Source organism: Rhodanobacter spathiphylli B39, from assembly GCF_000264295.1.
GTDB classification, from domain to species: Bacteria; Pseudomonadota; Gammaproteobacteria; order Xanthomonadales; family Rhodanobacteraceae; genus Rhodanobacter; species Rhodanobacter spathiphylli.
The window spans coordinates 54,912-102,568 of sequence record NZ_AJXT01000008.1 but is presented as its reverse complement, the minus strand read 5'-3'; the positions used below and the strand labels follow the sequence as shown (position 1 = coordinate 102,568).

The following is a 47,657-nucleotide window of genomic DNA, read 5'->3' as shown; positions in this document are numbered from 1 at the left end:
CAGCGGTTTAGTTCAACGCTTAGTAGATTTCAAACTGAAGTCTAATCCAGCAGCCTATCCCGTGTCCCTGACGCAACAGTTTTCGGCTGTGGTGTTGCAAATCAACACCTTGGCCAGTCCCGAGCAGTCTAATCCAGCAGCCTAATCCCGCAGTGTTTGGGCGCCTTGCTTCGCGTCACTCGGCTTCCATCTTCTTCAGGAATCCGATCAGCCCATCGAAGTAAACCTGCTGGTCGTCGTACATCGCCATGTGGCTTCCCTTGGGGCATAGCAGGAACTCTCCGTGCGGGAGTTTCTTCGCCATGCTGGCCATGTATTTCGGGTCCATCGTGTCGTATTGCGCGCCGATCACCAGGGTGGGCACGGTGATGCGGTGCAGGTCCTTGCTGCGGTCCCAGTTCAGCAGGCGGCCGCTGGCGCCCAGTTCGCTGGGGCCCTGCATCAGGGTGTAGATCTGCTCGTTGATGTGGCCGAACGAACGGGTGACGGGTTCGGGCCATTGCGCCTGCGGCATGCGCAACACGTGCTGCTCGTAGTGCATCGGGCCGAGGATAGCCATGTAGCGCGGGTCGCTGGTGCGGTGTTCGGCTTCGAGCTTCTGCACTTCGGCGAGCTGTTTCTGATCCATCGCCGGCATCAGCACCTTGTGGGCGTAGTCGTTGTAGGCGGGTATCGAGTCGACCATGTTGGAGATCACCAGGCACTTCAGGTGCTGCTGGTATTTCAGTGCGTACTCCATGGCCAGGATGCCGCCCCAGGACTGGCCGAGCAGGCAGAAATTGTCCTTGTCCAGGTGCAGCGCCTGGCGGACCTGTTCGACTTCGTCGACGTAGCGGTCGATGGTCCACAGGGATGTGTCTTTCGGCTGGTCGCTGTAGGCCGAGCCGAGCTGGTCGTAGTAGTAATACTCGATGCCGGCGCCCGGGAAATAGCTGTCGAACGCCTCGAAGTATTCGTGGGTGGCGCCGGGGCCGCCGTGCAGCAGCAGGACCTTCAGTTTCGGGTTGTTGCCCACGCGCTTGGTCCAGACGTGAAACGTGCCCCTGGGCGTGGTGATCGGGATCATCTTCACGCCGCCGGCAAGCACGTCGTCGCGACCGCTGTTGTCGAAATAGGCGTTGCCCGGGGTGGCGGAGGCTGGGGAGATGCCGACGGCCAGGGCGGCGTTGGCGAGCAGGGTCAGGCCGACCAGCAAGGTGGCGATGCGTAGCTTCATCGGGGTTCCCCAGGGGCAAGGTCAGACTGGACTATGCGGGGCCTTCAGGTCGCCTGCAAGCACGGGCGTGGGCGTTTCAGCGCGGCACGCGATAGCCGCCGGGCACGCCGTTCGGGCTCAGGGTGATTTGCCACAGCTGGTCGCGGCGGCTGCGGAACACCGCGGAGGAGACCGCGAGGTAGTAGCGCCACATGCGGCGGAAGCGTTCGTCATAGCTGGCTGGCAGGCTCGGCCACGCCGCTTCGACGTTGGCGCGCCACGCGCTCAGGGTGCGGTCGTAGTCGGCGCCGAAGTTGTGCCAGTCCTCGATCACGAACAGGTCCTCCAGCGCGGTGGTGACCTGACTCGCGGCGGGGATCATCGAGTTGGGGAAGATGTATTTCTCGATCCACGGGTCGGTCTGCGCCGGTGCGCGGTTGCTGCCGATGCAGTGCAGCAGCGACAGTCCGTCGTCCTTGAGGCAGCGGCGCACGGTCTCGAAGTAGGCGCGGTAGTTCTTGCCGCCGACGTGCTCGAACATGCCGATGGAGAACACCGCGTCGAACTGCTCGTTGATGTCGTGGTAGTCCTGCAGGCGGATTTCGATCGGCAGGCCGGCGCACAGTTCGCGGGCGTAGTCGGCCTGCTGTTGCGAGACGGTGATGCCGACGCCTTCGATGCCGTAACGCTCGGCGGCGTATTTCAGCGCCTCGCCCCAGCCGCAGCCGATGTCCAGCACGCGCTGGCCGGTCTTCAGCTGCAGCTTGCGGCAGACCAGGTCGAGCTTGGCCGCCTGCGCGTCGTCGAGGTTGTCGGCCCTGGCCCAGTAGCCGCAGGAGTACACCAGCCGCTTGCCCAGCATGGCCTGGAACAGGTCGTTGCCGAGGTCGTAGTGGGCCTTGCCGATCTCGAACGCGCGCTCGCCGCGCTGCAGGTTGATGAAGCGCGCCTTGAGGTGGGCGAGCAGGGTATCCAGCGTCTTCAGTTCCTGGTCGAGCCCCGCGGTGAGCAGCCGCGTGCACAGGCCGGGCAGGTCGTCCGCGTCCCACCAGCCGTCCATGTAGGCTTCGCCCAGACCCAGCGAGCCATGCGCGAACACCCGCGGATACAGGCGGTCGTCGTGCACGCGCAGGTCGATCGGCGCGTTGCCGTCGATGTGGATGCCGGCCTGTTCGAGCAACTGGCTGGCGCGGTCTTTCAGATCGTCCTGACTCATGGCCTTGCCTCGCGGCGGATGTTTCGTTCTTGGTCAGTGCTTGCCGAGGATTTCGAAGTCTGCCGGCCAGCGCGCATACGTCGCGTCGACGCCCGCCTCGCGCACCAGTTGCAGCAGCGTCGCGGCCTGTTCGTCGCGCAGCAGGAACTCGATCTTCACCGGCAGGTCGTCGGCCAGTTCGAAGAACTGCTCCTCGTGCAGCACGCCATGCCGGCCGAAGCCGGCGATGGCGCGGAACACCGAGCCGCCGCCGATGCCGCGCTGCTTCGCCTGTTCCAGCAGCCATTCGGACAGCAGCATGCCGTCGTGTCTGGCGCGGGAGTGGCAGTAGAAGGTGAGGTGCACGCCTTGTTGCAGGTCTTGCGGTTTCATGCGGATGCCCGGTCAGTGGCGCAGCAGGCTGCGGGTGAGCGCGATGCCGAGCACGGTCATCGCCAGCGAGCCGATCACGTGCACCGCGACATGGCCGCTGAACCACAGGTACTGCTGGCGCAGCAGCAGGGTGGCGGATTCGGCGGAGAAGGTGGAAAAGGTGGTGAGGCCGCCGAGGAAGCCGGTGAACACGAACAGCCGCAGTGCGGGCGGCAGTGCCTGGAAGTGATCGAACAGGCCCATCATGCAGCCCATCAGCAGTCCGCCGGCGAGGTTTGCCGCCAGGGTGCCCAGCGGCAGGGTGGGAAACATCGGGTTGAGCAGGATGCCCAGTCCCCAGCGCAGCCAGCAGCCGATGGCGCCGCCGATGCCGATTGCCACGAATCCGGTAAAGCCCACGAGCGCGCCTCCTGACGGGAATGTGTCCGGTTCCGCGGTGGCAGGCACGCCTGCACCGCCGGAAACCGGGGGAGCAGGCATCATCAACTTCAACACGAGGAGCGCGAGAAGCGGTTTGTCCTGGGGGGAGCGAGCATTCCGGGACGGGAGGCATGCCATCTCCCATGGCGAACATCCTAGTCGATCCGGCCGCCCCGACGTCAAGGGTCGCCCTATAATGCGCGACCCGCCGCGACCAGCATGCCATCATGACTCCAGCCCAGCACACCGTGCGACGCAGCCTGCCGTGGCTGCTGGCCGGGCTGTCGATGATCGGGCCGTTCTCGATCGATGCGGTGTTCCCCGCGTTCCCGCTGATCGGTGCGCGTTTCCAGGTCGACGACACGGCGCTGCAGCAGCTGGTCAGTGCGTACCTGCTCACCTATGCGGTGATGAGCCTGTTCCACGGCGCGATCTCCGATGCGATCGGGCGCAAGCCGGTGATCGTCACCGGCATGCTGGTCTACGCGCTGGCGTCGGTGGGCGCGGCTTCGTCCACCTCGTTCGCGATGCTGCTGGCCTGTCGCAGCCTGCAGGGTATGTGCGCGGGCGCCGGCCTGGTGGTGGGCCGGGCGGTGATCCGCGACAGCCTGCAAGGGCCGGCGGCGCAGCGGCTGATGTCGCAGGTGATGATGATCTTCGGCGTGGCGCCGGTGATCGCACCGATGATCGGCGCCCTGCTGCTGCCACTGGACGGCTGGCACGGCATTTTCTGGCTGCTGGCCGGTTTCACCCTGCTGCTGGCGGTGGCCCTGTTGACCCTGCTGGACGAAACGCATCCGCCGGAACGGCGTTCGCGCTTCGCGCCGCGCCCGTTGCTGGCCGGCTACCTGGCGTTCGCGCGGGAGCGCTCGTTCTGGCCGCTGCTGGTTTCCAGCTCGGTCAATTTCGCCGGGCTGTTCCTCTACATTTCCTCCGCGCCGCGCATCGTGCGCGAGCTGCTGCATCTTTCGGCGCAGGGTTTTCCGTGGCTGTTCGTGCCGGTGGTGGTCGGCTTGATCAGCGGCGCCTGGCTGTCCGGGCGCATGGCCGAACGCGCCAGCGCCAAGCGCACCGTGAGCCTGGGCTACGCGTCGATGCTGCTGGCCTGCGTGGCGCATCTGCTGCTGGCGCTGCTGTTTCCGCAGCCGCGCCTGCCGTGGTCGATGCTGCCGCTGATCCTGCACGGCATCGGCGTGCAGCTGGCGTTCCCCACGCTGACCCTGCTGTTGCTGGATCGCTTTCCGCACCATCGTGGCGGCATCTCCTCGGTGCAGGCGTTTGCCAGCCTGCTGTTGTGCGGCTTCGTGGCCGGCGTGATGTCGCCGCTGCTGTCGGCCAGCATGCTGCAGCTGGCGCTGGGCGCGTCGCTGCTGACCGTACTGGGCGTGCTGGCCTGGGGCTGGTACCACGGCGTGACCCGCGAGGCCGTGTTGCCGGTCAGCGGCGCCGATGCGGCGGAGGTGATGGAGGCGGAGATCGCCGAGCCGCGCTGAGCGATGAGGCTCAGGCGGCGGGCGCGCTGGTGATCGACTCGCTAGCGGCGGGCGCATGCGCGATCGGCACCACGGCCTCCACCGACATCAGCACGGTGGCGCTGGTCAGCGCGCGGGCCAGCGACGGCGAGCGGTAGCTGCTGTCGGCGAGCCATCGCTGCCACACCGACTCGTCGACCTTCTCGTTGACGCCGGTGCCGAGCAGGCGATCGATCGGCGGCTTGAATTCCTTGTACAGGCCGCTCATGAATTCCCGGTACGAATTGCGCGGCACGCCGGTGTACGCGTCGGCGGCGGGCAGCAGCAGACTGTCGCACGCCAGGCCGGCGTCGATGGCCTTGCGCTGCAGCCAGGCCAGCGGCAGGTCGGGCAGTGGGTCAGGCTTGCGGCCGGCACCGTCGCAGTCGTTGCCGCCGCCGACGTCCGAATGCGAGCCGATGAACCAGCGCTGCTCGATGTCGATCTGCTCGTTCTTCTTGGAGGTAAGCGATTCGCCGGGCTTGACGGTGTACGGATTGCGCGTCCACACCGCGGGCGCGAAGTCGGCCCGATGCTCGTCCAGCGCCAGCGCCTGGTAGGCGTACTTCACGATGCGGCTCAGCTCGGTGTCGTGGAACCGGTAGCGCGCCCGGGCATACGGAAACCAGGAGGCGGTGTCGGGAATGCCCAGCGAGCCGACCGTGTCCCATACGCCGATGAAGTGGATATCCACCTCGATCGAATGCTCGGCACGATAGGCGACTGCGACGTCGTCGTCGGGTTTGCTGGCGGCGTCCCGATAGAGGGCGTAGGCAGCGGACACGTCGGACCTGGCCACCTTGTCGTCGTTGCCGCAGCGCAGCAGGCCGCATTTGCGGATCAGTCCGCCGAGGCTGCGGGCGGTGTAGGCGCCGCGACTGAACCCGAACAGGAAGATGCGGTCGCCCGGTTGCCACTGCTCGCACAGCCAGCGGTAGCCATCCAGCACGTTGCCGGACAGGCCGTAGCCGAACGCGCCGCCGAGCAGATGGCTGATGCCGCGCGTCACGCCCACGCCGGGAATGTAGTTGACCAGTTGCGAATGGCCGTGGTCGTCGAGCGGGGCGATCAGCTGGCGCAGACGCTCCACATTGGTGTTGGATTCGGGCTTGTTCCAGGTGCCGTCGAACAGCAATACCAGCTGACGCATCGCCACGTTGTCCTCCCGCGCGCTGCGCAAGGGGTTGCCTGGGCCGATTCTAGGGCAAACACCGCGGGCGACCAGTGCCGCGGACGCAGGCCGCTGGCGGGTTGTCGCACGCGTGGCCGCCGCCCGCGTTTCGCGCGATATGGACATCCATTTGACGCGCGCTGGACCTGGCCGGGTCCAGGCTGGCCGCAGTTCCCTGCCGGAGCATGTCATGCCCTACAAGACCGTCAGCGAGTTGCCCGAGTCGGTGCGCGAGCACGTGCCGAAGCACGCCCAGGAGATCTACAAGGAAGCGTTCAACAGCGCCTGGGACGAATACGCCGACAGCGACGAGCGTCGCGGCGAGGAATCGCGCGAGGAGGTGGCGCACAAGGTGGCGTGGGCGGCGGTGAAGAAGAAGTACGACAAGGGCAGCGACGGCGACTGGCACGCGAAATAGCTTGCCGCCCGTGGTGCATCAGGCGCGGGGTCAGGTGTGGGGCAGGCCACGCGCCCTGAGGAACTCGCGTGCCTCCGCGGCATCGCGCTCGAACCAGGCGCGGGTCGAGCCCAGCCGGAACGAGTAGCCCCAGGCGTCCATGTCGGTCATCAGGCGTTCGCGGCCGACACCGGGAAGTTGGTCGGCCAGCACGATCTGCAGGTAGCAGGTGGCGTCCTCTTCCTCGACCGAGTCGGTGGCGTCGGTATGCACCGTCGCACGTTTTTCCTCGGGCAGCACGATCAGGTGGCCGGCTTCGTGCAACAGCGAGTGCACCGGCGTGTCTTCGCGGGCGTAGACCGTGGTGCCGATGATGCCGGCCTCGCGCTCACCCCAGAAACTGCCGGGAATCGGCGCGTCGCGAGCCACCTGTTCGAGCGTCAATCCGAACTGCGCGAGCAACGCGGCGGGATCGGCAAAACCGATCTGGCCGACGCACAGCACGCTGTCGGCCGGGTCGCTGGCGGTGGGATGGGTGTCGGGGTGCATGGGGCGCGACGCGCGGACGATCCGGATGAAGATCGCCGGGCCGCGCGTGGCGGCCCGGCATGGATTTGGCGTGGGTGCTCAGCCGCTCCGGGCTTCGCTGCTCGCCGGTTGCTTGCCGTCAGGCAGGGTCACCGAGAGTTCGAGGATCTCGTGGCCGCTGTCGCGCTCGAAGTTGATGTTGATCGCGTCGAGGTCGACATGGACGTACTTCTTGATCACTTCGAGCAACTCGTTGCGCATCATCGGCAGGTAGTCCGGCGCGCCGCGGGTGGAGCGCTCCTGCGCCACGATGATGCGCAGGCGCTCGCGCGCCACGCTGGCGGTGGCCTCGGGCTTGCGCTTGAGGAAATCGAGAATGCCCATCGTGATCAACCTCCGAACACGCGCTGGAGAAAGCCCTTCTTGGGCACGTCGATGAAGCGCAACGGGCGCTCTTCGCCGAGGATGCGGGCCACGGTGTCGCTGTATGCCTGGCCGGCCAGCGAGTTGGCGTCGACGATGACCGGGATGCCGTTGTTGGAGGCGGTCAGCACGTTCTCCGACTCGGGGATCACGCCCACCACCTGGATGCCGAGGATTTCCTCGACGTCCTTCACGCTGAGCATTTCGCCGATGGCGACGCGGGCCGGGTTGTAGCGGGTCAGCAGCAGGTGCTGGGTGATCGGCGGCTCGCCCTTCTCGGCGCGCCGGGTCTTGCTGGCCAGCAGGCCCAGGATGCGATCGGAGTCGCGCACCGAGGAGACTTCCGGGTTGACCACCACCACCGCGTGGTCGGCGAAGTACATCGCCAGGTGGGCGCCTTTCTCGATGCCGGCGGGCGAGTCGCAGACCACGTAGTCGAAGCCGTCCTCGGACAGGCCGTCGAGCACCTTCTCGACGCCTTCCATGGTCAGCGCGTCCTTGTCGCGGGTCTGGCTGGCGGCCAGCACGTACAGGTTGTCGTAGCGCTTGTCCTTGATCAGCGACTGCTTCAGCGTGGCTTCGCCGTGCACGACGTTGACGAAGTCGTACACCACGCGCCGCTCGCAGCCCATGATCAGGTCGAGGTTGCGCAGGCCGACGTCGAAGTCGATCACGGCGACTTTCTTGCCGGCCATGGCCAGGCCGGTGGCGAGGGAGGCGCTGGTCGTCGTCTTGCCGACGCCGCCTTTGCCGGAGGTGACAACGATAATCTCAGCAGTCAAGGGCCCATCTCCGCAGGTTTGTTTTTGTTGTGGGTGATCACAGCCTGGCGATCATCAGTTTTTCGCCGTCGAGCCAGCATTGCACGGACTGGCCCTCGAGGTCGCCGGGAATCTGTTCGAACACGCGGTACTGGCCGGCGATCGCCACCAGTTCGGCGCGGAAGTCGGAGACGTAGATGCGTGCCTTCTCGTCGCCCTGCGCGCCGGCCATGGCGCGGCCGCGCAGGCCGCCGTAGATGTGGATGTTGCCGTCGGCGATCACTTCGGCGCCGTTGGCCACCGCGCCGGTGACGATCAGGTCGCGGTCGCGGGCGTAGATCTGCTGGCCGGAGCGGACCGAGCCGGCATGATGCTGGGCGCCCACGTTGCCGGAGGCCGGTGCAGCGAGAATCGGTTCGCGCGTCGGCGCGGGGGCAGGCTCGCTGCGTGGCGCGGGGGCGACGGCAGCGGGCGCGCCGGTGGCCGGTTCGTAGGCCGCGCGGAACTTGGCGATCAGCGGCAGCCCCATCCGTTTGGCCAGCGCCTCGGTCTCGCTGGTGCCATAAGCCAGCCCCACCGGCAACATGCCGGCGCTGCGCACCGCTTCGAGCAGTGCGTCGACGGTGCCGTCGTCGGGCAGGTCGAGCAGGTGGCTGAGGTCCAGCACCACGGCGGCCCGGGCGAACATCTGCGGCGCGGCGCGCACGCGGCGTTCCAGTTCGTCGCACAGGGCGGCGGCGTCGACCCGGCGCACCCGCACGCAGGCAAGGCCGACCTGGCCGAAGCGCAGGTCACAGGCGTCGGTGGCATCCATGCTTGCGTTCATGCGTGCCGCTCCCCGGCCAGGCGGCGCGGATGCGGCTGGGCGGTGTCCGGGCGTTCGCGTTCGGCCAGCCACGGTACGTCGGGCAGGCCGCCTTTCTCCAGCCAGGTGTCGCGTACATAAGCGTAGCTGGGCAGGTCGCGGGCCAGCAGGCTGACCTGCGGGCCGTGCTCGCCCATGCGCTGCTGGCCGACTTCCTGGAAACCGTAGGTGCCGTGGAACAGCACGACCACGTCGTCGCGCGGCTCCAGGAACACTTCGCAGGTGAGCAGCGGCACGCGCACCTCGGCGTAGCTGTGCACGTCGCAATAGAAGATGCGGCCCAGCCCGTGGCGACGGTAGGCGTTGGCGATCACGATGCGGTCGATGTACAGGAACTGCGGATAGTGCTCGGCGAACCAGCGATAGTTCGGGCTGTCGTAATCGCCGCCTTCGCGCAGCGCGATCAGGAAACCCGCCAGCTGACCGTCGATTTCGGCCACGCGGAAATATTCGGCGTGCTCGTGGAAATAGCGCAGCTGGGCAGGATCCAGTGCGAGGATGGAGCGACCGGCAGCGTTGTTGAGCGCCAGTACGGCATCCAGGTCGTGCTCGCGCACGTCGCGGATGGCAAGGGCCATTCGTTGCTCCGCAAGGGTGGATTCGGGGACGAGAGGCGACCGCAGCCTCGCGCAATGCCGCATTATGACATGCGCTGCAGGCCCTTACATCTCGCAAGGGCACATGTAAAAGCTTTGTAAAGCGGCGCGCGGCGACAAGTGGGGCCCGGCCGGGCATGACTTCTCGCGCATTGCGCGAAATCCCCGCGCAGCCAATGATGCGGGGATGCGCTGGCCATTCTTCAACCATATCCGCCTGCTTCGCTATGCGGGCTTCTTTACCTACCTGTCGGTGGGGACGCCGCTGATCACGAACTGGGCCACCGAGCGGCTGACCCAGCTGCAGCGCCCGAATTTCTCGCTGCTGCTGTGGACGCTGTGTTACCTGATCTTCGGTCTGATGTACTGGCTGCTGACCAGCAACCTCGGCTCGCGCCGTTACCCTGTGCTGAAACTGCTCGGGCTGACGCTGATGACGGCCGCCGCGGTGGCGGTGGGCTGGTACAGCCACAGCGGCCTGTCGGCGATGCTGATGGTGGTGGCCTCGCTGGTGCTGCCGTGGCTGCTGCCGTTCTCGCTGGCGGTGTTCTGGCTGGTGCTGCAGCACCTGAGCCTGGTGGCGATCTTCGCCACCTTCCCCGAATACGATCACAGTGTTGCCCTCGGGTTTCTCCAGGCCAGCATCTACCTGGGCATCTCGGTGCTGGTGTTCGTGACCTCGACGGTCGCCAGCCAGCAGGCCGAGCAGCGCGACGTGCAGCGGCGGCTGAATTCCGAACTGCGCGCCACCCGCGCCCTGCTGGCCGAATCCAGCCGCATCGCCGAACGCATGCGCATCGCGCGTGACCTGCATGACCTGATCGGCCACCACCTGACTGCGCTGAGCCTGAACCTCGAAGTGGCCAGCCATCTCACCAACGAAGCGGCCGGCGCCCACGTGCGCAAGGCGCAAAGCACGGCCAAGCTGCTGCTGGCCGACGTGCGCGAAGTGGTCAGCGAACTGCGCCAGGACGACGCGATCGACCTGACCCAGGCACTGCGGGGACTGGCCGAAGGCGTGCCCGGCCTCGCCGTGCACGTGGTGATGCCGCCACGTTTCAGCGTGGAGGACCCGCGCCGTGCCCAGGTGCTGCTGCGCTGCGCCCAGGAGATCATCACCAATGCCGCGCGCCACGCGGCAGCCCGCAACCTGTGGCTGAATTTCGCCTACGCCGGGGAAAGCCTGATCGGCCTGCATGCGCGCGACGACGGCCGCGGCGCCGAGAACTTCGAGCCGGGCAACGGCCTGTCCGGCATGCGCGAGCGGCTGGCCGAGTTCGGCGGCAGCCTCAGCCTGGACAGTGGGCCGAGCCAGGGGTTTGCGCTGACCGTGCGGTTGCCGCTGGGGGAACATGCCGCGCTGGCGCACGCACCGAACCGGCTTGAGCCACCAGCGCTCAATGTGTCGTAATCTCTGCCGGCTGCGCCGGGGTGCGAAAGTGCGTCGGTGTTGGCAGCGGTGCCCTGCGCCAGCTGCCAGCATCCCATCGTCAAGCCACAGTTTTCCCGAGGATCCGCGATGATTTCCGTTTGTCTCGTCGACGACCAGAATCTGGTTCGCCAGGGCGTCCGCTCGCTGCTGGACCTGGCCGAGGACATCCGTGTGGTGGCCGAGTGCGCCGACGGCGCCCAGGCCGTGCAGGATATTCCGCGGATCAAGCCCGACGTGGTGCTGCTGGACCTGCGCATGCCGAACATGAGCGGGTTGGAGGTGCTGCAGGCGCTGTCCGCCCGCAACGAGCTGCCGCCCACGATCATCCTGACCACCTTCGACGACGACCAGCTGGTGCTGCAGGGCCTCAAGGCCGGCGCCCGCGGTTATCTGCTGAAGGACGTCTCGCTGGAGCAACTGGTCGAGGCCGTGCGCACGGTGGCCGCCGGCGGCTCGCTGGTGGCGCCGATGGTGACCCAGCGGCTGATGGCCGGGGTGTCGCGGATGCAGAACAACTTCACCAGCCTCGAGCAGCCCGACCCGCTGACCGAGCGCGAGACCGAGATCCTGCGACTGCTGTCCGGCGGCTACAGCAACAAGGAGATCGCCAACTCGCTGAAGGTGGCCGAGGGCACGGTCAAGAACCACGTCTCCAACATCCTTTCCAAGCTGGGCGTGCGCGACCGCACGCGGGCCGTTCTGAAGGCGCTGGAAATGGGCATCGTCTGATGCCCGAGCGGGTGCAGGGCGCCCGGATGCGCCGTTTCAGCGGGCCCCGGCCGGCGGTTTTTCGGCCCTGCGCGGAGGCCGTCCGGGCGGATAGCGTTCCAGCCCGTGAGCAAGTAACATCCGTAGCTTCGGCGTTTGCCGACCCCCTGCCATGGCCCGCGGACCCCACCGAAGGGCGGGTTCGCGCGGAAGGCCGGGGCAACACTATCTAGGTATGGCGTAAAGACGCTTCGGAGAACTCTGGAATGATGCGTGTCTTTGAATTTCTTGTTGCCCTGGTCATCGTTGCGGTCATCGGTGTCCTGGCGGCTGTGGTCATGCCCGGCAGCGGTCATGTGGAACGCCAGCTGGTCATCGGCAAGGACATGCGTCAGGTCTATGACGTGCTCGACAACTACCGCCGGCTGCCGGATTACTCGGTGCTGCGCTCGCTCGATCCCAAGGTGCAGTTCGCGTTCTCCGGCAAGGCCTACGGCCCGGGCGCCGAGATCAGCTGGACCACGACGGATGCCAAGCTGGGCAACGGTGGTCTGACCATCGCCAGCGCCACGCCCGAGTTCGACCAGATCGACGGCAATACCAAGAGCGCCAGCATCATCTGGAACCTGGACAACGACTGGCGCGGCCTGGACAAGCATTTCACGCTGGATCTGGAGCGTCAGGGCAACCGCGGCCAGCTGACCCAGGTGACCTGGTCGTACGACGTGTCCTACGGCTGGAACCTGATCAACCGCTTCGCCAACCTGTACATCCACGGCGATCCGGACTCCTTCATCCAGTTCAGCCTGAACAACCTGCAGAACGTGCTGGCCGGAGTGCCGAACATCGACTACAGCCAGCTGATTCCCTACATCGAACAGACCCAGCCCACCCCGGTGCTGCTGGTGTCGAGCTCGATCCAGCGCAAGGACGGCCTGGAAGGTCTGGACGACGCGGTGGCCAAGGCGACCACGGAAATCCAGGCGGCCGCCAAGAAGCTCGGCGTGAACATCACCGGCTCGCGCATCCTGATCACCACCAACTACGGCGACCAGACCTACAGCTTCGACGTGGCGTTCCCGATCGACAGCAGCACGCTGACCGTGAATGGCCAGAGCGAACAGCTCACCGCCGCCACCCCGCCGTCGATCGACAATGCGGCTCCCGCCGAGGCGAGCAGCGCCGCCGGCGCAGCCGACAGCAGCGTGGCCGTCGGCAGCCGCGACCGCTTCGGTCGCCTGGTGGTGGACGGCAACGTTCGCGCCTCGCTGGCCTTCGGTGGTTCCGCGCTCAAGGGCGTGTGGAACGGCACCTTCGCCGGTGTGCCGCAGACCCGCGAGATGCTCAAGGCGTACGCGCAGACCCATGGCTACAAGTACGACGAAGTGGTCAACCGCCCCTACGACGTGATTGCCACGCCGGAAGTGAAGGATGCCGGCGGCAACATCACGTCCTACGCCAAGTACAACGTGTACCTGCCGATCACCGACGCCCCGGAGAAGACCCCGGAACAGGAAGCCGGCCTGCAGCCGCCGAGCCTGGACGATGCGCAGGCGCCGGCAGCGGCCAGCTCCGCTCCCGCCCCGGCCGGCACGGCTGCGGCTCCGGCAGAGGCCGCCAGCGCGGGCGAGTAAACCCTCCACGCGCGGTCTTGCCGAAAGACAGAAAGGCCCTTCCAAGCGGAAGGGCCTTTCTTTTTCGGGTCACCCCGGGCGGGCCACCCCGCGCTTCTTGCGGTACATTGCGGGACGCGCCGCGACAGCACCCGACCGTACTTTCGCCAGCTGGTCGCGCCGAACTCCACAGCCCCAACCGGACATGATCGAAACCGACCAGCTCACCCGATGCTATGGCCACCTCACCGCCGTGGATGCGCTGAGCATCCGTGTCGAGCCAGGCCAGGTGCTGGGCCTGCTTGGCCCCAACGGTGCCGGCAAGTCCACCGCGATGCGCATGATCGCCGGCTTCCTGGTGCCCACGTCGGGCACGGCACGGGTCTGCGGCCACGACGTCAGCCGCGAGCCGCTGAAGGCGAAGCGGGCACTGGGCTACCTGCCCGAAGGCGCGCCCAGCTACGGCGAAATGACCGTGCGTGAGTTCCTCCACTTCATCGTGCGCATGCGCGGGCTCAAGGCGGAGACGGGCTACCGGCGTTTCGACGCGGTGGTGCAGCAACTGCAGCTGGAGGAAGTGCTGGAGGTTTGCATCGACACCCTGTCGAAGGGCTTGCGCCGGCGCGTCGGACTGGCCCAGGCGATCCTGCACGATCCGCCGGTACTGATGCTGGATGAACCCACCGACGGCCTCGATCCGAACCAGAAGCACGCGGTGCGCCAGCTGATCGACGTGATGGCGCGCGACCGCACCATCCTGATCTCCACCCACCTGCTGGAAGAAGTCCACGCGCTGTGCAACCGGGTGGTGATCATCGCCCGTGGCAAGCTGCTGGCGGATGCCACGCCGGCCGAACTGGAGGCGCGCTCGCGCTATCACGGGGCGGTGTCGTTCAGCGCGCCGGGCAGCGGCATGTCGCAGGAGATGCTGGGGCGCCTGCCGCAGGTGGCGTCGATCGAGGTGGACCCGCTGGACGGGCGCATCACGGTGTTCCCGAAGCCCGGCGAACGCATCCTGGAGGCGGTGGAAACGCTGCTGCGCGAGCAGGGCCTGGAGGTCTCGGAAATCCAGCTCGAGCGCGGCCGGCTGGACGAGGTGTTCCGCCAGATCACCACCAGTGACGAGCGCACCGCCGAGGTTCGCGCATGAGCCCGGTCAACGCGGTGCTGCGGCGCGAGTTGCGCAGCTATTTCGTGACCCCGGTGGCCTACGTCTTCCTGGTGATCTTCCTGGTCCTGAGCGGCATCCTCACGTTCTACGCGGGCGACTATTACGAGCGCGGCCAGGCCGACCTGCAGCCGTTCTTCGCGATGCATCCCTGGTTGTACCTGATCCTGGTGCCGGCGATCACCATGCGCATGTGGGCGGAGGAGGCCAAGGGCGGCACGCTGGAACTGCTGCTGACCCTGCCGCTGACGCTGTGGCAGGCGATGCTGGGCAAGTTCCTGGCGGCCTGGCTGTTCATCGGCCTGGCGCTGGCGCTGACCTTCCCGATCTGGATCACCGTCAACTATCTGGGCTCGCCGGACAACGGCATCATCCTGGCGGGATACCTGGGCAGCTGGCTGATGGCGGGCAGCTTCGTGGCGATCGGCGCCTGCCTGTCCGCGCTGACCCGCAGCCAGGTGGTGGCCTTCATCCTCACCGCGCTGGTCTGCGTGTTGCTGATCCTGATCGGCCAGCCGCAGGTGCTCGACTTCTTCTCCGGCGCCTTGCCGCGCAAGCTGATCAACGCGGTGGCGCACCTGTCGATGCTGCGCCACTTCGAGGCGATCGCGCGGGGCGTGCTGGACGTGCGCGACCTGCTGTATTTCCTGCTGAGCACGCTGGGCTGGCTGCTCGCCGGCGTGCTGCTGCTCGACCTGAAACGGACGCGCTGAAGCCATGTCCATGTCGCGTATCCGCCGCCTGTTCTCCACCCCGTTGCGGCTGACCCGGCGGGGCCTGCTCTACCTGGCGCTGGTGCTGCTGGTGCTGGTGTTCGTGCCGCTGATCGTGGCCAGCAGTCGCTGGCTGCATGCGTCGCGGATCGACCTCACCACCGACCAGCTGTACACGCTGACGCCCGGCACGTTGCACATCGTCGATACGTTGCAGCGGCCACTGCGGCTGACCTTGTACTTTTCCGACCATGCCACCCGCGACCTGCCGCAGCTGCGCAGTTACGAGCAGCGCGTGCGCGAGATGCTGCAGGAGATGGTGGCGCGCTCGCACGGCCGCATCCGCCTGCAGACCATCGACCCGGTGCCGTATTCCGACGACGAGGCCAGCGCCGAGGGCAGCGGCCTCACCGCGGCCAATGGCGGCAGCAATGGCGAGCGGGTGTTCTTCGGCCTCGCCGGCAGTGCCATGTCCGGCAGTGTCGACGGCGACGGCAACGATGAGCGCGTGCCGGAGAAGACCCTGTCGATCGCGTTCTTCGATCCCTCACGCGAGACGTTCCTCGAATACGACATTGCCAAGCTGGTCTACGAACTGAACCAGACCAGCAAGCCGCAGGTCGGCGTGATCAGTTCGCTGCCGGTCGAGGGCAACCCGGTGCTCAGCGAACAGCCGTGGACGGTCCTGCAGCAGTTGGGTCAGCTGTTCGACCTGAAGACGATCGATCCGGCCACGCTGCAGAAAGTGGACGACAAGATCCGCGTGCTGTTGCTGATCCACCCCAAGCAGCTGAGCCCCGACGCGCAATATGCGATCGACCAGTATGTGCTGGGCGGCGGGCACCTGGTGGTGTTCGTCGATCCGGACGCCGAGCTGGACACCTCGCCCTACGGGCCGGAGAGCATCACCTTCCCGGATCGTGCTTCGGACCTGTCGCGCCTGTTCAAGGCGTGGGGCGTGAGCTATGACCCGCACAAGGTGGTGCTCGATCGCACCCGTGCGCTGCAGATCGAGCTGGCCGGCAACAGCCTCAACCATCCGGCGATGCTGGACCTGGGCGCGCAGGAGCTGAACCGCAACGATCCGGTGACCGCCAGCCTGCAGCGCATCAACGTCTCCACCGCGGGCTTCTTCGACCTGGCCGCGGATGCGCAGACCCGGCTGATTCCGTTGCTGCAGAGCAGTGCCGAGGCCGAGGTGGTGTCCACCCAGCGCGTGCTGGACGCCAGCAACGATCCCACCACGCTGCTGCAGAACTACCATCCTGACGGCACCCACTACCTGCTCGCTGCCCGCCTGCAAGGCACGTTCGACAGCGCGTTTCCGGAGCGCGCCGGCGTGTCGGGGCATCGCGTGCGCTCGGCCGCGCATGCCGAGGTGATCCTGGTTGCCGATACCGACCTGCTCAGCGATCGCCTGTGGGTCGAGCCGCAGACCATTCTCGGGCAGACCATGATGCGGATCTTCGCCAACAACGGCGATCTGGTGACCAACCTGGTGGACAACCTCAGCGGCTCGTCGGCGCTGCTGTCGATCCGCGGCCGCTCCACGTCGCAGCGTCCCTTCACCCGGGTGCAGGCGTTGCGCAACGTGGCCGACCAGAAATTCCTGCAGAAGGAGCAGGAGCTGGAGCAGGAACTGGCCGACACCCGGCGGCGACTGGACGAGCTGCAGCCCGCCAAGGGCGGCCATGCCAGCACCGCCACGGCCGAGCAGCGCCGCGAGATCGAGCAGTTCCGTCAGCGCCAGCTGGCGATCAACAAGGAGCTGCGCGACGTGCAGCACCAGCTCAACGCGGAGATCGATGCACTGGGGCTGCGGGTGAAGGTCACCAACATCGTGGCGATCCCCGCCCTGGTGGTGCTGTTCGGCCTGTTGTACGGCTGGCGCAGGGGCCGCTACGGTCGCCGCCGCCGGTGACGGCGGCAATCTGCCGCAAGCGCGCGAATCCGCAGAGGCTGACGCGATGGCGGCGCGGCGTTAAGCTGGGCGGTCGCCGGCCGCCGCCGGCGCAGACAGAAGTGCCGGTGCAGTGACTGCAAGCCTGTTGAAATGGATCGTGCCGTGGGAGTTTTCGTGGGTCTTGCTCGCGTGCTTCGTGGTGGCTGGCGTGCTGTATCTGCGCGGGTGCCGCCGTCGGCCGGTGCGGTTTGCCAGCAAGCTGGCGTTCTGGTCGGGCATGGCGATCATCTACCTGTCGCTGCACACGTATCTGGACTACTACGCCGAGCATGAGTTCTTCATGCACCGCATCCAGCAGTTGCTGCTGCACCACGTCGCGCCACTGCTGATCGTGGCGGCGTATCCGTCTGCCGTGTTGCGTTCCGGCCTTCCGCTGGCCTGGCGGGTGCGCGTGCTGCGTCCGTTGCAGCGCTCGTGGCCGTGGCGGATGGTGTTCGGCGTGCTGTGGAACCCGACCGTCGCCACGCTGCTGTTCATCGCCTTCATCCTGATCTGGCTGATTCCCGATTTGCAGACGCTGGCGATGCTGGACTGGCGCATCTACCGCTTCATGAACTGGAGCATGCTGGTCAGCGGTTTCGCCTACTGGTCGCTGGTGCTCGATCACCGCCCGCATCCGCCGGGACGGATGACCGCCGGGCTGCGCGTGCTGTCGCCGGCGATCACCATGACGCCGCAGATCGTCGCCGGCGCGATCGTCACGTTCTCGAAGACCGACCTCTATCCGATCTTCGAGATCTGCGGACGCGCATTCACCTTCAACGTGCTGACCGGCCAGCTGATCGGCGGCGTGATCATCTGGGTGCCGTCGGCGCTGGTGGAGTCGATCGGCGGGCTGATGGCGCTGCGCCTGTGGCTGCGCCTGTCACGCAACGGCCGGCTGCCGCGCAAGCCGCCGCACAGGACGGTCAGGAAGGTGGCCAGCGAAGCGACGGCCGCCGACCGAGGGCTGCGCGCTCAGTGATCGTGTGACATCGCGCCGTGATCCATGCCGGGCATGGCGTGGTCGGCATGAGCGTCGCCGGCGTCCAGCGCGTTGGCCGGTCGCGCGATGAAGTCGGTGGCCAGGGTGCTGCCGTCGGCGAACTGCAGGGTCAGCGTGACCGTGTCGCCCGGTTTCACCGGCTGTTTCGGCTGCATCAGCATGAAATGGTAGCCCGCCGGCGCCAGCGCGGCCTTGCCGTGCGCGGGCACGTCGAGCGAGTCGACCATGCTCATGCGACTGACGCCGCCGGCGGTCGAACTCTGGTGCAGCATCACGTCGGCGTAGATCGTGCTGCCGGCGCCGCGCAACGCGATCGGCGCGCCGCTGTCGTTTTCCAGCGTGACATAGGCCCCGGCGGGCAGGGCGCCGGGCAGCACGCGAATCCACGCGTGGCTGGCATGGATGTGGTCGGCATCGGCCGCGTGGGCGAAGCCGGCCAGCAGCAGGCCGGCGCACAGCAGCGACAGTCGGGAAAGTTTCATCGGTCGGCTCCGTTGTCGAGCAGCAGGTGCAGGTCGTGGACCAGGTCGTCGTGCGAGGCGGAGGGAGTGGCCAGCACGCGGGCATGGCCCTCGCGGTCGAACACGTAGATCGCCGAACTGTGGCTGACCTCGTAATTGCCGTCGGCATCGCCCGGTTCGCGGGTGAAGGCCGAGCGGTAGCGCTTGCTCAGCGCCTCGACGGCGCGGGCGTCGCCGACCAGTCCCACCGCGCGCGGATCGAATGCGTTGACGTAGGCGTGCATGATCGACGGCGTGTCGCGCGCCGGATCGACGCTGACGAACAGGATGCGTGCGCCGTCGGCCAACGGCCCCAGCCGCTGCATCACCACGTGCAACTGGGCCAGGGTCAGCGGGCAGACGTCGGGGCAGTGGGTGTAGCCGAAATACAGCAGCACCACCTTGCCGCGATAGTCGGCGCCGGTGACCGCCTTGCCGTTGTCGTCGGTGAGCCTGAAGTCGAGATCGGGCATGTGGCCAGTGATGTTGGTCAGCCGGAACGGCAGCGGTTCACCGCGCTGGCAGCCGCCCAGCAGCAGGCTGATGGCGAGCAGCAGCAGCAGCAGCGCGGGGCGCGGCCAATGGCGGGGCTTCATGCGAGAATCCTGGGTCTTCATCTGTTCAAGCATACGACACCGGCCGCGTTGCCGGGTTCGCCGGCCAGGGATACGAGCACCATGCGACAACCTGTCAGTACCCGTGTTGCCATGCTGGTCGGCACCGCCGGAGCCAGCGCGGTGCTGCTGGGCGCGTTCGGCGCACATGCATTGCGCGGCGTGCTCGACGGGCGTGGCATGGAGTTGTGGCATACGGCGGTGAACTACCACGCATGGCATGCGCTGGCGCTGGTCATGACGGCTGCGCTGGGGCGTGGCCGCAGCGGTCGGACAGCGTTGTTCGCGTTCGGCACCGGCATCGTGCTGTTCAGCGGCAGCCTGTACGCGTTGGCGCTGGGCGCGCCACGCTGGGTGGGCATCATCACGCCGCTGGGCGGACTCGCCTTCGTGCTTGGCTGGCTCGCGCTTGGCTGGACGCTGCGCTGGCGCAACGAATAGTTCTTGCGGGTGTCATGCGACGGTCACGCCTGGCTGCGATCGTTCCTGCATGAACATGCAGATCGCCCTCTGGCACCGCTCCCGTGCGACATGGTCGCCCAGCCACGTTCTGCGCCGCCTGCGCGGGCCCGGCCTGATCCTGCTTGCGGTGCTGTCGCTGGGTTTGTCGTGGTCCTGGCTGTCGGCCCCGGCCGGAGCGGATCAGGCCGATCCGGTTCGCCAGCTGGTGCATTTTCGCGATGCGGCCCACGACTGGCTGCTGGTGGTGGACCCGGAGACCCGCGAACTGGTGGTCTACGACGCCAGCAATGGGCGTCCGCTGGAGCGCCTGGGTGCAGACGACGGACTGCCTGAGGTTGATTCGATCGCGCAGTCGGGTTCGTTGCTGCTGGTGGCGGATCGGCAGCATGCGGAGGTGCGTCTGTTGAAGTTGCCCCAGTTGCAGCAGGTGGCTTTCGATCCGCGTTGAGCGATTCAGGTGGCGCCGGCCAGTGGCGCGATCACGTGCAGCACCAGGTCGGCGCAGAAGTGCGCCAGCATCGCGTGCTCCAGGCCGTACTTCCAGAACAGCATGCCGGTCACCGTCCCGACCACGGCATTGAGCAGGACGATCTTGCCGATCAGCAGCGATGCCGGCGCCGCCGTGATCGCGAAGACTGCCGGCAGATGGCCGGCGCCGAACAGCAGCGCGGCCACCACGATGGCCAGCACGAACATCCACGGCAGCGCCACGTTGCGATGGCTTCGGGCCAGCAGCCAGACGAACAGGCTGACCAGCAGCAGCCGGCAGCCGACTTCCTCCACGATGCCGCCATAGAACGACGCCAGCGCGCCACGCCAGGCCCAGCCCGCGGCGCTGGTGGCATGCTCGGCTGGAAGCGCGGGCCCGAGCAACGACAGCCCGAGAACCAGCGCGGCAGCCGCTGCGCCAAGCGACATGGCCAGGCCCCAGCGCGCGGGTCGGCCCGGGTCGAGCGGACGCCGGTAGACCCAACTGCGCAGCCACGGCGCATCCAGTCCGTGCGTCGCGCCCAGGTACAGGCCTAGCCAGCCGAGCAGCCAGCAGATCACGCCAGCCTGGATCGTCTGTGCCGCGATCACCACCGGCAAGGGCACGTGCAGGGCGGCCAGCTTCTGCGGCATCAGCACCATCAGATAGGGCCAAAGCGCCAGCGTGGACAACAAACCGGCCACGCCGAGCAGCATGGCGAGCTTCAGATGGGGGCCCTTGACGGGAAGGGCGGCGGGCGCGATGGCTGGCATGGAGTGGGGCTCTTGCAGTGGAGGGTCAGTCGCTGTCCTGGTCGACTGCGGCCGCGCCGGGGTTGGCTTTCAGACGGCCAGCCTTGCGCAGCGCCTCGCGCAGCACGTATTCGATCTGTGCGTTGAGGCTGCGCAATTCGTCATCGGACCAGCGTTGCATCGCGTCCAGCACGACGGCGTTGATGCGCAGCGGATAGGCTTTTTTCTCGGCGGCCATGCCGGCTCAGCGCCGCCCGTGTCCACGCCTCGCGGCGTGGCACGCAATGAACACGATCAGCAGGATGGTGATGAGGCTGCTCATGACCATCCCCTCAGTACAGCGTGCCGGTGTTCAGCACCGGCTGGGTGCCGCGCTCGCCGCACAACACCACCAGCAGGTTGCTGACCATCGCCGCCTTGCGCTCTTCGTCCAGGTTCACCACACCGCGCTGGCTCAGCTGTTCCAGCGCCATCTCGACCATGCTCACCGCGCCCTCGACGATTTTCGTGCGGGCGGCGATGATCGCGCCGGCCTGCTGCCGCTGCAGCATCGCCTGGGCGATTTCCTGGGCGTAGGCAAGGTGGCTGATGCGCGCCTCCACCACCTGCACGCCGGCCTTGCCCAGGCGGGTCTGGATCTCGTCGCGCAGGTGCGTGTTGATCTCGTCGCCGTGGCTGCGCAGCGAGGGCTTGCTGTCCTCGTGGGCGTCGTAGGGGTAGCTCTGCGCCATCTGCCGCAGCGCGGATTCGCTCTGGATGTGCACGTAGTTTTCGTAGTCGTCGACGCAGAACACCGCCTCGGCCGTGTCCAGCACCTGCCATACCACCACGGCGCCGATCTCGATCGGGTTGCCGTCGTTGTCGTTGACCTTCAGCTTGCCGCTCTCGAAGTTGCGCACGCGCAGCGAGATGCGCTGGCGGCTGTAGAACGGATTGGTCCAGCGCAGGCCCTCCTGGCGCACGGTGCCGGCGTACTTGCCGAACAGTTGCAGCACCTGGCCTTCATTCGGGGCAACCTGGAAGAAGCCCTTGAGCATGAAGCTGTCGATCGCCAGCACGATCACGCCGGTGAACACCTGGAACAGCGGGGGGGCGTCCGGATGACCGTGGATGGCGGATACCACCAGCGTCACGCCGATGCCGGCCAGTACCAGGCACAACCCCACGAAGGGGATGCCGGCGACGGAAAAGCCATTGTGTTCGTTCATTGAGGAGTCTCCCTGAGGTGGGGTGATTAGATATCAGAGTGATATCAAATGCAAGCGGCCTCCTCGTGATCCCGGCAGGGCGGCGGTCGGCCCTCCGAGCAGGCCGCATACAATGCCGGTTTGCCCACACCGGAGAACCCGATGAAGCCTTTCGGCACGCCCCATTCCGACCACGCGTTGCGCGTTCTGCTGCTGGGCTCCGGCGAGCTGGGCAAGGAAGTGGCGATCGAACTGCAGCGCTACGCGGTCGAGGTGATCGCGGTTGATCGCTACGCCAATGCGCCGGCCATGCAGGTGGCCCATCGCAGCCACGTGATCGACATGCTGGACGGCAAGGCGCTGCGTGCGCTGATCGAGCTGGAAAAGCCCGATCTGGTGGTGCCGGAGATCGAGGCGATCCACACGCCGACCCTGATCGAGCTGGAAAAGGAAGGGCAGCGGGTGATCCCGACCGCACGCGCCGCGTGGCTCACGATGGACCGCGAAGGCATCCGCAGGCTGGCCGCCGAGGAGCTGCAGCTGCCGACTTCGCCGTATCGCTTCTGCGACGACGAGGTGCAGTACCGCGCCGCGGCCGCCGCGATCGGCTATCCGTTCGTGGTCAAGCCGGTGATGAGTTCCTCCGGCAAGGGCCAGAGCGTGGTGCGCGGCGACGACGAAGTGCAGCATGCGTGGGATTACGCCCAGTCCGGCGGACGCGCGGGCAAGGGCCGGGTGATCGTCGAGGGCTTCGTCGATTTCGATTACGAGATCACCATGCTCACCGTGCGGCACACCGATGGCGTGAGCTTCTGCGCGCCGATCGGCCACCGCCAGGAAGACGGCGATTACCGCGAGTCGTGGCAACCGCAGCCGATGAGCGATGCCGCGCTGGCCGAGGCGCAGCGCCAGGCCGCCGCGGTCACCGGCGCGCTGGGCGGCTGGGGCGTGTTCGGCGTGGAGTTCTTCGTCAAGGGCGATGCGGTGATCTTCTCCGAGGTCAGCCCGCGCCCCCACGACACCGGCCTGGTCACCCTGATCTCGCAGGAGTTTTCCGAGTTCGCGCTGCATGCGCGGGCGATCCTGGGACTGCCGATCCCGGTGATCCACCAGTACGGGCCGTCGGCCTCGTGCGCAGTGCTGGTCGAGGGCGAAGGTGCGGGACCGCGCTACCACGGCGTGGCCGAGGCGCTGGCCGAGCCGGACACGCAACTGCGCATCTTCGGCAAGCCCGAGGTGAAGGGGCGCCGGCGCATGGCGGTGGCGCTGGCGCGGGCCGGCACGCTGAACGAGGCTGTGGGCAAGGCCGTGCGCGCCGCGGGCAGGCTGCGCATCGAGTTGTGAGCGGAAGAATGCCGCGACCCGATGCGATAGGCTCTGCGCCATCGACGATGGTTGTCCAGTCGTAACCGCTCGCCCTCACGGCGAGCCCTTGATCGGGGAGAGGCAAGGATGGAATCAGGCGGATTTGCGCACTGGCTGGTGGTGGTGGTCGAGCTGTCGGCGGCGTTCGCGCTGCTGTTGCTGGCGCTGGCGGTGGTGGTGCTGTTGGCGACCTGGGTGGTCGACCGCAACCAGACCGGCAACGCGGTGTTGCGCAACTTCCCGGTGATCGGCCACTTCCGCTACTGGTTCCTGCACCTGGGCGAGTTCTTCCGCCAGTACCTGTATTCCAGCGACCGCGAGGAAATGCCGTTCAACCGCGCCCAGCGCACCTGGGTGTATCGCGCGGCGAAGAACGTCGACAACACCAACGCCTTCGGGTCGAGCCGCGACTTGCGGGCGGAAGGCGTGCCGTTCTTCGTCAATGCGCCGTTTCCCGACCTGGGCACCGATCATGTCAAGCCGGTGCCGGTCACGATCGGCCCGTATGCACGCGAGCCATACAGCCATGCCGCGTTCTTCAACATTTCCGCGATGAGCTTCGGCGCGCTGTCGGCCCCGGCGGTGCGGGCACTGTCGCACGGCGCGGCCAAGGCCGGCATCTGGATGGACACCGGCGAGGGCGGGCTGGCGCCGTATCACCTGGAAGGCGGCTGCGACATCATCTTCGAGATCGGCACGGCCAAGTACGGCGTGCGCACGCCGGACGGCAAGCTCGACGACGAGAAGCTGCTGGCGATCTGCGCCCACCCGCAGGTGAAGATGGTCAGCATCAAGCTGGGCCAGGGTGCCAAGCCGGGCATGGGCGGCCTGCTGCCCGGCGCCAAGGTCACCGCCGAGATCGCGGCGATCCGCGGCATTCCCGTGGGCGAGGATTCGCAAAGCCCGAACCGGCACCTGGACATCGGCAACGTCGCGCAGCTGATGGACAGCATCGCCCACATCCGCGAGCTCACCGGCAAGCCGGTGGGCTTCAAGGCGGTGCTGGGCGGCGCCGAATGGATCGGCGAGCTGTGCGATGAAGTGCATCGCCGCGGCATCGGGAGCGCACCCGACTTCATCATCGTCGACGGCTCCGAGGGCGGCACCGGTGCCGCGCCGCAGACCCTGATGGAAGGCGTGGGCCTGCCGCTGCACGAGGCGCTGCCGGCGCTGATCGACATGCTGATCGTCAAGGGCCTGCGCGAACGCATCAAGGTGGTCTGCTCGGGCAAGTGCATCACCGCCTACGACGTGGCGTGGGCGTTGTCGATCGGCGCGGACTTCGTCAACTCGGCGCGCGGCTTCATGCTGGCGCTGGGCTGCATCCAGTCGTTGCAGTGCAATCGCAACACCTGCCCCACCGGCATCACCACGCAGAACCCGAAACTGCAACGCGGGCTGGTGGTCACCGACAAGAGCGAGCGGGTATTCCACTACGCGAAGAACGTGATGCACGAAGTGGGCATCATCGCCCACAGCTGTGGCGTCAGCGAGCCGCGCCAGCTCAATCGCGGGCATTGCCGCGTGGTCGGCGACGACGGTCTGTCGATTCCGCTGGAGAAGCTGTTTCCGTATCCGCAGCGGGAATCTTCTTAGACGCGCGCCCTACGGCATGTCGATCCAGCCCTGGGCCGTACGGATCTGCAGCGGCATGAAGCGCCGCTTGTAATCCATCTTCGGGTGGCCGTCGATCCAGAAACCCAGGTACAGCCACGGGATGCCGCGGCGGCGGGCCAGTTCCACCTGTTGCAGGATCGCGAAGGTGCCGAGGCTGCGCCCGGCTTCCTCCGGTTCGTAGAAGGTGTAGACGGCGGAAATGCCGTTGAGGCAGATGTCGGTGACCGCCACGGCCAGCAACCTTGGTCCCGTGCGCAACTCCATGAACACGGTGGGGCTCCACGGCGCGGTGAGGAAGCGGCGGAAGTCGCTGGCCTCGGCGTCGTCCATGCCGCCGCCGGCATGCCGGCTGTGCAGGTAGCGCTCGTAGAGCGCGTGGCGTTCGCGGTTGTAACCGGGGATGCACTCGGTGACGACCACGTCGGTATTGCGCTGCAGGCAGCGGCGCTGGCTGCGATCCGGCCGGAAATTCGCCACGTCGATGCGGCACGGCGTGCAGGCGTGGCAACTGGCGCAATGGGGAAAATACAGGTGGCCACCGGCGCGACGAAAGCCGCGTTCCAGCGCGGGTTCGTACAACTGGTCCAGGTTGGGGGCGGCCGGATCAAGCACCAGGTTCTGTGCCGTGCGGTCGGCGTAATAGCCGCACGCATGGGGCAGGGTCTGGAACAGCCGGACTTGGTCGGATCGGCGCATGGACCGATTCTATGTCGCCGCTGGCGGCGCCGCACGTGGTCGATTCAGAACACGTGCAGATCGCGCAGCATCGCCACCGCCGCCACGCCGAGCACCACCAGCAGTACGATGCGGCGCACCCGGGCGACGGTGAGCCTGCGCCGGTCGAGCGGCGTGGGGTTGCGTGCGGCGGCCAGTTCCTCGCCATGACGGACCACCGGCTCGATGCCGATCTCGCGCAGCAGCGCGCGGGCGCGGGTGTAGTCGTCGGCGCTGGTGATCCACACCTGGGGCCAGCGGCTGCGATCGTCCTGGCGCTGCGAGTAGCTGAAACGCTGCCAACTGGAGCGGTTGTAGTTGGAGCGATTGGACACCGTGGCCTCGATGCCGTGCTCGGCCATCAGGGCGACCACGGTATCGATGTTCTGCTCGCGGGGAGAGGTATAGATCTGGCGCATGGACGGCAGTCTACGCGATCAGTCGTTGCGCACGCGGATCAGGCCTTCCTGCGCGGTGGAGGCGACCAGGTGCCCGTTGCGGCTGAAGATCTGTCCGCGGGCCAGCCCGCGGCCGCCCTGGGCGGTGGGACTGTCGAAGGTGTACAGCAGCCATTCGTCGACGCGGAACGGGCGATGGAACCACAGCGCGTGGTCGAGGCTGGCCATCTGCACGTTGTGGGTCATGTACGAGATGCCGTGCGGCAGCGTGGCGGTGCCGATCAGGTGGAAATCCGACGCGTAAGCCAGCAGCGCGCGGTGCAGGATCGCCGAGTCGTCGATCGGCGAGGTCAGCCGGAACCAGATGTGCTGGATCGGCGGGCGCTTCACCGGATGCAGTTCGTCGCGGGGCCACACCTGGCGGAACTCGAACGGACCGTCGATGCCCAGCCAGCGCTGCAGCTTCACCGGCAGGCGGGCCAGTTCGTCCGGCGGCAGCGGATGCATCGGTTCGATGTCTTCGGGCGCTGGCACCTCGGGCATCGAGGTCTGGTGTTCCACGCCGGTTTCCGGCACTTGGAACGAGATCGAGCCGTTCAGGATCGGCTGGCCGTGCTGGATCGCCACCACCCGCCGCGAGGAGAACGTGCCGCCATCGCGGGTGCGTTCGACGCTGTAGACGATCGGCGCGCGAATGTCGCCGGCGCGCAGGAAGTACGCGTGCAGCGAATGCGCCTCGCGGGCCGGATCGACCGTCTGCTGCGCGGCGGACAAGGCCTGTCCCAGCACCTGGCCGCCGAACACGAAGCGGGTGCCGATGTCGCGGCTCTGGCCCCGGAACAGGTTGTCTTCCAGTCGCTCGAGCTGCAGCAGCTCGACCAGTTCGGTGACGTGGTTGGGTGACATGGAATCGGACTCGCGGGGAGGTAAGCCCGCGATTATAGCGGGCGCGGGCCGTGCTTACGGCACCGCCGGCCGGCTCAGGCCGCAAGCTTCGAGCACCTCGGCCCACGGAAACAGCGGGCCGGGATCAAGCTTGCGGTGGATCTGGATGGCGGGATCGTCGCTGGCTGGCATCAGGTCCGTGTCCAGCTGTTCATGGCCGGCGATCCGGCGCAGGTTCGGAAAGTCCCGGCGCAGCTCGGCCAGCAGGGTGTGCAAGGCGATGATCTGGGCATCGGTGTAAGGCTCGGTCATCCGCTGCTGGCGCGAATCCCACCAGTGCGGATAGCGGCCCAGGTTCACCAGCTCGATGCCGATCGAGTTCGGGTTGTGCCCGCGCACGTGGTTGGCCACGCGGGTGCCGGGCACGTAGCGGTACACCGCGCCATCGCGGTCGATGTAATAGTGGCCGCTGTTGCCGGCGCCGCTGGGGTGCAGTACGCGCTCGCCGTATTCGCGGGCGGTGGCCAGGTCCGGCAGCTCGGTGCAGTGGATCACCACCAGCTCCACCGCCGCGGCGGGGCGCTCGGGTAACAGCTCGACGTAGGGCAGGGGCTGGTCGTGGATGGTCAGGCTCATGCGGGGCAGTTTCGCACGTGCCGCGGCCGCGGCGGAAACGCCGCCTGTTACCATGCGTGCCTTGCTTCGAGCACTTTCACGGAGACCGCCATGCGCGGCCAGATCATTCTTTCGCACGGTTCGGATTCGAGCCCCGAGGCGACCAAGGTCAGCGCGCTGGCCGCACTGGCCGAGTCGCTGGGCTGGCGCACGCAGCGGCCGGACTACCGCACCGACGACAGCCGCGGCCATGCCGGCTCGGTGGCGCCGCGGATCGCCCGCCTGCGCGCCACCATCGAGGCGCTCGACGCTCCACCGCTGCTGGTCGGTTCCAGCATGGGTGCCTTCGTTTCCGGACTGGTCTCGCTGGACGTGCCGGTGGCCGGCTTGCTGCTGCTGGCCACGCCCAGCGAGATCCCCGGCTATGCGCGCCGCTTCGACCTGCGCGCGGACGTGCCTGCCATGCTGATCCACGGCTGGCGCGACGAGGTTTGCCCGCTGGCCGGCGTGCACGCGTTCGCCGCGCGGCGGCGCCTGCCGCTGCTGGTGCTGGACGACGATCACCGACTGGGCGCAAGCATGGACACGATCAGCGCCCAGTTCCGGCTGTTGCTCGACCAGCAGGCCGCCGCATGAACACCTCGGCAACGCGCGCATTCTTCGCCACCTGCCCCAAGGGCATGGAATACCTGCTGCGCGACGAACTGGTCGCCATTGGCGCCAGCGACGTGCGCGAGGCGCTGGCCGGCGCGCACTTTTCCGGCACGCTGGGGACCGCCTACAAGGCCTGCCTGTGGTCGCGCCTGGCCAGCCGCATCCTGCTGCCGCTGGCCGAGTTCGACGCGGCCGACGACGACGCGCTGTACCGCGGCGTGCAGGGCATCGACTGGAGCGAACACCTGGCCGCACATGCCACCTTCGCGGTGGATGCCGGCACCGCGATGAGCAAACTCAACCACAGCCAGTTCATCGGCCTGCGCACCAAGGACGCCGTGGTCGACCAGTTCCGCCAGCGCGACGGTTCGCGTCCGGACATCGATACCGACGAGCCGGACATCCGCATCAACCTGCGCCTGCGCCGCGATCGCGCCACCGTGTCGCTGGACCTCGCCGGCTCGCCGTTGCACCGCCGCGGCTGGCGCGAGGAGCAGGGCGAGGCGCCTCTGAAGGAAAACCTTGCCGCCGCGATGCTGTTGCGCGGGCGCTGGCCCGAGGTCTACGCGGCCGGCGGTGCCCTGCTTGATCCGATGTGCGGTTCGGGCACCTTGCTGATCGAAGGCGCGCTGATGGCCGCCGACGTGGCGCCGGGCCTGCGCCGCGAATACTTCGGCTTCCTCGGCTGGCAGCAACACGACATCGCGCTGTGGCGCGGCCTGCTGGACGAGGCGAAGCAGCGCGCCGAGAACGGCCTGCGCGCGTTGCGCAGCGTGTTCTTCGGCAGCGACGCCGACCCGCGCATGGTGCAGACGGCCAAACGCAACGCCCAGGAAGCGGGCGTGGCGGGCTTCTTCACGCTGGACAAGCAGGACATGACGCGCGCCGCGCCGCCGCCCGGCGTCGAGTACGGCCTGGTGATCACCAATCCGCCGTACGGCGAGCGCCTCGGTGACCGCGCCGAGATGCCGAAACTGTACCGCGCGCTGGGCGACACCTTGCGCCAGCGTTTCAGCGGCTGGCGCGCCGCCGTGCTGGCCGGCGACGTCGAACTGGGCCGCGCGATGCAACTGCATGCCGAAAAGCGTTACGCGCTGTACAACGGCGCGCTGGAAACCGTGCTGCTGACCTTCGACCTCAAACCGCGCGACGAGCAGCCGCGTGAAGCGAAGCCGTTGTCTCCCGGCGCACAGATGCTGAAGAACCGGCTGGAAAAGAACGTCCGGCACCTGCGCAAGCGACTGGCCCGCGAGGGCATCCACTGCTGGCGCGCCTACGACCAGGACCTGCCCGAGTACGCCGCCGCCATCGACGTCTACGGCGATACGAACGGCGACGACCACCTGCACATCCAGGAGTACCGCGCGCCGGCCGATGTGCCCGCCGACGTGGCCCGCCTGCGCATGCGCGAGATCGCCCGGGTTGCCGGCGAGGTGCTCGGCGTGCCGCGCGAGCGCATCGCGCTGAAGACCCGCGAGCGCGGCAAGGGCGGTTCGAAATACGGCCAGATGGACCAGCGTGGCGCGTTCATCGAGGTGGAAGAGGACGGTCTGAAGCTGCTGGTCAACCTCACCGACTATCTCGATACGGGGTTGTTCCTCGACCACCGCCTGGTGCGCGGCAAGGTGCGCGAACTGGCCCACGGGAAATGCTTCCTCAACCTGTTCGCCTATACCGCCACCGCCAGCGTCCACGCGGCGGCGGGTGGCGCGCTGGAAACCACCAGCGTCGACCTGTCGGCGACCTATCTGGAGTGGGCTTCGCGCAACCTGGCGCTGAACGGGTTCACCGGTGTCGACCACCGGCTGATGCAGTTCGACGCGCTGGAATTCCTGCAGCGCGATCGCGGCCACTACGGACTGATCTTCGTCGACCCGCCAACCTTCTCCAACTCCAAGCGCGCCGAGGATTTCGACGTGCAGCGCGATCACGTGAAGCTGCTGGAAGCCTGCAACGAGCGGTTGACCCGCGACGGCGTGATCGTGTTCTCCAACAATTTCCGCCGCTTCAAGCTGGACCGCGAGGCGCTGGAAACGCACTTCGAGATCGAGGACTGGAGCGCGCCCAGCATCCCGTTCGACTTCGCCCGCCGCGCCGACATCCACGGCTGCTGGCTGTTGCGGCGGCGCAAGGCCGATCCGGGCATCAATCCCTGGGACAGCGCCCGCATCAAAAAGTGAACCCTTCAGTGCACATTAAGGCTGATCCGACGAGCATCTGCCCGTACAACGGAGAACACTCATGACTCGACGTTTCAGTGGTGCAGGCAAGCTGGCGGCCATCGGCCTGGCGGTTGCAGCGGCGGTGGCGATGCCGCTGAGCGCGTCGGCGCACGGGCACGGCCATGGCTACCATGGCGGTGGTTACCACGGTGGCTACCATGGCGGTTATTACGGTCACGGTGGTGGTCACTGGAGCGGTGGTCGCTGGATCGCGGGCGCGATCGTCACCGGCGCCGTGATCGGCCTGGTCGACAACGCCCTGCGCCCCGCGCCGGTGTATTACGACGCGCCGGTCTATCGCGAGCCGCGCACCGTGATCTACCGTGAGGAGCCGGTGGTCACCCGTCGCGTGGTGGAGACGCGCACCGTGGTCTACGACGACCCGTACCAGACGCGCTACATCCGCGACGATGGCTACGGCGACGATTGATCGCACTCATCGCTGAAGCACTTGAACAGGGGCCCGGTCATCCGGGCCCCTGTCGTTTTGCGGGATGCTTCAGTCAGTGGACAGGCAGGGTCATGGGCTGTTCCGCGCCGCTGCCGTGACGCTTCGCGCTGGCGCTGAGCTCGTCGAAGCGTTGCTTGTCGATCCGGCTGACCGACTCGATCGCGCACGGCGGCTGCTGGCTCGAGCGCACGGTCTCGCCCGTCTCGCCGCAGATGCGCCCCCGGTTGTTGACCGCATTGGAGTGGTTGGGGCGGAACATCAGGCCTGGCGGCGCGATGCCCAGTCGCGGGCAGTCGTGACGCAATGCCACCAGGTAGCGCTTCGGACCCGTCCGCACGATCGCCGTGCGCGCATCCACGATGTGCCATTCGTTGATCTGGGTCGTGTCGATGCACTCGCCGGCGGGCAGGGGCGGGTGGGCCGCCTTGTCGGCCGCCTGCGCGGTACCCGCGCCGGTGGCAAGGGCAAGCATCATCAGGGGAAGGATCATTTTCATCGGACGTGCCTCGCTTTCTCGGGATGGTGCGAACCGTGATCCAGCCACGGCAGCTGCATGCCGCGCTGCAGCGGCATGGGGAGAGCAGACGGAGTATCCGCGATACTCTTGTCACAAGAAGTGAACGGTCGATCCGCCATGCTGGGGAATATGCATGTGACCCGAGACTCCATCACCGACTCCCTCTGCTCCGCCGGTACCGGGACGTCGTTCCGGAAGGCCTGCTGATGGCCTCGCGATCGCTGGCGGCGGAAGACATCGGCAGCCGCTTCGGGCGGGTGCGCGGCCACAGCCTGGAACTCTGCGCCCACCTCAGCGCCGAAGACCTGCAACTGCAGTCGATGCCCGATGCCAGTCCAGGCAAATGGCACCTGGCCCACACGACCTGGTTTTTCGAACAGTTCGTGCTGGGCCGCGACCCGGCTTATCGGCCCCGTGATCCGGCGTGGCATTACCTGTTCAATTCCTACTACCAGTCGGTCGGGCCGATGCATGCGCGACCGCAACGCGGGTTGCTGTCGCGCCCCTCGCTGGACGAGGTGCGCGACTACCGCAGGCGCATCGACGACATGGTGGCCGACCTGCTGGCCCGCCAGGACGACGCCGAACTGTCCTCGCTGGTCGAGCTGGGCCTGCATCACGAGCAGCAGCACCAGGAACTCCTGCTGACCGACATCAAGCACGCGTTCTGGTGCAATCCGCTGCAGCCGGCGTATCGCGCACCGATCCTCGCCGAGGCTGGCGCGAAGGTCGTGCCGCTGCGCTACATCGATGGCGGCGAGGGCATCGTCGAGATCGGCCATCGTGGCGAGGGTTTCGCCTTCGACAACGAAACCCCGCGCCACCGGACCCTGCTGCAGCCGCATGCGCTGGCCAACCGGCTGGTGACCAATGCCGAGTACCTGGCGTTCGTGCGCGAAGGCGGTTATCGCGAGCCCGGCCTGTGGCTGTCCGAAGGCTGGGCCACGGTGCAGCGCGAGGGCTGGCAGCATCCGATCTACTGGCAGGACGACCTGGCCAGCGAATTCACCCTGGCCGGCGTGCGCGCGATCGATCCGCAGGAGCCGGTCTGCCACCTGAGCTATTTCGAGGCCGAGGCGTTCGCGCGCTGGGCCGGTGCACGACTGCCCACGGAAGCGGAATGGGAGTCGGCCGCGCAGGGCTTGCCGGTGCACGGCAACCTGCAGGACCAGGGGCGCTGCCAGCCGCAGCCAGCCGTGGCTGGCGAGGGTCTGCTGCAGATGTTTGGCGACGTGTGGGAGTGGACCGCCTCGCCCTACATCAGTTACCCGGGCTTTCGCCCGCTGCCCGGTTCACTGGGCGAATACAACGGCAAGTTCATGTGCGGGCAGTGGGTGCTGCGGGGCGGTTCGTGCGCCACGCCGCGCGACCATCTGCGCGCCACCTACCGCAATTTTTTTCCACCACACGCCCGCTGGCAGTTTGCCGGGCTGCGCCTGGGACAGGATCGATGAGCAGCGTACAACCCTGCAGTACCGGCGACGACGATCGCCGCCCGCCACTGAACGACCTGCTGGCGATCGCCCGGCACGGGCTCGGCCTGAAACTCAAGCGCCTGCCTTCGTGGCTGTTCTATGACGAGCGTGGCTCGGCGCTGTTCGAGCGGATCTGCGAGCAGCCCGAGTATTACCTGACCCGCTGCGAAGTCGCCCTGATGGACGAGCATGCCGCCAGCATCGCCGACAGCCTGGGCAGCGAGGTGCGGCTGGTCGAATACGGCAGCGGCAGCGGCTTGAAGACCCGCATGCTGTTGCGCGAGATGCACGACCCGGTGTCGTACGTGCCCGTGGAGATCTCGCCGGCGCCGTTGAACGAGAGCGTGCGCAGGCTCGCCCTGGAGTTCCCGCAGCTGCCGCTGCAGCCGTTGTGCGCGGATTTCAGCAAGCCCTTGCGCCTGCCGATCCCGCCGCGCGCACCGCGCCGGACGGTGCTGTATTTCCCCGGTTCCACCATCGGCAATTTCGAGGCGCGCGACGCGGTGGACCTGTTGCGCAAGATGCGCAACGAGATGGGCGACGCGGGCGGCATCCTGATCGGGGTGGACCTGAAGAAGGACGTTGCGCAGATGGAAGCGGCCTACAACGATCGCGCCGGCGTCACCGCCGAGTTCACGCTGAACATGCTGGCGCGGCTGAACCGGGAGATCGGCAGCGATTTCGATCTTTCCGCCTTTCATCACCACGCGCGCTACAACCCGATGGCCGGCCGCATCGAGACGCATATCGTCAGCAGCCGCGAGCAGCAGGTGAAGATCGGCAGCAGCAAGGTGGGTTTCCGCGCCGACGAAGTGATCCAGGTCGAATACAGCTGCAAGTACTCGCTGGAAGACTTCGCCGCCCTGGCCGAAAAGGCCGGGCTGGCGGTGATGCGCACCTGGCTGGACCCGCAACGGATGTTCAGCGTGCAATACCTGGTGCGCGCCAGCGCCGTGGCGCGCTGAGAGATTGTGATTCTTTCAACCTCGAAGCCCGGCCACGGCGAGGGCATGGATGCCCGAGTTGAGGCAACGCAGGAGCGATTGCCCGATGGCCGGACATGAAGGAGTCACGCTAGAGACTGCTTCATGTGAGCGCGTCCGGGCATGTACCGGACGCGCGATAGAAGAAAACCACAGGAGGTGGTTTTCTTCACAGGCGCTGAGCGGCGACGGGCCGGCGCGACGCCGGCCCTCCAGGGGTCACTTCGCGCCGTACAGCTGCTTCACGTCGGCGGTCAGCGCGGCCTGGCTGTCGGGCCGGGCGTAGAACATGTGGCCGCCGGGGTATTCCTTGACCTGCACGCGCGACGCATCACCCATCGCCGGCATCTGGTCGACGGCCAGCACCGAGACCATGAACGGGCAGGACAGGTCGTCCCAGCCGTGGGCGATCAGCACGCGCAGGCCGGGGTCGTTGGCCACGGCCTGGCGCAGTTCCTTCACCGAACCTTCCTGCGCATCGTCGTCCTCGTGCCACAGGCGGTTCACTTCGTAGCTGAGCGCGTTGTAGCGACCGTCGACCTTCCAGCCCACGGTCTGCGTGACGAAGTGAACCATCGCCGTGGTGGTGGGCGCGATGATCCCGTTGAGGATCGGATCGCCGGTCTGCTGACGTGGCGCGTACGGGAACGGGTCCCACGCGGTGACGTTGGAGTCGTAGCGGCTGCCCAGCTTGCCTTCGGCGCGATACACCTCGCGCAGATAGGCCTGGGTTTCCAGGCGGCCACCGGAGCGCCTGACGAACAGCGGGTCCAGCCCGGTCAGGTCGGTGACCTTGCGGATCATCGCTTCGGTGGCGGCCGGGTCGGAACGTCCCTTCATCAGAGTGGTGGCGTACTCGCCACGCGTATAGGCGATCACCGGCGCCATCGTCTCGGCGCTGAGCTTGCCTTCGCGCTCCAGGTGCGCCGCCGCGATCGACGGCAGGGTAGTCATCCACGGCAGCGGCGAGACGGTGTCGTCGCTCCATGCACCCGGGTCGAGATACGGCGAGATCAGCGTCACGCCGCTCATCGCCACGCCCAGCTGGGTCTGCATGTATTCGGTGATGCGCGGGCCGCGGAAACCGCCGTAGCTTTCGCCCACGTAATACTTGCGCGCGTCCATGCGGCCGTTCTTCACCAGCCAGTCGTACATGATCCGCGACAGGTACTTTATGTCGACATCGGTGCTGTAGAACTGCTTCGTCGCCTCCTTGTCGTCGACCAGCGCGCGGCTGTAGCCGGTGCCGATCGGGTCGATGAAGACCAGGTCGGTGAAGCCCAGCCAGGTGCCGGGGTTGTCGTGCAGGGTGGGGCGCTCGGACGGCGAGTCGCCCTCGACGCCGAAGTCCACCTTCTTCGGGCCGATCGCGCCCAGGTTGAGGTAGACCGACGAAGCACCCGGGCCGCCGTTCAGCGCAAACGTCACCGGCCGGTCGTTGCCGGCCATGGTGTAGGCGGTGAACACCACCTCGCCGGTCGTCCTGCCCTTCTCGTCGCGCACCGGCAGCGAGCCGACGGTCACCGTGTACTTGAGCGTGCGGCCGTCGACCGTGGCGGTTTGCGTCACGTGCGCGTCGGCGGGGAACGGCGGCAGCTGGAAGCCATCCTTGCCCGCCGCCTGGGCGCTCGCCGCCGGCTTGTCGCTGTCGGCCGCGGCGGCCGGGGTGGCGAATCCGGGCAACAGCAGGGCGACCATCAGGGCGAACGGCAGGGACTTGCGCACGGGCCTCTCCTCGGGCGTAAAGACCGAAGCCTAAACGCGCGGCGGGTGCGCCGAGTGTGCTGAAAGGCATGGGTGGCCGCAGGCATGGCTCAGCGCGGCATGGCCTGCGGCTGCTCCAGCGCAGCCGGTCGGGCCACGCGTTCCATCCACGCGTCGAAGGCCAGCAGGAAGGACTGCAGCGACTGCAGCGTGGCGGTGTCGGTGAGCCAGCCCCGGGCATCGAAGCGCTCGGCGACGCGGGCCACGAACAGGCTTGGCGCCGGCATCACCAGTGCGCCGCAGGTGTGCAGCACCTGGCGCAGCGAGGCCTGTGCCAGCCGGGTGCCCCACGGTCCGCTGCTGGCGCCAAGCACGGCGACCGGCTTGCCGGCCAGCACTTCGCCGAGGGGACTCTCGCGCGACAGCCAGTCCAGTGCGTTCTTCAGCACGCCAGGGAGCGCCTGGTTGTACTCGGGCGTGGCGATGAGCAGGCCGTCCGCGGCGGCCACCGCCGCACGCAACGCCTGCACGCCGGCCGGACCGGCCGGATCGCGCGACTCCAGGTCTTCGTCGAACAGGGGCACGGCCGCCAGTGCGTCGTGGACGTCCAGCTGCAGGCCCGTTGGTGCCTGCAGTGCGGCCGCGTGCAACAGGCGACGGTTCCAGGAGTGGCGGCGCAGGCTGCCGGCAAGGCAAAGCACGCGACGGGCGGACGTGGGCTGAAAAGTGGTCATCGCAAGTCTCCGGTCAGCTCAGGGTTGGATCAGCAGCAGCGCGGCGCAGGCGACCAGCAAGGCGCCGCCGACGATGTCCACGCCGCGTCGCGCGACCGGCCGGGCCAGCCAGCGCGCCAGCGAGGCGCCGAGCGCGGCCCACAGCCACAGGCACAGCGTGGGGATCAGCACGAACATCGCCACCAGCAGCAGGTAATCGTGCGTTCGCGTGGCCTGCATCGCGGCCAGCACGGTAAGCACCAGCAGCCAGCTTTTCGGGTTGAGGAACTGGAAGCCGACCAGTCCCAGCGCGCCGGCCGGCAAGGGCGAGGAAGTGGTCGTGTCGCCTGGTGGTGACATCCCGGCGATGCACAGCGCAGCACCGAGCCAGGCCAGGTACAGCGTGCCGGCCAGGGCGATCCAGCGTCGCAGCGACGGGAGTGCCGCAAAGACCGCCGCAGCGCCCAGCGCCGTCACCGCCAGCAACAACAGGCCGCCGAGCACGATGCCGGCGATCATCGGCAGCGTGCGGCGCATGCCGGCCGTGCCGGCCGCGCGCAGGATCACCAGGTTGTTCGGGCCGGGCGTGATCGCGGCCGCGCACAGCAGGCTGGTAGCAGCGAGCAGTTGCTCCATGGGCCGTTCTCCGCAATGGTCGAGTGTATCCATCGTCCGCCACGAAGCTGGTCGATGACGCGGCATCTATGGTCTAGAATTGCGACCATGAACGAGCTTCCGCTGAATGCCCTGCGCGCGTTCGCCATGGTCTACGCCCATGGCGGCGTGCGCGCCGCCGCGCGCGAGCTGGGCATGGCGCATTCCTCGGTGAGCCGGCACCTGGCCGAACTGGATCGCTGGTTGGGCGTGCCGCTGCTGCGTGCGTCGGCCGGTCGCGGCGCGCTGGTGTTCACCCCGCAGGGCGAGGCGCTGGGGCGTGCCAGCCTGGCCGGCCTGCGCGGCATCGAGCAGGCGGTGGCCGCGTTGCGCGAGACCCGGCCGGCGCATGCGGTGACGCTGTCGACCTCGCCGTCGTTCGCGATCCGCTGGCTGCTGCCGCGCCTGCCCGCGCTGGAAAAGGCGCATCCGAAGATCGAGCTGTCGGTGCAGGTGGAACAACGCCTCGACGCCATGGACGATGGCCGCATCGACCTAGCGATCCGCATGGGTACGGGGCCGTGGCCGGAACTGCATGCCGAGGGATTGATGGACGACGCGCTGTATCCGGTGATGAGTCCGGCGCTGTGGCAGACCTCCGGACGCCCATCGAAGCCGGGGCAACTGGCCGGGCTGCGGCTGCTGCACGACCGCGACCCGCAGGCGTCATGGGAAGCGTGGCGCAGCGTGCACGGTCCGGCCAGGCTCGCGTTGCAGGGCGGCGCCCGCTACACCTCGTCGGACCTGGTGCTGCGCGCGGCAATGCAGGGGCAGGGCGTGGCGCTGGCGCGCCATCGGCTGGCCGCGGACGACGTCACGAACGGCAGCCTGTTGCGTCCGTGCGGCGAACTCGGCGTGCCGTTGGGAACTTCGTACTGGATCGTGCGACCGCCGGGGAAACCACGCGCGGCGGTGACCGCGGTGATCGACTGGCTGCGCTGGCAGGCCGCGGGCACTGCGGCGCGCTGATCAGCCGCGCGCCAGCGCACCCTCGACGAACTGCTGCAGCTGCGCCGCGTTCAGTGCGCCGGATTGCCGCGCGATCTCGCGACCTTGCCTGAACATGATCAGGGTGGGAATGCTGCGGATGTTGAAGCGCGCCGCGATCTGCGGTTGCGCCTCGGTATCCAGCTTGGCCAGCCGCAGGCGCGGTTCGAACTTGCCGGCGGCCTGCACGAATACCGGCGCGAAGCCGACGCACGGCCCGCACCACGGCGCCCAGAAATCCACCAGCACCGGCAGGTCGCCGCGGCCGGCGATCGCGTCGAAGTTCGCCGTGGTCAGTTCCGCCGGATGTCCCTCGAACAGCGCCTGCTTGCAGCGACCGCAGTTCGGGCGCTCGGCCACGCGGTCGGCCGGCACGCGGTTGAGGGCGCTGCAGTGCGGGCAGGGAATGGCAAGCGGTGTACTCATGGCAAACTCCGATCTCCGGCGCGCGCCGCGCCCATGGGCATCAGATGGCGGCTGGCCAGCGTGAATCCAAGTCGAGTCCACAAGCCCGGAACCTCGCCGCTGCGCATCGGACTGCTTGCGCTGGGCATGCTGTGGACTTTGCCCAACAGCGCGGCGGGACTGTTGCTCGGCTGCATCGCACTGCCGTTCGGCGCGCGGATGCGCTGGCAGCGACGGGAGCGGGCGGTGGTGGTGCGGTGCTGGCCGTGGGGCGCGGGCGGCGCGCTGACGCTGGGCAATGTGATCGTGCACACCGGGCAGCGACTGGATGTGGCGTGCGTCACCTATGCCCATCGCGCCGGCCGATGCGTGGAGCCGGCGATCTCGCTGGCCGACCACGAGCGTGCCCATGTCTATCAATACATGCTGCTGGGGCCGCTGTTCCTTCCGGTGTATCTGTGGTGTGGCGGCATCAGCGCGCGCAATCCGCTGGAGCATGCGGCGGATCGTTACGCCCTCCACGGCCACGGCTGGTGGCCGTGGAGGGCGTAGGCGATTCAGCGTTGCGGCACGCGGCGCGCGTAACGACGCAGGTGATAGACACGGTGCACGTGGGACGCACCGAGCCAACCGCCCAGCGCAGCGGCGAGCAGCGACAGCACGATGCTCAGAAGCAGTACCCACATCGCCATCGCGGCGTAGTGCGTGGCCCTGTCCGCGGCGGCCTTCAGCCGTGCCTGGGCAGCGCTCACTTCGGGTGACAGGCTTTGCACCGCGGCATCGATATCGGCCTGCGGCAGGTCAGTATTGGCGGCCAGCAACGCCCTTGCCGTGTCGGGATGATTCGCCAGCAGCGCAGCGGTCGCCGCGCCGGCGACCCGCGGATCGAGTTTCGGTGCAGGCGGAGCCGCAGGCATCGGCGTCGCGCCGGTCTGCATGTCCGTCGTGGCGGCGGGGGACGCGGGGCTGTCCGCCGTGCGGATCTTCTGCGACAGCCGGGCCTGCAGCAGCACGCTGGCGTCGCTGCCCATGCGCTGCGCATCGTGCAGGGAGCCGACGGAGCGGCTCATGCCGTGCCGATGCATGCCGGCGGTCGCCGCCAGGCTGGCACCGCCACCGATCGCGCCGCCCATGCCCAGCGCCAGCAGCAAGCCGGAGGCGGCAATCGACAGCCCCCAGACGGTGATGCCATGCATCACGCCGGTGGTCTCGTCATCCCTGCCATCAAACCAGCTGGCAAACATGCCGCCGATCAGCAACGACACCACCCAGGTCAGGATCAGCCATGCCGCCGTGCCCATGCCGATGCCTTTCGCGATGGCCTCGACGTCGTCGGGATCAAATGCGGTGAAACCCATCGCCAGTCCTCCGACATACAGCAGGAAGGCGATGCCAACCGCCACCAGCCAGCCGGCGACGATGGCGCCCCACCGCAGCGACGGCTGCGCAGCTTCCACCACCGTGCTTTCAATTTCCACCTGTGCCATGAAGTTCTCCTGGTAACCGGAACGTGACCGTCGATGCCGGGCGGCGGGCTCAGGTGCAGCCGCGCAGCAGGAACAACACGATCAGTACCGGAATCGGCACGCCGAGCAGCCACAACAGGACCCAGCCGATGCCGCCTTTCTGCTTCTGCCGATCCAGCTGTCGGCGATAGATTTCCATCACGGTTTTCATCGCAACCCTCCGTCATTCATGTCGATGCCGCCGCCGACGCGCGATGCCGGCGTGCTTCGCGCAGGAACGTTGCTACGGCCGCCGTGGTAACGACGTGACGGCGTGTCGGGATTCACCTGACCTGGTTCAGCGGCGTCGACGCATCGTTACGTGGCGCATGCAGGAACGAAAACGGGCGGGAGGCTTTCGTCCTCCCGCCCGCCTGGTTGACCGTCCGGGTGCATGGCCCGGTGAACGTGGTGCCCGTATTTTCTTGAACCGGGGGTTTCGAGCGGCTGTTGCCGGGGGGTGTCCGACTCAGGCTGCCGTGCGCGGCACGAAACGCAACGCCACCGAGTTCATGCAGTAGCGCAAGCCGGTGGGGGCGGGGCCATCGTCGAAGACATGGCCGAGGTGGCTGTCGCAGCCCTTGCAGCTGATCGCGGTGCGGGTCATGCCGAACAGGTGGTCGCTGCGCTCGACCACGTTGCGCGCGGCGATCGGCTGCCAGAAGCTGGGCCAGCCGGTGCCCGAATCGAATTCGGTGGCGGCGTCGTACAACGCGGTGCCGCACGCCCTGCAGCGGAACAGGCCGGCCACCGCGGGGCGCTCGTGCTCGCCGCTGAACGCGCGTTCGGTGCCGTCGCGCCGCATGATGTCGTAGGACGCCGGCGGCAGGCGCTGCTGCCATTGGGCGTCGGTCAGCACCAGTCGCGGCATTTCGCGGGGGCCCAGATCGCGGCCGTGATCGTCGAAGATTTCCACCAGCACGTTGCCGGGCTGGCCGACCGGCGTGCTGGCCGCGGCACGCACGCGCGAGGCGAGCAGGCCACCGCCGGCCAGCAGCACGGCGCCACCGCCGAGCGCGGCACGCAGGAAGCGGCGGCGATCCATCGCGAGGGTTTGTTCAAGTCGTGACATGGCAACCTCCGGAACGGTGGGTGGGGAATCAGCCGAAGGTGAAGGCGAAGGCCTGCACGCCCGGGTCGAGGAAGGTGATTTCGAACAGCCGCTCGCCACTGCCGCTGGCCTGGCGCACCAGCTGATAAAGACGCTGGCTGTCGACCGTGCCGTTGCCGTCGGCATCGGTATCCATGCCGTGGTCGGCGCCGGGCGCCTTGCCGTCGATGGTGACGCGGAAGCGGATCGGCTTGCCGTCCGCCGCCGGGCCCAGCACCAGGTGCAGGTCGCGACCGCGGAAGCGGTAGACGATGGCGCCGCCGGCCTGCTCCAACCGGGCATTCTCGTCGCGCACCGTCCAACGGCCGTCGAGCGACCACTGGTTGGCCGCCAGCGCGCCTGGCGCGTGATAGTCATGCGCGTCGTCGTGCACGACCCGGCCGCCGACGAAATTGCGGGCGCGGGCGTAGCCGACATAGGTTTCCGGCGAGCGGGTGGGATCGTCCGACGCGGCCGCCTCGACGCCACGATGGTCGTCGCTGACGTAGCCGCCGGGCAGGTTCTTCTGGCCCGCTTCGGTGAGCAGCTGGCGGATCACGTCCTCGCTTTGCCGGTACTCGCCTTCGCCGAAGTGGTGATGGCGGATCTGCCCCTGCGTGTCGATGAAGTAATGCGCGGGCCAGTACTCGTTGTTGAAGCCTTTCCAGATCGCGTAATCGTTGTCCAGCGCGACCGGGTAGTCGACGCCCAGGTCCTGCACCGCCTTGGCCACGTTGGCAGGGTCCTTCTCGAAGGCGAACTCCGGCGCATGCACGCCGATCACCACCAGGCCGTGGTTCTTGTACTTGTCGGCCCAGCCGCGCACGTAGGGCAGCGAGCGGATGCAGTTGATGCAGGAGTAGGTCCAGAAGTCGACCAGCACCACCTTGCCGCGCAACGATTCGGTGCTCAGCGGCGCGCTGTTGAGCCACTGCGTGGCGCCGGCCAGCGACGGCATCGTGCCTTCCACCGGCAGTGGTTCACCGGCCTTCAGCACCGGCTGGGGAGCGGGTGCCGGGCGTACGGCATTGATCAGCTTCTGTTCGATGCCGCCGGTGCTGGCCAGCGACACGCGGGTGAGCAGGCCGGTGTCCAGGCCCAGCGCGATGGCGGCCACGCCGCACAGCACCAGCACGCCCAGCGCCCGGCGCACCCATTCGCCGGCGCCCAGCGAGCGCTTCATCAGGGCGAACACCTTGCCGCCGATCAGCAGCGCCAGGCCCAGCGAGGTCGCCGCGCCGGCCGCGTAGGTGAGCAGCAGCAGGGTGGTCTGCACGCTGGCGCCATTCAGCGCCGCGCCGGTCAGCAGCAGGCCCAGGATCGGCCCCGCGCACGGCGCCCACAGCAAACCGGTGGCCACGCCGAGGCCGGCGGAGCCCCAGATCGAATCGCCGTCGGTGGCGGAACGTTGCGACAGGCGGTTGCCCAGCGCCACGAACGGGCGGGTGATCCATTCGGCGAGATGGGTGGACAGCAAGGTCAGGCCCAGGAAGGCCAGCACCACCAGCGCGATGATCCGGCCGTACTGGTTCGCGTGCACCGCCCAGCCGCCGCCCAGCGCCGCCAGCGTCGCCACGCCGGCGAAGGTGATCGCCATGCCCAGCAGCATCGGGAAGCCGTTGCGCATGAATGGCTTGTCCGATCGGGCGAACACGAACGGCAGCACCGGCAGGATGCACGGGCTGAGGATGGTCAGGACGCCGCCGAGATAGGCGAGGATCAACACGAGCATGGGATGTCATCCGTGGGTGGTTGTCTGGTCTTTCGCCGGGGGACCGTCGCCGGTTACCCGAGGTTTACGAGGTAACCCGGGCGGCGGATGCGGCGAAAGAGGGTGAGGGTCCCACGATGGAACACGCATGTCGCAAGCCTTGACTGCCAACGGCCTGTTGGGCCTAGATAGCGGACTTTGTTTGCGGACGGGTCCCCGCCGGATCGTGCCAGTCGACTTTACCGAAGCCCGCGACAGCGATTCGCCCGACCAGCGTCGGGCGGCCTGGATGGCGGCTGCCCAGGCCGGCGACCGGCGTGCCTACGAGAAGCTGCTGGCCGACTCGGTGGCATTGATCCGCGCCGCCGCGCGGCGCCAGGGCGTGGCGCCGGACCATCTGGATGACGTGGTGCAGGAAACCCTGATCACCGTGCATCGGGTGCGCCATACCTACGACCCGGCGCGCTCGTACGACGCCTGGCTGACCGCGATCGCCAGTCGCCGCGCGATCGACGCCCTGCGCAGCCGCGGTCGGCGCGACAGTCGCGAGGTGCACGACGAGTACGCCTTCGACAGCCATGCCGACGAAGGCGATGCCAGCTCCGCCACCGAGAGCGACGAGCGCGCGCAGCGCCTGCGCGACGCGATCGCCGAGTTGCCGCCGGGCCAGCGCGAGGCCATCGAGCAACTGGGCCTGCGCGAACGCTCGCTCAGCGAGGCGGCCGAGCTGACCGGGCGCAACACCGGCGCGCTGAAAGTGAACCTGCATCGCGCGCTGAAGGCGTTGCGCGAACGTTTCCACGGAGAACCCTGAGGCCATGTCCGAGCTGCGACCGCATGAGGCACTGATCGACCGGCTCGGCACCGAGCTGGTGCCGGTGCGGCGCCTGCTGCCGCCATGGCTGCGCACGGCGGGGTGGCTGCTGACGGTGGTGGCGATCGCGGCGTTGCTGGTGATGCATTACGGCATCCAGCCGATGCGCCTGCGCTGGGCGGCAACCCCCGACCTGGCGTGGGCCGGCCTTGGCGCGGTGGCGACGGCGATCAGTGGCGCGTGGGCGGCGTTCACGCTGGGCGTGCCGGGGCGCAGCCGCGCCTGGGCATGGCTGCCGCTGCCCGCGGCGGTGTTGTGGATCGGCGCCAGCGGACTGGGTTGCCTGCGCACGTGGATCGCGCCGGGTACCGAGGTGGCCGGCCTGCATCAGTCGGCCGACTGCCTGCTGTTCATCATCAGCTTCTCGGTGCCACTGTCGGCGTTGCTGGTGATCCTGTTGCGCCGCGCCTGTCCGCTGCGACCGGTGCGCACCGCGGTGCTGATCGGCCTGGCCAGCGCGGCCGCCTCGGCCAGCCTGCTGGAGATCTGCCACGCCTACGATTCGGCCGCCACCGACCTGCTGACCCACGCGGCGGCGGTGGCCTTCGTGGTGGCCGTCAATGCGGCGATGGGCGGACGCCTGTTGTCGAAGGCGTAGGGATTCCGTTCAATCCCGGAAGTTGTCGAACTGCAGCGGCAGTTCCACGTCCGCCTTGCGCAGCACGGCCATCGCTTCCTGCAGGTCGTCGCGCTTCTTGCCGCTGACGCGCAGCTTGTCGCCGTTGATCTGCGCCTCGACCTTGAGCTTGGCCGCCTTCAGCGCGGCCACCAGCTTCTTTGCCACCGGTTGCTCGATGCCCTGCTTGACGGTGATCTTCTGCCGCGCACCGCCCAGGTTCACTTCCGGCTCGCCCATGTCCAGCGCGCGGATGTCGATCTTCCGGGCGGCCAGGCGACCGCGCAGGATGTCCAGCATCTGCTGCAGCTGGAAGTCGCTGGGCGCGCTCTGGGTGATCACCGAATCGTCCAGCACGTACTTCGCGTCCACGCCCTTGAAGTCGAAGCGGGTGCCCAGCTCGCGGTTGGCCTGGTCGATCGCATTGGTCAGTTCGTGCTTGTCGACTTCGGAGATCACGTCAAAGGAAGGCATGGCGGTGGCTCGCTGGGGAACAGGCCCGGAAGTGTAAGCGATGCGACTGGGCGATAATGCGCGACCAGCAGCGGGCGGGAACCCTTATTCGTGAAAGTGGACGTGTTGATCATCGGCGCCGGCGCCGCCGGCCTGATGTGCGCGATCGCCGCGGGGCAGCGCGGGCGGCGCGTGCTGGTGGTCGACCATGCCAACAAGGTCGGCAAGAAGATCCTGATGTCCGGCGGCGGGCGCTGCAATTTCACCAACATGGGCACCACGCCGGCCAACTACCTGTCCGCCAATCCGCACTTCGCCAAGTCGGCGCTGGCGCGTTACACGCCGTGGGATTTCATCGCGCTGGTCGAGAAGCACCGCATCGCGTACCACGAGAAGGAGCTGGGCCAGCTGTTCTGCGACGATTCGTCGAAACAGATCGTGCGCATGCTGCTGGACGAATGCGCTGCCGCCGGCGTCACGGTGGAGGCAAGCTGCGGCGTGCAGCGCGTGCGCAGGACACCGGAAGGTTTCAGCGTGCACACCGCGCGCGGCGAGGTGCATGCCGAATCGCTGGTGGTGGCCTCCGGCGGCCTGTCGATTCCCAGCATGGGCGCCAGCGGCTTCGGCTACGAACTGGCGCGACAGTTCGGCCATCAGGTCTTGCCCGTGCGCGCCGGCCTGGTGCCGCTGACCTTGAGCGGCAAGCATCAGGAGCATTACCAGGACCTGGCCGGCGTGGCCTTGCCGGTGGTGGAAAGCCGCGTGGGCAGGCAGAGTTTCCGTGCCGGCCTGCTGTTCACCCATCGCGGGATCAGCGGGCCGGCGATCCTGCAGATTTCTTCCTACTGGCAACCCGGCGACGACCTGCGCATCGACCTGCTGCCGGACAGCGACGTCGGCGCGCACCTGGTCGAACAGCGCGCGGCGCGACCGCTGGCCGAGTTGAAGACGGTGCTGGGCGAGATGCTGCCGAAACGGCTGGCGCAACGGCTGTGCGAGCAGTGGTTTGAGAATCGGCCGATGCGCCAGTACCGCGACGCCGAGCTGGTGCAGATCGGCGCGCAGCTCAATGCGTGGCCGATCACCGCCAGCGGCACCGAGGGCTATCGCACCGCCGAGGTCACCCTGGGCGGCGTCGACACCGACGGCATCTCCTCCAGCACCATGCAGTCGAAGTTGGTGCCGGGGCTGTACTTCATCGGCGAGGTGGTCGACGTCACCGGCTGGCTGGGTGGCTACAACTTCCAGTGGGCGTGGGCTTCGGGCCAGGCGGCCGGCGCCGTGGCCTAGGGTCCTGATCCGCTCGGCACAAGTCACTTGACGCCCCCGGTCCGCGGCCGCAGCATCGCCGGACAGGATCTCCCGGCGCGGTTCGCTGGATGCCCGGGAACGCAGGCTCTTCATCCAAAGGAAGCAGGCCATGGCCACGGTGGAAAACGGCAAGCTGATCGACCCGGAAGTCGAAGTGAAGCTCTACACGTCGATCGAGCACGGCGCACTGACGTCGGTCGCCTCGATCGTGCTGCACCGTACCGATTCCTCGTCGGCCACCGGCACCCTGAGCGCCTACGAAGGCGGCAAGACCACCGGCGCGCATTTCCTGATCGACAAGCTGGGCAAGATCTACCAGACCGCCCGCGTCGACCAGGTCTGCTGGCACGTGGGCATCCTGGTGGCGCGCTGCCAGGCGGAAAGCAATTGCGATCCGCAGGAGCTCAAGACGATCACCGCGCTGCTCCACGAGAAAGGCCTGTCGTTCAGCACGCGGGCGAAGAACCTCTCGCGCCATGAAGTGGCCAAGACCTACCCGCAGCGGTATCCGGCCAACAGCGACTCGCTGGGCATCGAGGTGGTGGGTAAGTATGTGGCAGCTGACAAGGCATTCGAGCTGCCGACGCCGGAGCAGCTGAAATCGGTGAAGTACCTGGTGGACATCCTGGTCGCCCAGTTCAAGCTCAACCTGCTCAGCGACGTCTACGCCCACGGCGCGATCGCCCGCAAGGAAGTCTCCGAGGGCGCCCAACTGCTGCAGTCGCTGCTGACCGGAGCCAAGCCATGAGCGTGTTGCGGACGGTCGTGGTGGCGTCGCTGCTGGGCATCGCCCTGATCGCCTGCGCGCCGGTGCACCATGACGATGCGGTCGAGGTGGTTTCGCTGGCGCGGCAGATCGACACGTCGCGGCCCGACCATGACATGTGCAGCTCGCTGTCCCTCACCCGCGCCGACGTGGCGACCTATTTTCGGCTGGCCGACGAAGTCGATGGCGAAACCTTCCACGACGAGGCGATGATCCTGCCGTGCAGCTACAGCGGTTCGATCAAAATGTTGGGGCAGTTGCGGCAGTGGCAGATCTTCGCCGGCGGCGCGGCCTACCTGTTCGACAGCCACGGACTGAACAAGCGCTACCTGTGCCGGCAACGCTGCCTGGACGCGCTGCCCGGCCTGCAGTAGCCGCCGCGCGAGACGATCCGCGGCGTTTCGCGATACCTGAACGCGACGCGTGCTTGACTGCGCGCTGGTTCATGTCGAGGAAGGTTTCATGAAAGTCGGATTCATCGGTCTCGGTGCCATGGGCAGCGCGATGGCCAGCAACCTGATTGCCGCGGGGCACAGCGTCACGGTGTGGAATCGCTCCGGGGCGGCTTGCGCGCCGCTGGCCTCACTGGGCGCCAAGGTGGCCAGCACGCCCGATCGCGCCGCCCAGGGCGACGTTCTCTGCAGCATGCTGGCCAACGACCAGGCCGTGCGCGAGGTATTCCTGGAACACGCCCTGCTCGATGCCATGGATCGGGGCATGGTGCATGTGAACCACGCCACCATCTCGGTGGCGCTGGCGCAGGAACTGGCGCAGGCCCACGAAGAACGCGGGCTGGCCTACGTGGCTGCGCCGGTGTTCGGCCGGCCGGACATGGCAGCGGCGGCAAAGCTCAACATTCTCGCGGCGGGTGCTCCCGCGGCGATCGAGAAGGTGCAGCCGCTGCTGCAGGCGATGGGCAGCAGGGTGTGGCCGATGGGCGGTGCGCCGGAG

55 protein-coding genes and 1 riboswitch (1 of these 56 only partly in view) are annotated in these 47,657 nt (G+C 67.7%); of the genes, 26 read left to right on the top strand and 29 right to left on the bottom strand.

Annotation, left to right across the window (positions count from 1 at the left end):
• Positions 1-175: 175 nt before the first annotated feature.
• From UU7_RS06155 to crcB, 4 genes are all read right to left on the bottom strand, one after another.
• The gene (locus UU7_RS06155; RefSeq protein WP_007806411.1) at positions 176-1,216 is read right to left on the bottom strand and encodes a proline iminopeptidase-family hydrolase; all 1,041 of its coding nucleotides are present in this window, start codon (positions 1,214-1,216) and stop codon (positions 176-178) included.
• A 76-nt stretch (positions 1,217-1,292) separates the two neighbouring features.
• Positions 1,293-2,411, bottom strand: coding sequence for a cyclopropane fatty acyl phospholipid synthase (cfa, locus tag UU7_RS06150; RefSeq protein WP_007806409.1), 1,119 nt, complete (start codon positions 2,409-2,411; stop codon positions 1,293-1,295).
• Positions 2,412-2,444: 33 nt separating this feature from the next.
• Positions 2,445-2,783, bottom strand: a complete 339-nt coding sequence (locus tag UU7_RS06145; protein ID WP_007806407.1) for a DUF190 domain-containing protein — start codon at positions 2,781-2,783, stop codon at positions 2,445-2,447.
• Between the two features lie 12 nt (positions 2,784-2,795).
• On the bottom strand, positions 2,796-3,182 hold the full coding sequence (gene crcB, locus UU7_RS06140; protein ID WP_007806405.1) for a fluoride efflux transporter CrcB: 387 nt from the start codon (positions 3,180-3,182) through the stop codon (positions 2,796-2,798).
• Between the two features lie 67 nt (positions 3,183-3,249).
• Positions 3,250-3,354, bottom strand: a riboswitch (Fluoride riboswitch).
• Positions 3,355-3,430: 76 nt separating this feature from the next.
• Between crcB and UU7_RS06135 the strand changes: the two genes are divergently transcribed.
• Positions 3,431-4,696 (top strand): multidrug effflux MFS transporter, encoded by a 1,266-nt coding sequence (locus UU7_RS06135; protein ID WP_007806404.1) that lies wholly within the window; start codon positions 3,431-3,433, stop codon positions 4,694-4,696.
• Between the two features lie 10 nt (positions 4,697-4,706).
• On the opposite strand, the gene UU7_RS06130 is transcribed toward UU7_RS06135, so the two are convergent.
• Positions 4,707-5,864: a DUF2235 domain-containing protein gene (locus UU7_RS06130; RefSeq protein WP_238530901.1), complete on the bottom strand. Its 1,158-nt coding sequence runs from the start codon at positions 5,862-5,864 to the stop codon at positions 4,707-4,709.
• A gap of 211 nt (positions 5,865-6,075) precedes the next feature.
• Here UU7_RS06130 and chaB point away from each other — a divergent pair, with 211 nt between their 5' ends.
• Positions 6,076-6,303, top strand: a complete 228-nt coding sequence (gene chaB / locus UU7_RS06125) for a putative cation transport regulator ChaB (protein WP_007806399.1) — start codon at positions 6,076-6,078, stop codon at positions 6,301-6,303.
• A gap of 30 nt (positions 6,304-6,333) precedes the next feature.
• Here chaB and UU7_RS06120 read toward each other — a convergent pair whose 3' ends face one another.
• The 5 genes from UU7_RS06120 to UU7_RS06100 form a co-directional block, all read right to left on the bottom strand.
• Entirely contained in the window at positions 6,334-6,831 is a 498-nt protein-coding gene (locus UU7_RS06120; protein WP_007806397.1) for a hypothetical protein, read from the bottom strand.
• Positions 6,832-6,909: 78 nt separating this feature from the next.
• Positions 6,910-7,194 (bottom strand): cell division topological specificity factor MinE, encoded by a 285-nt coding sequence (gene minE / locus UU7_RS06115; RefSeq protein WP_007806395.1) that lies wholly within the window; start codon positions 7,192-7,194, stop codon positions 6,910-6,912.
• A 5-nt stretch (positions 7,195-7,199) separates the two neighbouring features.
• The gene (minD, locus tag UU7_RS06110; protein WP_007806393.1) at positions 7,200-8,015 is read right to left on the bottom strand and encodes a septum site-determining protein MinD; all 816 of its coding nucleotides are present in this window, start codon (positions 8,013-8,015) and stop codon (positions 7,200-7,202) included.
• Between the two features lie 37 nt (positions 8,016-8,052).
• The gene (gene minC / locus UU7_RS06105; protein WP_007806391.1) at positions 8,053-8,820 is read right to left on the bottom strand and encodes a septum site-determining protein MinC; all 768 of its coding nucleotides are present in this window, start codon (positions 8,818-8,820) and stop codon (positions 8,053-8,055) included.
• Positions 8,817-9,437, bottom strand: coding sequence for a GNAT family N-acetyltransferase (locus UU7_RS06100; protein ID WP_007806389.1), 621 nt, complete (start codon positions 9,435-9,437; stop codon positions 8,817-8,819). Before UU7_RS06100 ends, minC begins: the two co-directional genes overlap by 4 nt.
• 205 nt (positions 9,438-9,642) lie before the next feature.
• Between UU7_RS06100 and UU7_RS06095 the strand changes: the two genes are divergently transcribed.
• The 7 genes from UU7_RS06095 to UU7_RS06065 all read left to right on the top strand — a co-directional run bounded on the left by UU7_RS06095 (position 9,643) and on the right by UU7_RS06065 (position 18,016).
• Complete coding sequence (locus UU7_RS06095) at positions 9,643-10,866, top strand: sensor histidine kinase (protein ID WP_007806387.1); 1,224 nt, start codon at positions 9,643-9,645, stop codon at positions 10,864-10,866.
• A gap of 108 nt (positions 10,867-10,974) precedes the next feature.
• The gene (locus UU7_RS06090) at positions 10,975-11,616 is read left to right on the top strand and encodes a response regulator (RefSeq protein WP_007806385.1); all 642 of its coding nucleotides are present in this window, start codon (positions 10,975-10,977) and stop codon (positions 11,614-11,616) included.
• Between the two features lie 245 nt (positions 11,617-11,861).
• On the top strand, positions 11,862-13,229 hold the full coding sequence (locus tag UU7_RS06085; RefSeq protein WP_007806382.1) for an SRPBCC family protein: 1,368 nt from the start codon (positions 11,862-11,864) through the stop codon (positions 13,227-13,229).
• 184 nt (positions 13,230-13,413) lie between these two features.
• On the top strand, positions 13,414-14,358 hold the full coding sequence (locus tag UU7_RS06080; RefSeq protein ID WP_007806380.1) for an ABC transporter ATP-binding protein: 945 nt from the start codon (positions 13,414-13,416) through the stop codon (positions 14,356-14,358).
• Positions 14,355-15,089: an ABC transporter permease subunit gene (locus UU7_RS06075; protein ID WP_007806377.1), complete on the top strand. Its 735-nt coding sequence runs from the start codon at positions 14,355-14,357 to the stop codon at positions 15,087-15,089. The genes UU7_RS06080 and UU7_RS06075 overlap by 4 nt, the downstream gene beginning before the upstream one ends.
• Positions 15,090-15,093: 4 nt before the next feature.
• A complete protein-coding gene (locus UU7_RS06070) occupies positions 15,094-17,010 on the top strand; it encodes a Gldg family protein (protein ID WP_007806375.1) in 1,917 nt (638 codons plus the stop codon).
• 112 nt (positions 17,011-17,122) lie between these two features.
• Positions 17,123-18,016, top strand: coding sequence for a cytochrome c oxidase assembly protein (locus UU7_RS06065; RefSeq protein WP_007806372.1), 894 nt, complete (start codon positions 17,123-17,125; stop codon positions 18,014-18,016).
• On the opposite strand, the gene UU7_RS06060 is transcribed toward UU7_RS06065, so the two are convergent.
• Positions 18,010-18,519 (bottom strand): copper chaperone PCu(A)C, encoded by a 510-nt coding sequence (locus tag UU7_RS06060; RefSeq protein ID WP_007806370.1) that lies wholly within the window; start codon positions 18,517-18,519, stop codon positions 18,010-18,012. The genes UU7_RS06065 and UU7_RS06060 overlap by 7 nt on opposite strands.
• Entirely contained in the window at positions 18,516-19,133 is a 618-nt protein-coding gene (locus UU7_RS06055) for an SCO family protein (RefSeq protein WP_007806368.1), read from the bottom strand. The genes UU7_RS06060 and UU7_RS06055 overlap by 4 nt, the downstream gene beginning before the upstream one ends.
• Positions 19,134-19,214: 81 nt before the next feature.
• Here UU7_RS06055 and UU7_RS06050 point away from each other — a divergent pair, with 81 nt between their 5' ends.
• Together UU7_RS06050 and UU7_RS06045 are read left to right on the top strand one after the other, a co-directional pair.
• Positions 19,215-19,592: a DUF423 domain-containing protein gene (locus tag UU7_RS06050; RefSeq protein ID WP_040672924.1), complete on the top strand. Its 378-nt coding sequence runs from the start codon at positions 19,215-19,217 to the stop codon at positions 19,590-19,592.
• A gap of 49 nt (positions 19,593-19,641) precedes the next feature.
• The gene (locus UU7_RS06045) at positions 19,642-20,061 is read left to right on the top strand and encodes a YncE family protein (protein WP_007806365.1); all 420 of its coding nucleotides are present in this window, start codon (positions 19,642-19,644) and stop codon (positions 20,059-20,061) included.
• A gap of 5 nt (positions 20,062-20,066) precedes the next feature.
• Here UU7_RS06045 and UU7_RS06040 read toward each other — a convergent pair whose 3' ends face one another.
• The 3 genes from UU7_RS06040 to UU7_RS06030 all read right to left on the bottom strand — a co-directional run bounded on the left by UU7_RS06040 (position 20,067) and on the right by UU7_RS06030 (position 22,042).
• The gene (locus tag UU7_RS06040; protein WP_040672922.1) at positions 20,067-20,855 is read right to left on the bottom strand and encodes a CPBP family glutamic-type intramembrane protease; all 789 of its coding nucleotides are present in this window, start codon (positions 20,853-20,855) and stop codon (positions 20,067-20,069) included.
• A 25-nt stretch (positions 20,856-20,880) separates the two neighbouring features.
• Positions 20,881-21,072 carry a type II toxin-antitoxin system antitoxin gene (locus tag UU7_RS06035; protein ID WP_007806362.1) on the bottom strand — a complete coding sequence of 64 codons (192 nt, stop codon included), beginning with the start codon at positions 21,070-21,072 and terminating at the stop codon, positions 20,881-20,883.
• Positions 21,073-21,166: 94 nt separating this feature from the next.
• Positions 21,167-22,042 carry an SPFH domain-containing protein gene (locus UU7_RS06030; RefSeq protein WP_007806360.1) on the bottom strand — a complete coding sequence of 292 codons (876 nt, stop codon included), beginning with the start codon at positions 22,040-22,042 and terminating at the stop codon, positions 21,167-21,169.
• A gap of 141 nt (positions 22,043-22,183) precedes the next feature.
• Between UU7_RS06030 and purT the strand changes: the two genes are divergently transcribed.
• Positions 22,184-23,365 (top strand): formate-dependent phosphoribosylglycinamide formyltransferase, encoded by a 1,182-nt coding sequence (gene purT, locus UU7_RS06025; protein WP_007806358.1) that lies wholly within the window; start codon positions 22,184-22,186, stop codon positions 23,363-23,365.
• Positions 23,366-23,473: 108 nt separating this feature from the next.
• A complete protein-coding gene (locus tag UU7_RS06020; protein ID WP_007806356.1) occupies positions 23,474-24,982 on the top strand; it encodes an FMN-binding glutamate synthase family protein in 1,509 nt (502 codons plus the stop codon).
• A gap of 9 nt (positions 24,983-24,991) precedes the next feature.
• Here the strand turns inward: UU7_RS06020 and UU7_RS06015 are convergent, their stop codons facing one another.
• The 4 genes from UU7_RS06015 to UU7_RS06000 are packed head-to-tail and all read right to left on the bottom strand — an operon-like array spanning position 24,992 to position 27,636.
• Positions 24,992-25,699 (bottom strand): arginyltransferase, encoded by a 708-nt coding sequence (locus UU7_RS06015; RefSeq protein WP_007806354.1) that lies wholly within the window; start codon positions 25,697-25,699, stop codon positions 24,992-24,994.
• 44 nt (positions 25,700-25,743) lie between these two features.
• Complete coding sequence (locus tag UU7_RS06010; RefSeq protein WP_007806352.1) at positions 25,744-26,136, bottom strand: DUF2007 domain-containing protein; 393 nt, start codon at positions 26,134-26,136, stop codon at positions 25,744-25,746.
• A gap of 18 nt (positions 26,137-26,154) precedes the next feature.
• Positions 26,155-27,021 (bottom strand): acyl-CoA thioesterase, encoded by an 867-nt coding sequence (locus tag UU7_RS06005; RefSeq protein ID WP_007806351.1) that lies wholly within the window; start codon positions 27,019-27,021, stop codon positions 26,155-26,157.
• A gap of 54 nt (positions 27,022-27,075) precedes the next feature.
• Positions 27,076-27,636, bottom strand: a complete 561-nt coding sequence (locus UU7_RS06000) for an N-acetylmuramoyl-L-alanine amidase (protein ID WP_007806350.1) — start codon at positions 27,634-27,636, stop codon at positions 27,076-27,078.
• Between the two features lie 90 nt (positions 27,637-27,726).
• On the opposite strand from UU7_RS06000, the gene UU7_RS05995 reads away from it, so the two are divergent.
• The 3 genes from UU7_RS05995 to UU7_RS05985 all read left to right on the top strand — a co-directional run bounded on the left by UU7_RS05995 (position 27,727) and on the right by UU7_RS05985 (position 30,921).
• Positions 27,727-28,251 carry an alpha/beta hydrolase gene (locus UU7_RS05995; RefSeq protein WP_007806348.1) on the top strand — a complete coding sequence of 175 codons (525 nt, stop codon included), beginning with the start codon at positions 27,727-27,729 and terminating at the stop codon, positions 28,249-28,251.
• Positions 28,248-30,449, top strand: a complete 2,202-nt coding sequence (gene rlmKL / locus UU7_RS05990; protein ID WP_007806345.1) for a bifunctional 23S rRNA (guanine(2069)-N(7))-methyltransferase RlmK/23S rRNA (guanine(2445)-N(2))-methyltransferase RlmL — start codon at positions 28,248-28,250, stop codon at positions 30,447-30,449. Before UU7_RS05995 ends, rlmKL begins: the two co-directional genes overlap by 4 nt.
• A 61-nt stretch (positions 30,450-30,510) precedes the next feature.
• Entirely contained in the window at positions 30,511-30,921 is a 411-nt protein-coding gene (locus UU7_RS05985) for a hypothetical protein (RefSeq protein ID WP_007806344.1), read from the top strand.
• A 73-nt stretch (positions 30,922-30,994) separates the two neighbouring features.
• On the opposite strand, the gene UU7_RS05980 is transcribed toward UU7_RS05985, so the two are convergent.
• On the bottom strand, positions 30,995-31,438 hold the full coding sequence (locus UU7_RS05980; RefSeq protein ID WP_007806342.1) for a DUF6491 family protein: 444 nt from the start codon (positions 31,436-31,438) through the stop codon (positions 30,995-30,997).
• A gap of 227 nt (positions 31,439-31,665) precedes the next feature.
• On the opposite strand from UU7_RS05980, the gene egtB reads away from it, so the two are divergent.
• Both egtB and egtD read left to right on the top strand, forming a co-directional pair.
• Positions 31,666-32,913: an ergothioneine biosynthesis protein EgtB gene (gene egtB, locus UU7_RS05975; RefSeq protein WP_007806340.1), complete on the top strand. Its 1,248-nt coding sequence runs from the start codon at positions 31,666-31,668 to the stop codon at positions 32,911-32,913.
• Positions 32,910-33,899 (top strand): L-histidine N(alpha)-methyltransferase, encoded by a 990-nt coding sequence (gene egtD / locus UU7_RS05970; protein ID WP_007806338.1) that lies wholly within the window; start codon positions 32,910-32,912, stop codon positions 33,897-33,899. Before egtB ends, egtD begins: the two co-directional genes overlap by 4 nt.
• A 237-nt stretch (positions 33,900-34,136) precedes the next feature.
• Here the strand turns inward: egtD and UU7_RS05965 are convergent, their stop codons facing one another.
• The 3 genes from UU7_RS05965 to UU7_RS05955 form a co-directional block, all read right to left on the bottom strand.
• The gene (locus UU7_RS05965; protein WP_007806337.1) at positions 34,137-35,642 is read right to left on the bottom strand and encodes a S10 family peptidase; all 1,506 of its coding nucleotides are present in this window, start codon (positions 35,640-35,642) and stop codon (positions 34,137-34,139) included.
• Between the two features lie 89 nt (positions 35,643-35,731).
• On the bottom strand, positions 35,732-36,355 hold the full coding sequence (locus UU7_RS05960; protein ID WP_007806335.1) for an NADPH-dependent FMN reductase: 624 nt from the start codon (positions 36,353-36,355) through the stop codon (positions 35,732-35,734).
• 18 nt (positions 36,356-36,373) lie between these two features.
• Positions 36,374-36,970 carry a LysE family translocator gene (locus UU7_RS05955; RefSeq protein WP_007806333.1) on the bottom strand — a complete coding sequence of 199 codons (597 nt, stop codon included), beginning with the start codon at positions 36,968-36,970 and terminating at the stop codon, positions 36,374-36,376.
• A gap of 87 nt (positions 36,971-37,057) precedes the next feature.
• On the opposite strand from UU7_RS05955, the gene UU7_RS05950 reads away from it, so the two are divergent.
• A complete protein-coding gene (locus UU7_RS05950; RefSeq protein WP_007806331.1) occupies positions 37,058-37,957 on the top strand; it encodes a LysR substrate-binding domain-containing protein in 900 nt (299 codons plus the stop codon).
• On the opposite strand, the gene trxC is transcribed toward UU7_RS05950, so the two are convergent.
• Positions 37,958-38,401, bottom strand: a complete 444-nt coding sequence (gene trxC, locus UU7_RS05945; protein WP_007806330.1) for a thioredoxin TrxC — start codon at positions 38,399-38,401, stop codon at positions 37,958-37,960.
• Positions 38,402-38,461: 60 nt separating this feature from the next.
• Here trxC and UU7_RS05940 point away from each other — a divergent pair, with 60 nt between their 5' ends.
• The gene (locus tag UU7_RS05940; RefSeq protein ID WP_425480503.1) at positions 38,462-38,932 is read left to right on the top strand and encodes a hypothetical protein; all 471 of its coding nucleotides are present in this window, start codon (positions 38,462-38,464) and stop codon (positions 38,930-38,932) included.
• 5 nt (positions 38,933-38,937) lie between these two features.
• On the opposite strand, the gene UU7_RS05935 is transcribed toward UU7_RS05940, so the two are convergent.
• From UU7_RS05935 to UU7_RS05925, 4 genes are all read right to left on the bottom strand, one after another.
• Positions 38,938-39,867 carry a hypothetical protein gene (locus tag UU7_RS05935; RefSeq protein ID WP_007806327.1) on the bottom strand — a complete coding sequence of 310 codons (930 nt, stop codon included), beginning with the start codon at positions 39,865-39,867 and terminating at the stop codon, positions 38,938-38,940.
• Between the two features lie 49 nt (positions 39,868-39,916).
• Positions 39,917-40,057: a hypothetical protein gene (locus UU7_RS18830; RefSeq protein ID WP_007806325.1), complete on the bottom strand. Its 141-nt coding sequence runs from the start codon at positions 40,055-40,057 to the stop codon at positions 39,917-39,919.
• Between the two features lie 297 nt (positions 40,058-40,354).
• The gene (gene msrB / locus UU7_RS05930; RefSeq protein WP_040672920.1) at positions 40,355-40,957 is read right to left on the bottom strand and encodes a peptide-methionine (R)-S-oxide reductase MsrB; all 603 of its coding nucleotides are present in this window, start codon (positions 40,955-40,957) and stop codon (positions 40,355-40,357) included.
• Between the two features lie 28 nt (positions 40,958-40,985).
• Positions 40,986-42,707, bottom strand: a complete 1,722-nt coding sequence (locus tag UU7_RS05925) for a cytochrome c biogenesis protein DipZ (protein WP_007806320.1) — start codon at positions 42,705-42,707, stop codon at positions 40,986-40,988.
• A gap of 205 nt (positions 42,708-42,912) precedes the next feature.
• Here UU7_RS05925 and UU7_RS05920 point away from each other — a divergent pair, with 205 nt between their 5' ends.
• Both UU7_RS05920 and UU7_RS05915 read left to right on the top strand, forming a co-directional pair.
• Positions 42,913-43,500, top strand: a complete 588-nt coding sequence (locus UU7_RS05920; protein WP_007806318.1) for an RNA polymerase sigma factor — start codon at positions 42,913-42,915, stop codon at positions 43,498-43,500.
• Between the two features lie 4 nt (positions 43,501-43,504).
• Positions 43,505-44,158 (top strand): NrsF family protein, encoded by a 654-nt coding sequence (locus UU7_RS05915; protein ID WP_007806316.1) that lies wholly within the window; start codon positions 43,505-43,507, stop codon positions 44,156-44,158.
• 9 nt (positions 44,159-44,167) lie between these two features.
• Here UU7_RS05915 and UU7_RS05910 read toward each other — a convergent pair whose 3' ends face one another.
• A complete protein-coding gene (locus tag UU7_RS05910; protein ID WP_007806314.1) occupies positions 44,168-44,650 on the bottom strand; it encodes a YajQ family cyclic di-GMP-binding protein in 483 nt (160 codons plus the stop codon).
• A gap of 90 nt (positions 44,651-44,740) precedes the next feature.
• On the opposite strand from UU7_RS05910, the gene UU7_RS05905 reads away from it, so the two are divergent.
• From UU7_RS05905 to UU7_RS05890, 4 genes are all read left to right on the top strand, one after another.
• Positions 44,741-45,919 (top strand): BaiN/RdsA family NAD(P)/FAD-dependent oxidoreductase, encoded by a 1,179-nt coding sequence (locus UU7_RS05905; protein ID WP_007806312.1) that lies wholly within the window; start codon positions 44,741-44,743, stop codon positions 45,917-45,919.
• Between the two features lie 130 nt (positions 45,920-46,049).
• Positions 46,050-46,688, top strand: coding sequence for a peptidoglycan recognition protein family protein (locus UU7_RS05900; protein WP_007806311.1), 639 nt, complete (start codon positions 46,050-46,052; stop codon positions 46,686-46,688).
• A complete protein-coding gene (locus UU7_RS17360; RefSeq protein ID WP_007806309.1) occupies positions 46,685-47,080 on the top strand; it encodes a hypothetical protein in 396 nt (131 codons plus the stop codon). The genes UU7_RS05900 and UU7_RS17360 overlap by 4 nt, the downstream gene beginning before the upstream one ends.
• Before the next feature lie 88 nt (positions 47,081-47,168).
• Positions 47,169-47,657: the 5' portion of an NAD(P)-dependent oxidoreductase gene (locus UU7_RS05890; RefSeq protein ID WP_007806306.1), read on the top strand. Its footprint extends 393 nt past the window's final position; the window shows 489 of its 882 coding nt (coding positions 1-489); it begins with the start codon at positions 47,169-47,171; the stop codon falls past the right edge of the window.

What these genes read in the sequence shown, in the direction of transcription:
- UU7_RS06155 (WP_007806411.1), bottom strand. Translation starts at nt 1,216, where the DNA reads ATGAAGCTACGCATCGCCACCTTGCTGGTCGGCCTGACCCTGCTCGCC.
- cfa (WP_007806409.1), bottom strand. Translation starts at nt 2,411, where the DNA reads ATGAGTCAGGACGATCTGAAAGACCGCGCCAGCCAGTTGCTCGAACAG.
- UU7_RS06145 (WP_007806407.1), bottom strand. Translation starts at nt 2,783, where the DNA reads ATGAAACCGCAAGACCTGCAACAAGGCGTGCACCTCACCTTCTACTGC.
- UU7_RS06135 (WP_007806404.1), top strand. Translation starts at nt 3,431, where the DNA reads ATGACTCCAGCCCAGCACACCGTGCGACGCAGCCTGCCGTGGCTGCTG.
- UU7_RS06130 (WP_238530901.1), bottom strand. Translation starts at nt 5,864, where the DNA reads ATGCGTCAGCTGGTATTGCTGTTCGACGGCACCTGGAACAAGCCCGAA.
- chaB (WP_007806399.1), top strand. Translation starts at nt 6,076, where the DNA reads ATGCCCTACAAGACCGTCAGCGAGTTGCCCGAGTCGGTGCGCGAGCAC.
- UU7_RS06120 (WP_007806397.1), bottom strand. Translation starts at nt 6,831, where the DNA reads ATGCACCCCGACACCCATCCCACCGCCAGCGACCCGGCCGACAGCGTG.
- minE (WP_007806395.1), bottom strand. Translation starts at nt 7,194, where the DNA reads ATGGGCATTCTCGATTTCCTCAAGCGCAAGCCCGAGGCCACCGCCAGC.
- minC (WP_007806391.1), bottom strand. Translation starts at nt 8,820, where the DNA reads ATGAACGCAAGCATGGATGCCACCGACGCCTGTGACCTGCGCTTCGGC.
- UU7_RS06100 (WP_007806389.1), bottom strand. Translation starts at nt 9,437, where the DNA reads ATGGCCCTTGCCATCCGCGACGTGCGCGAGCACGACCTGGATGCCGTA.
- UU7_RS06095 (WP_007806387.1), top strand. Translation starts at nt 9,643, where the DNA reads ATGCGCTGGCCATTCTTCAACCATATCCGCCTGCTTCGCTATGCGGGC.
- UU7_RS06090 (WP_007806385.1), top strand. Translation starts at nt 10,975, where the DNA reads ATGATTTCCGTTTGTCTCGTCGACGACCAGAATCTGGTTCGCCAGGGC.
- UU7_RS06085 (WP_007806382.1), top strand. Translation starts at nt 11,862, where the DNA reads ATGATGCGTGTCTTTGAATTTCTTGTTGCCCTGGTCATCGTTGCGGTC.
- UU7_RS06080 (WP_007806380.1), top strand. Translation starts at nt 13,414, where the DNA reads ATGATCGAAACCGACCAGCTCACCCGATGCTATGGCCACCTCACCGCC.
- UU7_RS06075 (WP_007806377.1), top strand. Translation starts at nt 14,355, where the DNA reads ATGAGCCCGGTCAACGCGGTGCTGCGGCGCGAGTTGCGCAGCTATTTC.
- UU7_RS06070 (WP_007806375.1), top strand. Translation starts at nt 15,094, where the DNA reads ATGTCCATGTCGCGTATCCGCCGCCTGTTCTCCACCCCGTTGCGGCTG.
- UU7_RS06060 (WP_007806370.1), bottom strand. Translation starts at nt 18,519, where the DNA reads ATGAAACTTTCCCGACTGTCGCTGCTGTGCGCCGGCCTGCTGCTGGCC.
- UU7_RS06055 (WP_007806368.1), bottom strand. Translation starts at nt 19,133, where the DNA reads ATGAAGCCCCGCCATTGGCCGCGCCCCGCGCTGCTGCTGCTGCTGCTC.
- UU7_RS06050 (WP_040672924.1), top strand. Translation starts at nt 19,215, where the DNA reads ATGCGACAACCTGTCAGTACCCGTGTTGCCATGCTGGTCGGCACCGCC.
- UU7_RS06045 (WP_007806365.1), top strand. Translation starts at nt 19,642, where the DNA reads ATGAACATGCAGATCGCCCTCTGGCACCGCTCCCGTGCGACATGGTCG.
- UU7_RS06040 (WP_040672922.1), bottom strand. Translation starts at nt 20,855, where the DNA reads ATGCCAGCCATCGCGCCCGCCGCCCTTCCCGTCAAGGGCCCCCATCTG.
- UU7_RS06035 (WP_007806362.1), bottom strand. Translation starts at nt 21,072, where the DNA reads ATGGCCGCCGAGAAAAAAGCCTATCCGCTGCGCATCAACGCCGTCGTG.
- UU7_RS06030 (WP_007806360.1), bottom strand. Translation starts at nt 22,042, where the DNA reads ATGAACGAACACAATGGCTTTTCCGTCGCCGGCATCCCCTTCGTGGGG.
- purT (WP_007806358.1), top strand. Translation starts at nt 22,184, where the DNA reads ATGAAGCCTTTCGGCACGCCCCATTCCGACCACGCGTTGCGCGTTCTG.
- UU7_RS06020 (WP_007806356.1), top strand. Translation starts at nt 23,474, where the DNA reads ATGGAATCAGGCGGATTTGCGCACTGGCTGGTGGTGGTGGTCGAGCTG.
- UU7_RS06015 (WP_007806354.1), bottom strand. Translation starts at nt 25,699, where the DNA reads ATGCGCCGATCCGACCAAGTCCGGCTGTTCCAGACCCTGCCCCATGCG.
- UU7_RS06010 (WP_007806352.1), bottom strand. Translation starts at nt 26,136, where the DNA reads ATGCGCCAGATCTATACCTCTCCCCGCGAGCAGAACATCGATACCGTG.
- UU7_RS06005 (WP_007806351.1), bottom strand. Translation starts at nt 27,021, where the DNA reads ATGTCACCCAACCACGTCACCGAACTGGTCGAGCTGCTGCAGCTCGAG.
- UU7_RS06000 (WP_007806350.1), bottom strand. Translation starts at nt 27,636, where the DNA reads ATGAGCCTGACCATCCACGACCAGCCCCTGCCCTACGTCGAGCTGTTA.
- UU7_RS05995 (WP_007806348.1), top strand. Translation starts at nt 27,727, where the DNA reads ATGCGCGGCCAGATCATTCTTTCGCACGGTTCGGATTCGAGCCCCGAG.
- rlmKL (WP_007806345.1), top strand. Translation starts at nt 28,248, where the DNA reads ATGAACACCTCGGCAACGCGCGCATTCTTCGCCACCTGCCCCAAGGGC.
- UU7_RS05985 (WP_007806344.1), top strand. Translation starts at nt 30,511, where the DNA reads ATGACTCGACGTTTCAGTGGTGCAGGCAAGCTGGCGGCCATCGGCCTG.
- UU7_RS05980 (WP_007806342.1), bottom strand. Translation starts at nt 31,438, where the DNA reads ATGAAAATGATCCTTCCCCTGATGATGCTTGCCCTTGCCACCGGCGCG.
- egtB (WP_007806340.1), top strand. Translation starts at nt 31,666, where the DNA reads ATGGCCTCGCGATCGCTGGCGGCGGAAGACATCGGCAGCCGCTTCGGG.
- egtD (WP_007806338.1), top strand. Translation starts at nt 32,910, where the DNA reads ATGAGCAGCGTACAACCCTGCAGTACCGGCGACGACGATCGCCGCCCG.
- UU7_RS05960 (WP_007806335.1), bottom strand. Translation starts at nt 36,355, where the DNA reads ATGACCACTTTTCAGCCCACGTCCGCCCGTCGCGTGCTTTGCCTTGCC.
- UU7_RS05955 (WP_007806333.1), bottom strand. Translation starts at nt 36,970, where the DNA reads ATGGAGCAACTGCTCGCTGCTACCAGCCTGCTGTGCGCGGCCGCGATC.
- UU7_RS05950 (WP_007806331.1), top strand. Translation starts at nt 37,058, where the DNA reads ATGAACGAGCTTCCGCTGAATGCCCTGCGCGCGTTCGCCATGGTCTAC.
- trxC (WP_007806330.1), bottom strand. Translation starts at nt 38,401, where the DNA reads ATGAGTACACCGCTTGCCATTCCCTGCCCGCACTGCAGCGCCCTCAAC.
- UU7_RS05935 (WP_007806327.1), bottom strand. Translation starts at nt 39,867, where the DNA reads ATGGCACAGGTGGAAATTGAAAGCACGGTGGTGGAAGCTGCGCAGCCG.
- UU7_RS18830 (WP_007806325.1), bottom strand. Translation starts at nt 40,057, where the DNA reads ATGAAAACCGTGATGGAAATCTATCGCCGACAGCTGGATCGGCAGAAG.
- msrB (WP_040672920.1), bottom strand. Translation starts at nt 40,957, where the DNA reads ATGTCACGACTTGAACAAACCCTCGCGATGGATCGCCGCCGCTTCCTG.
- UU7_RS05925 (WP_007806320.1), bottom strand. Translation starts at nt 42,707, where the DNA reads ATGCTCGTGTTGATCCTCGCCTATCTCGGCGGCGTCCTGACCATCCTC.
- UU7_RS05915 (WP_007806316.1), top strand. Translation starts at nt 43,505, where the DNA reads ATGTCCGAGCTGCGACCGCATGAGGCACTGATCGACCGGCTCGGCACC.
- UU7_RS05910 (WP_007806314.1), bottom strand. Translation starts at nt 44,650, where the DNA reads ATGCCTTCCTTTGACGTGATCTCCGAAGTCGACAAGCACGAACTGACC.
- UU7_RS05900 (WP_007806311.1), top strand. Translation starts at nt 46,050, where the DNA reads ATGGCCACGGTGGAAAACGGCAAGCTGATCGACCCGGAAGTCGAAGTG.
- UU7_RS17360 (WP_007806309.1), top strand. Translation starts at nt 46,685, where the DNA reads ATGAGCGTGTTGCGGACGGTCGTGGTGGCGTCGCTGCTGGGCATCGCC.